This window comes from Gilliamella sp. CG13, assembly GCF_046635805.1.
GTDB lineage: Bacteria > Pseudomonadota > Gammaproteobacteria > Enterobacterales > Orbaceae > Gilliamella > Gilliamella apicola_I.
In genome coordinates this window covers 57,672-115,295 of record NZ_JBIDFM010000006.1, presented here as the reverse complement: position 1 = coordinate 115,295, position 57,624 = coordinate 57,672, and the positions used below count along the sequence as shown (strand labels likewise).

General features: G+C 36.5%; 50 protein-coding genes, 1 rRNA gene, 1 pseudogene and 1 riboswitch (1 of these 53 cut by a window edge). Of the genes and pseudogenes, 23 read left to right on the top strand and 29 right to left on the bottom strand.

The annotated features are described in order from the left end of the window. A 5S ribosomal RNA gene (rrf, locus tag ACGH6R_RS09405) occupies positions 1–109 on the top strand; the annotation flags it as partial. Positions 110–860: 751 nt separating this feature from the next. Here rrf and ACGH6R_RS09400 read toward each other — a convergent pair. The 15 genes from ACGH6R_RS09400 to ACGH6R_RS09330 form a co-directional block, all read right to left on the bottom strand. Further along, positions 861–1,655 carry an ABC transporter ATP-binding protein gene (locus ACGH6R_RS09400; RefSeq protein WP_267349556.1) on the bottom strand — a complete coding sequence of 265 codons (795 nt, stop codon included), beginning with the start codon at positions 1,653–1,655 and terminating at the stop codon, positions 861–863. Beyond that, a complete protein-coding gene (locus ACGH6R_RS09395; protein WP_267360713.1) occupies positions 1,648–2,601 on the bottom strand; it encodes an ABC transporter permease in 954 nt (317 codons plus the stop codon). Before ACGH6R_RS09395 ends, ACGH6R_RS09400 begins: the two co-directional genes overlap by 8 nt. Before the next feature lie 59 nt (positions 2,602–2,660). Beyond that, the gene (locus ACGH6R_RS09390; protein ID WP_267349559.1) at positions 2,661–3,635 is read right to left on the bottom strand and encodes an ABC transporter substrate-binding protein; all 975 of its coding nucleotides are present in this window, start codon (positions 3,633–3,635) and stop codon (positions 2,661–2,663) included. Between the two features lie 288 nt (positions 3,636–3,923). Beyond that, positions 3,924–4,883, bottom strand: coding sequence for an ABC transporter substrate-binding protein (locus tag ACGH6R_RS09385; RefSeq protein WP_411599573.1), 960 nt, complete (start codon positions 4,881–4,883; stop codon positions 3,924–3,926). Positions 4,884–5,162: 279 nt separating this feature from the next. After that, the gene (gene fdhE / locus ACGH6R_RS09380) at positions 5,163–6,071 is read right to left on the bottom strand and encodes a formate dehydrogenase accessory protein FdhE (protein WP_411599571.1); all 909 of its coding nucleotides are present in this window, start codon (positions 6,069–6,071) and stop codon (positions 5,163–5,165) included. A 103-nt stretch (positions 6,072–6,174) separates the two neighbouring features. Further along, on the bottom strand, positions 6,175–6,873 hold the full coding sequence (locus ACGH6R_RS09375) for a formate dehydrogenase subunit gamma (RefSeq protein WP_267378951.1): 699 nt from the start codon (positions 6,871–6,873) through the stop codon (positions 6,175–6,177). Beyond that, positions 6,866–7,840 (bottom strand): formate dehydrogenase subunit beta, encoded by a 975-nt coding sequence (fdxH, locus tag ACGH6R_RS09370; RefSeq protein ID WP_294825775.1) that lies wholly within the window; start codon positions 7,838–7,840, stop codon positions 6,866–6,868. Before fdxH ends, ACGH6R_RS09375 begins: the two co-directional genes overlap by 8 nt. Positions 7,841–7,855: 15 nt before the next feature. Then, a complete protein-coding gene (gene fdnG / locus ACGH6R_RS09365; RefSeq protein ID WP_411599570.1) occupies positions 7,856–10,924 on the bottom strand; it encodes a formate dehydrogenase-N subunit alpha in 3,069 nt (1,022 codons plus the stop codon). 373 nt (positions 10,925–11,297) lie between these two features. Next, entirely contained in the window at positions 11,298–13,715 is a 2,418-nt protein-coding gene (plsB, locus tag ACGH6R_RS09360; RefSeq protein WP_411599568.1) for a glycerol-3-phosphate 1-O-acyltransferase PlsB, read from the bottom strand. A gap of 235 nt (positions 13,716–13,950) precedes the next feature. Continuing rightward, entirely contained in the window at positions 13,951–15,993 is a 2,043-nt protein-coding gene (locus ACGH6R_RS09355) for an FAD-dependent oxidoreductase (RefSeq protein ID WP_411599566.1), read from the bottom strand. Positions 15,994–16,206: 213 nt separating this feature from the next. Further along, complete coding sequence (locus ACGH6R_RS09350) at positions 16,207–16,494, bottom strand: putative quinol monooxygenase (RefSeq protein WP_411599564.1); 288 nt, start codon at positions 16,492–16,494, stop codon at positions 16,207–16,209. A gap of 111 nt (positions 16,495–16,605) precedes the next feature. After that, a complete protein-coding gene (locus tag ACGH6R_RS09345) occupies positions 16,606–17,454 on the bottom strand; it encodes an SDR family NAD(P)-dependent oxidoreductase (RefSeq protein WP_220216033.1) in 849 nt (282 codons plus the stop codon). 104 nt (positions 17,455–17,558) lie between these two features. Next, positions 17,559–18,323 (bottom strand): type I 3-dehydroquinate dehydratase, encoded by a 765-nt coding sequence (gene aroD / locus ACGH6R_RS09340; protein ID WP_411599562.1) that lies wholly within the window; start codon positions 18,321–18,323, stop codon positions 17,559–17,561. Positions 18,324–18,457: 134 nt separating this feature from the next. Continuing rightward, positions 18,458–19,330, bottom strand: coding sequence for a shikimate dehydrogenase (locus ACGH6R_RS09335; protein WP_220216031.1), 873 nt, complete (start codon positions 19,328–19,330; stop codon positions 18,458–18,460). A 46-nt stretch (positions 19,331–19,376) separates the two neighbouring features. Then, positions 19,377–20,198 carry a sugar phosphate isomerase/epimerase family protein gene (locus tag ACGH6R_RS09330; protein ID WP_411599561.1) on the bottom strand — a complete coding sequence of 274 codons (822 nt, stop codon included), beginning with the start codon at positions 20,196–20,198 and terminating at the stop codon, positions 19,377–19,379. Positions 20,199–20,611: 413 nt separating this feature from the next. Here ACGH6R_RS09330 and ACGH6R_RS09325 point away from each other — a divergent pair, with 413 nt between their 5' ends. Next, the gene (locus ACGH6R_RS09325; protein ID WP_220216029.1) at positions 20,612–21,955 is read left to right on the top strand and encodes a Na+/H+ antiporter family protein; all 1,344 of its coding nucleotides are present in this window, start codon (positions 20,612–20,614) and stop codon (positions 21,953–21,955) included. 27 nt (positions 21,956–21,982) lie between these two features. After that, the gene (rsmB, locus tag ACGH6R_RS09320) at positions 21,983–23,275 is read left to right on the top strand and encodes a 16S rRNA (cytosine(967)-C(5))-methyltransferase RsmB (RefSeq protein ID WP_411599560.1); all 1,293 of its coding nucleotides are present in this window, start codon (positions 21,983–21,985) and stop codon (positions 23,273–23,275) included. A gap of 55 nt (positions 23,276–23,330) precedes the next feature. On the opposite strand, the gene ACGH6R_RS09315 is transcribed toward rsmB, so the two are convergent. Next, on the bottom strand, positions 23,331–23,858 hold the full coding sequence (locus ACGH6R_RS09315) for an NAD(P)H-dependent oxidoreductase (RefSeq protein WP_411590887.1): 528 nt from the start codon (positions 23,856–23,858) through the stop codon (positions 23,331–23,333). A 176-nt stretch (positions 23,859–24,034) separates the two neighbouring features. Here ACGH6R_RS09315 and serB point away from each other — a divergent pair, with 176 nt between their 5' ends. Together serB and radA are read left to right on the top strand one after the other, a co-directional pair. Further along, positions 24,035–25,009, top strand: a complete 975-nt coding sequence (serB, locus tag ACGH6R_RS09310; protein ID WP_267349584.1) for a phosphoserine phosphatase — start codon at positions 24,035–24,037, stop codon at positions 25,007–25,009. A 9-nt stretch (positions 25,010–25,018) separates the two neighbouring features. Next, positions 25,019–26,398 (top strand): DNA repair protein RadA, encoded by a 1,380-nt coding sequence (radA, locus tag ACGH6R_RS09305; RefSeq protein ID WP_267349586.1) that lies wholly within the window; start codon positions 25,019–25,021, stop codon positions 26,396–26,398. A gap of 82 nt (positions 26,399–26,480) precedes the next feature. Here the strand turns inward: radA and ppnN are convergent, their stop codons facing one another. Beyond that, positions 26,481–27,857, bottom strand: coding sequence for a nucleotide 5'-monophosphate nucleosidase PpnN (gene ppnN, locus ACGH6R_RS09300; RefSeq protein WP_411599575.1), 1,377 nt, complete (start codon positions 27,855–27,857; stop codon positions 26,481–26,483). Between the two features lie 393 nt (positions 27,858–28,250). Continuing rightward, positions 28,251–28,381, top strand: a riboswitch (molybdenum cofactor riboswitch). On the opposite strand from ppnN, the gene moaA reads away from it, so the two are divergent. Beyond that, a complete protein-coding gene (gene moaA, locus ACGH6R_RS09295) occupies positions 28,376–29,350 on the top strand; it encodes a GTP 3',8-cyclase MoaA (protein ID WP_267349588.1) in 975 nt (324 codons plus the stop codon). Its footprint overlaps the riboswitch before it by 6 nt. Here moaA and gluQRS read toward each other — a convergent pair. The 3 genes from gluQRS to folK form a co-directional block, all read right to left on the bottom strand. Then, positions 29,330–30,220: a tRNA glutamyl-Q(34) synthetase GluQRS gene (gene gluQRS / locus ACGH6R_RS09290; RefSeq protein ID WP_411599558.1), complete on the bottom strand. Its 891-nt coding sequence runs from the start codon at positions 30,218–30,220 to the stop codon at positions 29,330–29,332. The genes moaA and gluQRS overlap by 21 nt on opposite strands. Before the next feature lie 42 nt (positions 30,221–30,262). Next, entirely contained in the window at positions 30,263–30,718 is a 456-nt protein-coding gene (dksA, locus tag ACGH6R_RS09285; protein ID WP_065559802.1) for an RNA polymerase-binding protein DksA, read from the bottom strand. Between the two features lie 134 nt (positions 30,719–30,852). Then, positions 30,853–31,338, bottom strand: coding sequence for a 2-amino-4-hydroxy-6-hydroxymethyldihydropteridine diphosphokinase (gene folK, locus ACGH6R_RS09280; RefSeq protein WP_267360689.1), 486 nt, complete (start codon positions 31,336–31,338; stop codon positions 30,853–30,855). 213 nt (positions 31,339–31,551) lie between these two features. Between folK and ACGH6R_RS09275 the strand changes: the two genes are divergently transcribed. After that, positions 31,552–32,913 (top strand): MmgE/PrpD family protein, encoded by a 1,362-nt coding sequence (locus ACGH6R_RS09275; protein ID WP_411599556.1) that lies wholly within the window; start codon positions 31,552–31,554, stop codon positions 32,911–32,913. A gap of 158 nt (positions 32,914–33,071) precedes the next feature. Here ACGH6R_RS09275 and ACGH6R_RS09270 read toward each other — a convergent pair whose 3' ends face one another. From ACGH6R_RS09270 to purB, 5 genes are read right to left on the bottom strand one after another with little or no spacing between them, the layout of a single operon-like run. Then, positions 33,072–33,824, bottom strand: coding sequence for an amino acid ABC transporter ATP-binding protein (locus tag ACGH6R_RS09270; protein WP_411590898.1), 753 nt, complete (start codon positions 33,822–33,824; stop codon positions 33,072–33,074). 11 nt (positions 33,825–33,835) lie between these two features. After that, positions 33,836–34,507, bottom strand: a complete 672-nt coding sequence (locus tag ACGH6R_RS09265) for an amino acid ABC transporter permease (protein WP_220216019.1) — start codon at positions 34,505–34,507, stop codon at positions 33,836–33,838. Continuing rightward, positions 34,504–35,289: an amino acid ABC transporter substrate-binding protein gene (locus ACGH6R_RS09260; protein WP_411599554.1), complete on the bottom strand. Its 786-nt coding sequence runs from the start codon at positions 35,287–35,289 to the stop codon at positions 34,504–34,506. Before ACGH6R_RS09260 ends, ACGH6R_RS09265 begins: the two co-directional genes overlap by 4 nt. Next, on the bottom strand, positions 35,286–35,810 hold the full coding sequence (locus ACGH6R_RS09255) for a GNAT family N-acetyltransferase (protein ID WP_220216017.1): 525 nt from the start codon (positions 35,808–35,810) through the stop codon (positions 35,286–35,288). Before ACGH6R_RS09255 ends, ACGH6R_RS09260 begins: the two co-directional genes overlap by 4 nt. Next, complete coding sequence (gene purB / locus ACGH6R_RS09250; protein WP_411599553.1) at positions 35,807–37,168, bottom strand: adenylosuccinate lyase; 1,362 nt, start codon at positions 37,166–37,168, stop codon at positions 35,807–35,809. Before purB ends, ACGH6R_RS09255 begins: the two co-directional genes overlap by 4 nt. A gap of 303 nt (positions 37,169–37,471) precedes the next feature. Here purB and ACGH6R_RS09245 point away from each other — a divergent pair, with 303 nt between their 5' ends. Beyond that, complete coding sequence (locus ACGH6R_RS09245) at positions 37,472–38,608, top strand: MFS transporter (RefSeq protein WP_411599551.1); 1,137 nt, start codon at positions 37,472–37,474, stop codon at positions 38,606–38,608. Positions 38,609–38,725: 117 nt separating this feature from the next. Here the strand turns inward: ACGH6R_RS09245 and ACGH6R_RS09240 are convergent, their stop codons facing one another. After that, a complete protein-coding gene (locus ACGH6R_RS09240; protein ID WP_411599550.1) occupies positions 38,726–39,901 on the bottom strand; it encodes an aromatic amino acid transaminase in 1,176 nt (391 codons plus the stop codon). 136 nt (positions 39,902–40,037) lie between these two features. After that, positions 40,038–40,565 (bottom strand): SecY-interacting protein, encoded by a 528-nt coding sequence (gene syd, locus ACGH6R_RS09235; RefSeq protein ID WP_267349608.1) that lies wholly within the window; start codon positions 40,563–40,565, stop codon positions 40,038–40,040. A 740-nt stretch (positions 40,566–41,305) separates the two neighbouring features. Here syd and rne point away from each other — a divergent pair. The 15 genes and pseudogenes from rne (at position 41,306) to pgi (ending at position 56,219) form a co-directional block, all read left to right on the top strand. Next, positions 41,306–43,996, top strand: a complete 2,691-nt coding sequence (gene rne / locus ACGH6R_RS09230; protein ID WP_411599548.1) for a ribonuclease E — start codon at positions 41,306–41,308, stop codon at positions 43,994–43,996. An 85-nt stretch (positions 43,997–44,081) separates the two neighbouring features. Continuing rightward, positions 44,082–45,011, top strand: coding sequence for an ABC transporter permease subunit (locus ACGH6R_RS09225; RefSeq protein ID WP_411599547.1), 930 nt, complete (start codon positions 44,082–44,084; stop codon positions 45,009–45,011). Next, entirely contained in the window at positions 45,004–45,864 is an 861-nt protein-coding gene (locus ACGH6R_RS09220) for an ABC transporter permease subunit (RefSeq protein WP_411599546.1), read from the top strand. Before ACGH6R_RS09225 ends, ACGH6R_RS09220 begins: the two co-directional genes overlap by 8 nt. Positions 45,865–45,866: 2 nt before the next feature. Continuing rightward, positions 45,867–46,856, top strand: coding sequence for a putrescine export ABC transporter ATP-binding protein SapD (gene sapD, locus ACGH6R_RS09215; RefSeq protein ID WP_065559789.1), 990 nt, complete (start codon positions 45,867–45,869; stop codon positions 46,854–46,856). A 24-nt stretch (positions 46,857–46,880) separates the two neighbouring features. Beyond that, positions 46,881–47,693, top strand: coding sequence for an ATP-binding cassette domain-containing protein (locus ACGH6R_RS09210; protein WP_220216008.1), 813 nt, complete (start codon positions 46,881–46,883; stop codon positions 47,691–47,693). 221 nt (positions 47,694–47,914) lie between these two features. Further along, the gene (gene metA, locus ACGH6R_RS09205; RefSeq protein ID WP_220216007.1) at positions 47,915–48,847 is read left to right on the top strand and encodes a homoserine O-acetyltransferase MetA; all 933 of its coding nucleotides are present in this window, start codon (positions 47,915–47,917) and stop codon (positions 48,845–48,847) included. A 350-nt stretch (positions 48,848–49,197) separates the two neighbouring features. Continuing rightward, positions 49,198–50,889 (top strand): hypothetical protein, encoded by a 1,692-nt coding sequence (locus ACGH6R_RS09200; protein WP_411599545.1) that lies wholly within the window; start codon positions 49,198–49,200, stop codon positions 50,887–50,889. Continuing rightward, on the top strand, positions 50,889–51,329 hold the full coding sequence (locus ACGH6R_RS09195; RefSeq protein ID WP_267380200.1) for a hypothetical protein: 441 nt from the start codon (positions 50,889–50,891) through the stop codon (positions 51,327–51,329). The genes ACGH6R_RS09200 and ACGH6R_RS09195 overlap by 1 nt, the downstream gene beginning before the upstream one ends. Before the next feature lie 182 nt (positions 51,330–51,511). Next, positions 51,512–51,925: a type II toxin-antitoxin system death-on-curing family toxin gene (locus ACGH6R_RS09190; RefSeq protein WP_267380198.1), complete on the top strand. Its 414-nt coding sequence runs from the start codon at positions 51,512–51,514 to the stop codon at positions 51,923–51,925. Further along, entirely contained in the window at positions 51,915–52,145 is a 231-nt protein-coding gene (locus ACGH6R_RS09185) for a hypothetical protein (protein WP_267352117.1), read from the top strand. Before ACGH6R_RS09190 ends, ACGH6R_RS09185 begins: the two co-directional genes overlap by 11 nt. 419 nt (positions 52,146–52,564) lie before the next feature. Continuing rightward, complete coding sequence (locus tag ACGH6R_RS09180; RefSeq protein ID WP_267380196.1) at positions 52,565–52,906, top strand: DUF6717 family protein; 342 nt, start codon at positions 52,565–52,567, stop codon at positions 52,904–52,906. Between the two features lie 234 nt (positions 52,907–53,140). Continuing rightward, positions 53,141–53,467 (top strand): annotated as a pseudogene (locus tag ACGH6R_RS09175) (restriction endonuclease fold toxin). Positions 53,468–53,483: 16 nt separating this feature from the next. Further along, on the top strand, positions 53,484–53,882 hold the full coding sequence (locus tag ACGH6R_RS09170) for an Imm7 family immunity protein (protein ID WP_411599543.1): 399 nt from the start codon (positions 53,484–53,486) through the stop codon (positions 53,880–53,882). 59 nt (positions 53,883–53,941) lie between these two features. After that, positions 53,942–54,178: a colicin immunity domain-containing protein gene (locus ACGH6R_RS09165; protein WP_267360774.1), complete on the top strand. Its 237-nt coding sequence runs from the start codon at positions 53,942–53,944 to the stop codon at positions 54,176–54,178. A 391-nt stretch (positions 54,179–54,569) separates the two neighbouring features. Further along, on the top strand, positions 54,570–56,219 hold the full coding sequence (gene pgi / locus ACGH6R_RS09160; RefSeq protein ID WP_411599541.1) for a glucose-6-phosphate isomerase: 1,650 nt from the start codon (positions 54,570–54,572) through the stop codon (positions 56,217–56,219). Positions 56,220–56,290: 71 nt separating this feature from the next. Here pgi and crr read toward each other — a convergent pair whose 3' ends face one another. Both crr and ptsI read right to left on the bottom strand, forming a co-directional pair. Continuing rightward, the gene (gene crr / locus ACGH6R_RS09155) at positions 56,291–56,797 is read right to left on the bottom strand and encodes a PTS glucose transporter subunit IIA (RefSeq protein WP_267352124.1); all 507 of its coding nucleotides are present in this window, start codon (positions 56,795–56,797) and stop codon (positions 56,291–56,293) included. 9 nt (positions 56,798–56,806) lie between these two features. Continuing rightward, positions 56,807–57,624, bottom strand: the 3' end of a protein-coding gene (ptsI, locus tag ACGH6R_RS09150) for a phosphoenolpyruvate-protein phosphotransferase PtsI (protein ID WP_065559774.1). It continues 910 nt past the right edge of the window; 818 of the gene's 1,728 nt are visible here — the last part of the coding sequence; its start codon lies beyond the right edge, outside the window; its stop codon occupies positions 56,807–56,809.

Here is a 57,624-nt window from a genome sequence, read left to right as displayed (position 1 = left end):
GTAATAGCGCGGTGGTCCCACCTGACCCCATGCCGAACTCAGAAGTGAAACGCCGTAGTGCCGATGGTAGTGTGGGTGTTACCCATGTGAGAGTAGGGTGCCGCCAGACTTTTAAATAAGTGCGAGAGCCCAGCAGAGATGCTGGGCTTTTTTGCTATCTATGATTTAAGAAATTAAAATCAATGTAATTGAAGAGCAGAGAGGGATACAGGCTGGAAATGAGCTCATTAATCGCTTTTAATAAACCATTTAAAGCGGTATCTCATGAATAATATCAAACAGCAGGGATCTACCTAATGCTTATTACAAATATTAATAAGTTTGTTTGATGTTAATAACATGTCTATTATCTACATTAAGTCGTCGATTACAAAATTCCATTAAATATCTATTGTTATATCAGTGTAATGTCGTAGTTCAATTTTCATAGCATAAAAAATATTAATCTGTAGATTTAACCTGCCCAATGAGTGATAAATTTGTTTGATGCTAATAACATATCTGTTATTTAGACTAGATTGTTGATTATAAAATTCCATTAAAGATTAAATGGTTAACACTTAACTGGCGAATAGCCAAGCCAAGTGCTCTCTATAATAACAATGAGTCAAATTTATGCTCTTTATTGGAAAGATATTGAATCGAAGTTAATGTCTGTAGATTAAATATTTAAAAAAAAGCATAAGCTAAGGTACTTTATTATTGACCATCCATTAATATGGAAAAGTGATCTTTGAGTAGCGTATGCTTTGATAACATTATGTGAGTAATTGAAAAAGCTTAAAGTTTGGAGAGTTTGATTAGACAGACAAAAAAAGAAAGCAATACTCCTATTAAGGAATATTGCTTGTTTGTAAATATTAGCCTAAAAGTAAGGCATCGTCAGTAACTTTTTCACCGCGTGTTTTTTCAAACATAGCTAATAAGTCATTTACCGTCATCTTATCACGTTGTTCACCAGAAACATCAAGTACGACTTGTCCCTGATGAAGCATTACGGTCCTGTTTCCGTATTCTAAAGCTTGTTTCATTGAATGTGTTACCATCATGGTCGTTAAGTGGTTTTTGCCCACTATTTCATTAGTCAGATCTAGAACGAATTGAGCTGTTTTAGGATCAAGTGCAGCGGTGTGTTCATCGAGTAACAAAATTTTAGATGGCTGTAAGGTCGACATCAATAAACTTATTGCTTGTCTTTGTCCTCCTGAAAGTAACCCCATCATATCGGATAAACGATTTTCGAGACCTAAATTTAAAGTCGCAAGCTTTTCCTTAAATATGGACTGAATTTTGCGATTAAGTGCAGGGCGTAATGTAAAACAACGTCCACGATTATAAGCAATAGCAAGATTTTCTTCGATGGTTAAATTTTCACAGGTTCCCACCATCGGATCTTGAAACACTCTGGCAACCATTCCTGCTCTTTTCCAGGCAGGAACTCGTGTTACATCTTTGCCATTGATGATGACATGCCCTGAGTCACTGAGTAAATCTCCGCTAATAATATTAAGTAACGAACTTTTACCCGCACCATTACTACCAATAATCGTAACAAACTCACCTTCTTTTATATTTAAATTTAAGCCACGTAATACGTGATTTTCAATAGGTGTACCTTGGTTAAAAGTTAATTGCAATTGTTCAACGTTAAGCATGTTTATTTCCTCTTTTTTTCGAGTATTTTTTTAATTGCTTAGGTAGTACAAGAGCAAGTACAACCAATATTGCGGTAATAAGATTTAAGTCTTCTGTGCCTACGCCTATTTTGTGCAAAAACTCATTACTAAGTGCAACGGCTATGAATAAACGATAAAGAATAGCACCTAGAATAACTGCCAGCATAATTGCCCATATACGTTTTGTTGGGAAGATACTTTCACCAATGATAATAGAAGCAAGACCAATAACGATTGTCCCCACACCGATGGTAATATCAGCACTGCCTTGGGTTTGCACAAATAATGAACCACCTAATGCGATTAAGCCATTGGAAATAGCCATGCCTAAAATGGTGATGCTACCCGTTGGGACACCTTGAGATCTAGCCATTCTTTGGTTTGTACCGGTTGCTCTCAATGCCAATCCCATTTGGGTGTTTAAAAATAAATGTAGCAGTAACCAAACCACAACAACAAAGCCAAAAACCATAACGGATTGAACAATATATTGGTTACTGTAGTCTTCTGAAATAAAGGGTGAAAAAATAGTTTTCGCATCCAATAACGCAAGATTCGGTGATCCTGAATATTCAGTTGTTTCGTGAGTAATATAACGTCCAAGACCTAATATTCTTAAATTAATTGAATACAAACCTATCATGACAATAATACTGGATAATAATTGCAAAATATTGAGCTTAACATAAAGCAATCCAGTCAAACTACCGGCGATACATCCCGCAAACATACCTAAAAGTGTGGCAATCCAAGGGTCAATACCAATATAAATACATAAACCACATACTGCGCCACCTAACGGGAAGCTGGCATCGGCTGTTAGATCTGGAAAATCGAGTAAACGGAAAGATATAAAAACACCTAAGCTCACAATGGCATAAATGAGTCCAATTCCCAGCGAGCCTATTAAAAATTCAAAAGACATGAAAAAAACCTATTAAAATTAACCGCTAAAATTAGCGGTATCGTGATAAAATTAAAAAACTATTCAACAATCTTCGTTGCTGATTTCAATACATCTTCAGATAATACGACGCCTTGTCGCTCAGCCGCTTTTTTATTGATTGTTAGCTGTGTAATGCTACCTATTTGTGGCGGAATATCGCCAGGTTTTTCACCATTAAGAATGCGGATAACGATTTTACCAGCTTGGCGTCCTAAGTCATAATAACTCATTCCCAAGGCCGCGATGGCTCCGCGTTCGGCTGAGTCAGGATCGGAGGCTAACAAAGGTATTTTACTTTCATTAGCGACTTTTGCTAAAGACTCGTAAGCCGAAACGACATTGTTATCGGTAGTGGTATAAATCAGATCAACTTTACCTTTTAAACTTCTTGCCGCTGTAGAAATATCTGAAGTACGTTGAGCTGGAGCTGCGATAATTTGCATACCACGTTTTTCCAGTGCTGATTGTAATTGTTTAAGTACTATAGTTGAATTGACTTCGCTAGGACTGTAGACATAACCAATGTTTTTCGCATCTGGTTTGATTTTTAACATCATATCTATTTGCGCATCTAACGGTAGTGCATCAGAAACACCGGTCACATTGGTTTTTGACGCTTCCCAACTAGGGGTTAATCTTGCGGCAACGGGATCTGTTACAGCCGTGAAAATGATTGGAATACGTTTAGTCGTCGCTAATAAAGCTTGTGAGCTAGGTGTTGCGATTCCGACAATCACATCGGGTTTATTGGCAGCAAATTGTTTAGCGATTTGAACAGCATTAGCACTACTACCTTGAGCGCTGGCATACTGTAATTTTAAGTTTTCACCGTTGATATAACCATTATCTTTTAATTCATCTTCCACCCCTCTTCGAACATTATCTAATGCAGGATGTTCAACAATGGCTGTAATAGCAACATACTTTTGTTCCTTTGCTGTATCAGCAAACGATGAAAAAGTAAGGGTTGATAAACAGAGTAGCATAATAAGTTTACAAATACGATTACGCATATAGGTACCTTTGTAATAATTTTTTTACAACTTAGATAAATATGTGTTTACTATAAATCATATTTAAATAATTTTCTAGGAATATCACTTTATTTAGCTGTAAATTTTTAATTACAATCTGTTATGATTAGTGATTGTAAAGCACTTTTAATCGACAAAAATTGGGTATATTTTGCTTCTTTTATAGATAAAAAAACGAAAATAATCATTCGTTCGAGAGTAAGCGAGTTCTGTTGATAATAGGGTACGCTCTGCTGATTGATTCAGCAAAGCATAAATGGGATTATGTTATTCACCAATGACTTTATAAGCGGACTGAATAACTTCAGGCGATAATGTTGCGCCTTGTTTTTTCGCGGCTTCAATATTGATAACCAGTCGTAATGCTTGTCCAATTTCTGGCGCAATACTGCCGGGTTTTTCTCCATTCAAAATGCGAACAACAAGTTTGCCTGATTGACGACCAACATCATAATAACTCATGCCATAAGCCGCAACGGCGCCCCTTTCAATTGCATCAGGAAAAGATGCTAACAAAGGAATTTTGTTTTCATTAGCAAATTTCACTAATGATTCATAAGCAGATACAACATTGTTATCGGTTGTCGTATAAATCAAGTCAACTTTGCCTTTTAATGAATTTGCCGCAGTGGAAATATCCGCAGTTCGTTGTGCGGGCACTGCAACCAATGAAATATTTTGTTCTGCAAGTTGTGCTTTCAAATTTTTCATTACCACAGTGGAATTGATTTCACTTGGACTATAGATGTATCCTACCGATTTTACATTCGGGACAATTTTTTTCATAAAATCGATTTGAGGACCAATCTCTTGAAAATCAGATACACCCGTAATATTGGTATTGGTTGGTTCCCAATTTTTAACTAGCTTTGCGGCAATGGGATCAGTAATTCCTGCAAATACGAGTGGGATTTGTTTAGTTACTGCGGCTGTTGCTTGTGCACTTGGAGTTGCAATAGCGACGATAACATCGGGTTTATCGGCAATAAATTGTCTGGCAATTTGTGCTGCAGTCGCGCTACTGCCTTGGGCGCTTTTGTACTTAACCGTTAAATTTTCATTTAATAGATAACCACTGCTTGTTAATTCATCTTTTACACCATCTCGGATTTGATCTAGTGAGGGATGTTCAACAATTGCAGTTATGGCAATACTTTTTACCGTATTTGCTATACACATAAAAGGGGTAATTAACATCAAACAACTGAATAAAAAAAAGCGTTTCATAAAAATAAACTCGCAAACTAGTACAATAGTATTATTCTAAACTGATTCAACCAAAATGTTAAGGTGTAATTGGACTTTTTTGTCATTCTTATTTTTTAAAAGGATGAGGCATTATCTGATTAATATAAAAATACACTAAAATTTCAAGCAAATTAAGAATATAATAATCAGATTATTGGTTTTTTATCCTGCTTTTCATGAAAAAAAGCTAAAAATAGCTGCTAATATTGTTCAGTTACCTATTCAAGGTTAATTCTAAATTTATTCGAAGCTAAATTCTTATTGTGCAAATACAAAGGGATTGATACCACTTTTTGCAAAACCTTCTTCTTCGGTTTTGATATCAAGTATTAAAGAGGCAATATCATCAGCAACAACTTCAATATGCGGATCTTTATCCTGATCAAAGATTTTTAAGTAGCTGTGGCAAGCATCACAACATTCTGTTTTAGTCGCTGACAATTCACTATCTAGCGAAAAATATTCAATATTTTTCATATTATCACAGCTGGTACATTTTACTCTTGGCACATACCATTCACTCTCACATAAACTACAATGTAAATAACGCAATCCATTATGACCACCCAGTTGAATGACGCTGGCAACCGGCATGCTATTACATACGGGACATAGCCAATTTTTATCACTATTTTCGGATACTGCTTTACCTTTTATTTGGCTAGCTAGCTGGCTATAGTAAACAGAGAGTGCAGACCAAATAAATACGGCTTCATTGCCATCAACTGCGTGGAATTCGCCTTTAAGTAAATGCAAAGCTTTATTTTGTAATTGTTCAATACTGTTTTTATCCAGTTGTTCAATCACGATTGAAATCTGATCGGTTAAATTTGATGATGATTTTAATAACGCCTTTAAATAATCCTGCCAAGAGTAGGGTAATGAAAAGTTTTCTATACTCAGTGGCGGTAAATCATTATTTAATGGCTCGAATAGCTCTTTATTTAGTGGTTTTTGGCTAACTAAGTCTGCTTGCGTTTGCGCTAATTGAGCACAAAAACAGAGATAATCACTAAATGGACTATTTTTTGCTAATTCTTTTAGCCTGTTAGCTCGATGCAAATAGAGCGTTGTTGGTGAAGGATAAAAAAGTAAGGGAATTTGTCTGATAACGGAATTGATATTTTGTTCTTCAAGCTGGACTTGTGGGATGATTTTTATACTCATTATTGGTTACCATTCATGATTATTTTATCCATAATCGATTTCGTGATTGAGATAATTCCGCTGATAAATATCAGCGGATAAAATAGATATATTTTAGAAACAACTATAAAGCTGTTTTTTGTTCGACTTTTGTTGTTTGCTTCATGTCTACAGGTTTATCTGCTTCCAGTTCCTGTTGATAGATTTTTTGCATTTCTTCTTCATACCATGAAGAGTGGTTTTTTCGAGCCCAAGCTCGAGATACATACCCTGTAATCATCCCTTTAATTGAACCTTTAACCCAGATAGCCATATAAGCATGACCAATGGCGAGCAAGATTAAGCAAATAGCTGCAAACGAGTGGAAAAAGATTGCAATACGAACAATTTCAATTGAAAAATAATCTGAAACATATCTTCGCCACATAATCATACCGGTTACGAATAACACAGTGATTAAACTCATGATACACCAAAATAAAAATTTCTGACCAACATTATATTTGCCAATGGGTATACCTTCTTCTTTGCCCATGATGACGTGTTTAAAATTCTTGATCCATAACAGATCATTTTTATTAGGGATATTATGATGAGCAAGCTTTACAAACATGAACATCAGCAGTATAAAGACGATGCATCCAATTAGGGGATGTAACGCTCTAACCAGTTGAGGGGTTCCAAGAAAAAGCCCAAATAGTTTAATGGACGGAAAAAATAACGATAAACCAGATAATGCCGTTAAGATGAAAAGACACACCATACACCAATGGCAAAAACGTACAATAAGTGGTGTTCTAAGAATCATTCCTTTTTTATTCATGATGTTCCTCCTTTTGTGGTATGTCGGCACTATTTTTACGACCAAAAATAGGTAATCCTAATCGTTTTCTTGCTTGTTTATCCGCTTGTTTTTCCTGTTCGATATCTTCTTCGTCTACTTCAATTGCACCGACGCCCATGTAATGGAAAAGTAATCCTCCAAAAGTAGCAATAAAGGCGGCAGCTGAAAGTGGTTTCCAAGGGCCTTTCCAGAATCTAACCAGTTCACTGATATGGGGTTCATCTGGCAAACCGTGATACAGATCGGGTTGATCAGCGTGATGTAATACATACATGACATGCGTTCCATTGACCGCTTGAGGATTATAAAGCCCTGCATGTTCAAACCCCCGTTTTTTTAAATCGGCTATTCGGTGCTCAGCATGTCGAATCATATCTTGTTTAGTCCCGAAATGAATAGCACCAGTCGGGCAAGTTTTAACGCAAGCCGGCTCTTGTCCAACCGAAACACGATCAACACATAAGGTACATTTATAGGCTCGATTATCTTCGTTACTGATACGAGGAATGTTAAACGGACAACCTGCTACACAATAGCCACAACCAATACAATGTTCCGACTGAAAATCGACTATTCCGTTAGCATATTGAATGATAGCACCTTCAGAAGGGCAAGATTTTAAACAGCCAGGCTCAGAACAGTGCATACACCCATCTTTGCGAATTAGCCATTCAAATTTTCCGTTAATTTCAACTTCAGAATAGCGCATTACCGTCCATGCTTTAGGCTCTAAATCAGCGGGATTATCGTAAACACCGACCGTATTGCCTACTTCTGCTCGCAGGTCATTCCATTCGCTACAGGCAACTTGGCATGCTTTACAACCAATACAGGTGGTGACATCAATTAATTTGGCCACTTCCTGTTGATAATCACGTGCTCGCGGCGCAGGCGTTAAATCATTAGTTGCAGAACGACGAATAATATCTTGAGTTTGTAATGACATAATTAATCCTCCTGCCTATGCCACGGTGGTAACTTTTTCGATGTTAACTAAGAATGATTTATATTCTGGCGTTTGTGAATTTGCATCACCTAAATGAGGAGTTAATTCATTGACCAAAAATCCTTTCTTAGTTTGTCCAGTGAATCCCCAAACAATTGGGATTCCAATGGTTTCGATCTCTTTACCGTCTACCGTTAACGTAGGCAAGCGTTTAGTTACTACCGCTTTCGCTTTTATATAGCCTCGATACGAAGTCACTTTAACGGTGTCGCCTAATTTGATTCCTTTTTTATTGGCAAGATTTTCGCTTAGTTCGATAAATTGTTCTGGTTGCGTAATTGAGGCCAATCTTGCGTGTTGTGTCCAAAAGTGGAAATGCTCTGTAATACTGTATGTTGTTCCCACATAAGGAAATTCATCTGCTGAACCTAAACGCGCTAAATCTTCTTTAAATGCTCGAGCAACCGGATTATTGATTTGTTCTGGATGCAACGGATTATTGGTAATTGGCGTTTCAAATGGTTCGTAGTGCTCAGGGAAAGGCCCATCAACCAGACGATTTAAGCAGAATAATCCACCTAAACCATCGTTATTCATAATAAAGGCGCCTGCACCAGAACTTGGAGACAAGGTAGCGGTAAAGTCAGCAACATCATTGCCATCCCAATGAGAACCATTCCATTTTATCAATACTCGGTTTGGATCCCATGGATTGCCGCGTTCATCTGCCGATGCCCGATTATAGAGTACACGTCGATTCATTGGCCATGACCATGCCCAACCAGCATGGATACCTTTACCAGATGGATCTGTTGGATCACGTCTTGCCATTAAATTACCTTGTTCAGTCCACGAACCACAGAATATCCAGATACCTGAAGAGGTGGTACCATCATCTTTAAGCTGAGAAAAACCACTTAATAATTGCCCTTTTTTCAGAATCACATTACCGTTGGTATCCGTAAGGTCAGCAAGAGCACGACCATTACACTCTTGGGCTAATTCTTCTGCTGCTGGTCCTTCTGGATCTTGGTAATCCCAAGAAAGATTATTAATTGGTTCATGATAAGCACCGCCTTCTTCAGCATAAAGTTCTTTGATTCTTAGAAAGATACGTGAAATGATTTCGGGGTCATATAGCGATTCATAAGGAGGCTTTGCTGCTGCCCAATGCCATTGCAATAAACGAGATGAATTGACAATCGTACCGTTTTCTTCAGCGAAACAGTTAGTCGGTAATCGAAAGACTTCGGTTTGAATTTTGCTTGAATCGACATCGTTTGACTCACCATGATTTTTCCAAAATTCGGCTGTTTCAGTGGGTAATGGGTCAATGCTCACCAAGAATTTGAGTTTAGATAAACCTTCACGAATACTATTTTTATCAGGTAAGGCAGCGAGTGGGTTGAATCCTTGACAAATAAAGCCATTGGCTTGACCGTCACGCATCATTTTACTAAAGCGTAAGATATCGTAAGTTTTATCCCATTTAGGTAACCAATCAAATCCCCACTGATTGTCTTTAGTCGCTTTATCACCATACATCGCTTTCATAAAACTGATAAAGAATTTGGGATAGTTACCCCAGAAGTTCACCTCATTGGCGCCTAACGGTTTAGGGGTTTTTTCATCCAGATACTGTTCAAGCGAAACTTGCGAGTCTTTAGGTAAATCCAAATATGCAGGTAAACGATTGGATAAGAGTCCGACATCGGTTAAACCTTGAATATTTGAGTGTCCACGTAAGGCATTAATTCCCCCACCCATGACACCCACATTACCTAAAATAAGTTGAATCATGGCAGCAGTACGAATAATTTGAGTACCATAAGTATGTTGTGTCCAACCTAAAGCATATAAAAATGTTGCTGCTCGGTCATTGGTTTTCGTACTGGCAAGAGAGCGACAAACATGTAAAAATCCGTCTATCGGGCTTCCGGTAACTTTGTTTACCATTTCTGGTGTATATCGACTTACATGTTGTTTTAACAGATTCCAAACACAGCGTGGATGCGTGAGTGTTTTATCTCGAAGTGCATAACCCTTTTCATCTTTTTGATATGTCCAACTGGCTTGATCATATTGGCGATTATCAGCATTATAGCCACTAAATAAACCACTATTTTCATCAAAATTAAAGTCATCACTCACAATTAAGCTAGCGTTACTGTGTGTGACTAAATATTCAAAATTAACTTCGTTATGGGTAATGAGATAATTAATAATACCTAGTAAGAAGGCAATATCCGAACCTGCACGAATCGGAACATATTTATCGGCAACCGAAGCCGTGCGGTGAAAACGAGGATCAATAGCGATAAGTTCAGCGCCATTTGTGATTTTAGCTTCAATCGCCCACTTAAAACCAACCGGATGAGCTTCAGCGGCATTTCCACCCATAACGATGACGACATTGGCATTTTTAATGTCATTCCAGTTATTTGTCATCGCACCACGCCCATACGTTGCTGCAAGACTAGATACCGACGGGCCATGACAAACCCTTGCTTGAGTTTCAAGACTTAGCATACCTAATGAGCGAGCTATTTTGAACGCTAACCAACCCGTTTCATTACTCGCAGCTGAAGTGACCAACCAACCGGTTGATGTCCAGCGATTCACGGTTGTACCTAGTTCATTTTTTTCGATAAAGTTTTTATCTCGGTCTTCTTTCATCAATCGAGCAATACGATCAATCGCTTCATCCCAACTGATACGTTGCCATTGATCAGAGCCAGGAGCACGATATTCGGGATATTTAACACGTTGTTCACTTTTGATATAGTCTAGCACCCCAGCACCTTTTGGGCAGAGTGAGCCACGACTAACCGGATGATCAGGATCGCCTTCTACATGAAAAATGGAAGATTCGGCATTTTTAGCCCCATCTCCTCGACTATAAAGTAACATTCCACAGCCAACCGAACAGTAGGTACAGTTATTGCGGGTTTCTTTCGATTTTAATAATTTGAATTGGCGAGTTTGTGCGAGCGCCACATTGGGAGCAAGTCCAAGCGTGGCAACTGTTGTTCCTGCCATGCCACCAGCGCAGATCTTAAAGAACTGTCTACGGTTAAATAGCATATGAACTCCTTAAAAGCTGACATTACATTTTAATTTATAATATTGGTAGGTACTAATATCCCTATTGGATAATAATTCATAATAATCGTTTATTAATTGGAAATAAAGGAAAAAACAGATATCAATGGTTAAAATTTGACTTTGATCAAAAAATCAGAAGAAAAGATCCGATAATTTTTATTAAATTTTATCTAAAATTGTTAACAGCACTTTGCAATAATTGCGTAAAGCTCATCCTAACAAAACTTAAAATTATTATCAATATACAAGCTATCAAGTGAATCGATTGGTATTGTGGATTTTGCTATATTCAACAATATTGATAGAGCTTGCCACTGATAAAAGGACAAACTCTATCGATACCAATTCGTGATTAAGGATTAATTTCCTCAATTGTTTGCAAGACTCGATGTGTAATGAGAGGTTTTAAGATATTATTCATGTTTTCAATTTTTTGAAAACTGGCACTATCTTGATCATCCAGATAACCTTGTTCTCGTAGTGATGCAACCAGTGTTGAAAAGACCCCTTTATCAAAAAATTCTGGCGCATTGATTCCATGTAATACCGATAATCTTTCCGCAATTAATCGACCTTCTTTTTCTAAATTAGCTCGACTAATTGAAGGGTCTTTTTGCAAAAGCGAAAAAGCAATCGCATAACGTTGTAAGGTATCTTTTGATGACGAAGCAATTAATTGTAACCCCGACATTTTTGCATAATTGAGCACTAATTTATCTGACGTACAACTAATTAAATTTAAGTCACAATAGGTGGCGATAATTTGGTTTACATATTCAACTAACTGCGCTTCATTATGATATAAAAACAGTTCAGATTTAATTAATGGGAAAAGCAATTTTACCTGTTCTAAAACCGCTTCTGAGGAGATGCGATTATTCTTCACAAGAATTCTGGCAACGATTGCAGGTATGATCAGCAAATGTTGAATATTATTACGATAATAAGTCATTAAAACCGCTTGTTCAGTGGTTAAACCGACAATTTCGCCAGCCTCATCGGTTGTGATAACAAATTTACCCATCTGTTTAGCATGTTCAAATAGTTCATCTGCGCTTTGAGCGGGAATCGTTATCAAATCAGAATAAGGAATATTTTTTAATAATGTAAGAAGATAATTAATATGTTCTATGAGTTTAACTTTAGTTAATGCCCGTTGATCCGCTGCCAATAAGATAGAGCAACATAAATTCATGGCGTTAATAGCTGCTGAGGCATTGATACGCTCCATGATCTGTTTTGCCAGAACATTGGTAGTGGGTGTCAACCAATTTGGGCGAGCGGTGCCTGTTGGTTCAATTGCATCACGCCATTCTGGTATTTGTTGATTTAAAAATTGGTTCAGTGGGATAGGTTGACCAAAATTAACATAGCCAAAACCTAATTTTTTTAATTTTAAAAAGGCTTTTAGCGTACGCCATAAACTCTCTTTTTCTTTTTTTGCGCCGCGTAATTCATTGGCATAAGTCGCCACTTCTAAAACGTGTTCATAACCAATATAAACCGGTACAACGGTGATAGGTCTTGCATCGCCACGCAATAACGTTTGAATGGTCATCATGAGCATGCCTGTTTTTGGATCGAGCAATCTACCGGTACGTGAACGCCCACCTTCGATAAAATATTCAACAGCATAGCCTCGAATAAATAACTCAGCTAAATATTCACGAAAAACGGAAGTATAAAGTTTATTTCCTCTAAACGAACGACGAATAAAGAAGGCACCTAGTCGTCTAAAAATCGGACCAGCAGGCCAGAAGTTCAAGTTGATACCAGCAGCAATATGAGGTGGTACTAATCCTTGTCGATAAAGAACATAAGATAATAAAAGATAATCCATGTGACTGCGATGACACGGTGCATAAACAATTTCATGTCCATTTTGCGCCAGTTCCCGAACTGGATCGGCATTGGTTACTTTTAAACCTTGGTAAAGTCTATTCCATGCCCAAGTTAAAACAATATCGGTAATTCTTAGCATTCGATAAGAAAAATTAGCGGCAATTTCGTTTAACATTGCCAGTGCATTTTTTTTCGCTTTATCAAGACTAATATTTTTGCTTTTGGCTTCTTCTTGAATTGCATCAGAAAGGCTAGGATTAGTTAATAATTTATTCAGCATTTGTTGCCGTACAGGCAGTTTAGGACCCACTGATGCCATTCTTTGTTTGGTAAAATGAATACGTGCAACACGAGCAAGCTTATGGGCTAAGACCGAAATATTTTGTTGATTATTGATTTCAATATTTTTTAATGACACGGTTCTTGAAAAACGGGTATAGCAATCTCGACCTGAAACAATGATTTTATATAATTTATAAGTTGCTCCCAGCACTTGTAGAGAAGGGCTTTTTTTGCCTTCTTTATCTGGACTGCGTCCGAACATCACCGAAACCGGTAACATTTGAATATCCAACTCGGGATTTTCTTGATGAGCAGAAATATATTCTCTTAAAATGTCAATTGCTTTTGTTTTTTGTTGATTAGAGGCAAAAATACCCGGGCCCTTATCAATAAAAATATATGAAGGAACCATATTACCATTAATATCGATGCCTTCTAGCGGATCAGGTAAGCCGAACTTGGAACATAAAGAACGAACAACCATAAGATCAATCTTAGAATTATAGGGCAAAACATATAATATGGGTTTATTCGTATCAAGACCTAATTCAGAAACCGGATCTGCTGGTATAGGTTTACTTTTAACAAATAATTTAATTGGGATTTGGATTAGTGAAAAAGAAACTTTAGTCCACCACGAAAACATAAAAATAAACCTCATCGTATTTCGCTAATTATAGGCTTAAATAATGAAATATACTTAATCAAGCTAATACAGAAATTAGTATTTAAATCATAATAGTGAATCTCTCTTATTGTTTAAATAAGAGAGAAAACACTAAGTATATACTTGTTATCATTTAAACGTTAGCTAATTTGCACAATCTTTCGTCGATATAGTTTGAGTTAAATAACTCTATTTATAACGATAGTTGAAAGCATTATAAAGGTTTATTGATATCAACTCCACGAATCTCTTTGTTTTTTATCCTCTCCAATCGTTGGATCAGGGTAATAACATCTCGTCCTTCACGCATGCCATCGATAAGTTTACGAGCTTGTTTACAATCGCCAATTTTATGATAAACATAGTTATTTTTAGTTGCATGTTCAGAAAAAGCTTGGCTAAAGGTGTTTTCACTTAGCATTCCTAAACAGACAAAACCATAATCGAATTCTAATTTAAATTGGTGACCATCTTTATCTTTAACTAAAAAGTGATTTTCAGCGACTTCCAGTAAAGTTGTAGAAAGATGAACATCAACCTGATTATGTTTGAGCATGGTCATCATAGAAATACGACCAATATAATCCAAATCTTCAGCCATAGCAGGCTTCATTTCAACAATGGAAACCGCCTTGGCGTTGTTTTCAGAAAAATATTCAACGACATCCAACCCGACAGCTCCCCCACCGATGACAACCACTTTTTTATTGGCAATATCGGTAAATTGATTGAAGTCTTCCATGATGTCAAAAATCGAAAATACTTGTCTGTTTGGTGCACTAAGCTGATCGTGTAATCCTTTAATAGGAGGTAATAAAGGTTTTGAACCGGTTGCACTAATCACTAAATCGGGTTGTAATTTTTCGATTATTTCAGGCGTTGCTCGTGTATTAAGATTGATTGTGAGATTTTTTAAACTTTTGGCACGGTTGATAAGAAATTTAGGCAAATCGGCAATACGTTGTTTATATGGAAATCGAGAAATCATCATTGACAGACCACCCAAAAAAGGCTTTTCTTCATATAATGTAACATTACATCCGACTTCTGCTGCTGTGCATGCGGCTTCAAGTCCAGCCGTTCCGCCTCCCACTACAACAACATTAAGCGGGGTTGAGATCTGATAGCGTTTATAGTCTTCATAACTGATAATATCCGGATTAACTGTACAGCGAATTGGTTTAGATCTCGCAATGCGATGATCTGCACAACCAATATTACATGAAATACATTTTCTTAATGTGTCGATTTCGTTATTTTGTACTTTTTCAACCCAATAAGGTTCGGCAATTAGCCCTCGTCCTAAAACGACAAAATCAGCAATCCCTTCTTCAATTGTTTTGGCGATGATTGACGGGTCTCGAAAGTTACCAGACGCAATGGTCGGTTTATTAAATTTATCTCGCACAGCTTTTGCCATGTAAGAACGCCAACCGTCTGGGAGATTCATCTGATCAATCTGAAATTGGATAGTATCATTTTGGGCGGCAGATACATCAAAAACATCCACACCCTCACTCAGGTGTTCTAAAATAGCTAAGGTATCGTCTAAAGTATTTCCTCCATCTACAAAATCGACCGCACTAATCCGTAAAAGGATTGGAAAGAAAGAGCCGACTTTGCTACGCATTTCATCAATAACCAGACGAATTAATCGTGCTCGGTTTTCGATACTGCCTCCAAATTCATCTGTACGGTTGTTATACAGCGGTGATAAAAATTGACTCAGCAAATATGAGTGTCCGGCATGAATTTCAACAGCATCAAAACCGGCTCTTTGGGCTCTGTGAGCTGCTAGTCCATATTGTTTAACAATATCATGAAGCTCTTCAATCGTTGCTGGTCTGGGAATATTGCCACCTGTTTTAGATGGTATATTGGATGAAGAAATAGGTTGCAAGCCATTTAAGCGACCGGGGTAAGCGGATGCGCCTGCATGATTAATTTGTACTGCGACCGATGCCCCATGCTTGTGCATACGTTCAGTAAATTTATACAATCCGGGAATGTATTGATCGTTGTCGATTCTCAGTTGTGTGGTACCGTTAGTACCATAAGGAAAATCTACGCATACGTTTTCAAGGATAATAAGCCCAGTTCCGCCTTTTGCTCGTTGTTCATAGTATTGAATATGGTCATCCACCATTTCGCCATGTAATGTGGCAAAGTTAGTCCCTATCGGTGGCATGACAATTCTGTTGCGTATAGTTGTTTTATTAATTACAAACGGTTCAAATATAGCTGAAAAATTGGGCATATTTGTCTCCTTTTTATTTAAATAATTTCTCTATCAAACATTGCAAAATAGTCTTCTAAACGTGTTAAAGTTAATAATAAATCCATTGCTAACTTATGCTTATATTTTATAGATCAAGTTTAATGTATTCATTTTATCTATAAATAGATGAAAACTAGAATGGCTCGCGTTATGTTAAGCGCGAGCCATTATGAGAATTCGTTATCTATTTAATTAGAATTTTTTCGTTTTATACCATTTTCTATCGACTAATTTATTCTCTAAGAATTGTTTAAATTCCATAAAATGAGCAGTCGTATTATGAAACTCAATGGCAGCTTGGTTTGCCCATATTTCTGAGAAAATAAAAATATGTTGGTTATTGGTATCCATACTGAGTTCATAACGAATGCAACCAGCTTCTTTTATGCTTTCATCCCGCACTTTTAGGGCTGCTTGCTGATATTCCGTTACCCACTCTGGTTTTACCTCATGTATTGCAATAATATTCAGCTCACACATCGATATTCCTTATGGTTATTCTCTATTTTGATTATGGTTTTCAAATCCTAAAAAGCCAATTAACCACCGTGATCACGGTCGTGAGCTATAAGCCTAATTGACTGATATTTTTTATTTATTTGATGCTTTCGAAGCCGCATGTTGTTGTTCTGCAAATTGGCGACGACCACCCGGACGTGGGACTAAATCTCCAAGCATCACTTCGTAACCACCATCAACCACAAGCTCAGTACCATTTGAATAATCAGAACGTTTACTTGCCAAATATAAAACAGCATTAGCAATATCAATGGTTTCACCAATACGACGGCTGGCAATCATACGAGTACGACCTTGTTCAACTTCTTTATCTTCATAGAATTTTTTTGATAAAGGTGTTTTGACAAAACATGGACAGACAGCATTACTGCGAATGCCAAATTGTCCCCATTCAGCAGCAAATTGTTTAGACATCATCGAAACTCCAGCTTTGGTTGAACTGTAAGCACCACTGTAAGTTTCAGGCGTGTGCGACGCCACCGTTGAGATATGCACCATACGACCTGATTTTTGCTCAATCATTAAACGCCCAAAGCGTTGAGACATAAGGAAATATCCTGTTAGGTTAATATTAACGGTAGTATTCCATTCATCAAGAGGAAGGTCTTCAATCGGACAAAAACGTAAAATTGCTGCAGTATTAACCAGTACATCACAACGTCCAAATTCTTGTTTTACTTTTGCGACCGCTGCATCTACTTGTGCTTCGTTAGTGGTATTACAGGCAAGACCGATTGCTTTTATACCATATTCATTACTTAACGATTTAGCGAGTTGTTGACATTTTGTTTCATCTAAATCGATAAGTACGAGATTCGCTTTTTGTTTGGCAAATTCACGGCAAATTTCGGAGCCCATGCCACCAATTGCACCTGTGATGACACAAACATCATTTTCTAATCCTAACCAACTTTGGCTCATAAAAACTCCTATTGTTCAACTTGATAACTTTTATTTATACTTTCTTCGCATATCTTTCTGTTTGATTAAATCTTAATGTCAAAGTAAGTACCAAATTATTTAACCTACTGTTTACTTTGATACAACACATCTAAAATATAACGTAACTGTTTGACATCTAATTGCCCCGGTGCTGAGGCATTTTTAGCTGCTCCAAATGTCATTGCTGAACCAAATGTTGTTCCTGCCACTCGGCTAATTGCCCCCAGCCCTGCCATTGACATGGTAATGATGGGTCTGGTTGCATATTTTTTATTCATTTCTGTGGTTGCCGCTAATAAGGTAAGGACGTCATCAGTGGTCTGTGGCATAACCGCAATTTTGGGAATATCAGCACCCAAATCTTGCATTTTACGTAATCGAGAAATGATATCGTTTTTCGCAGGTGTTTTTTCAAAGTCATGGTTGGATGTGACAACCAATACATTATGTTGATGCGCTACATTAATAATTTCTTTTACGTATTGATCGCCGATAAAGACTTCAACATCGATCAGGTCGACCAGTCCACTCTTAGCTATTTCTTTGTTTAATTCAAGATAATCGGTTAGTGGCCACGGTTTTACTCCACCTTCATTAGCGGTACGAAAGGTAAATAAAATAGGTTTGCTCGGTAATAAGGTTGCAATTTTTTTAGCAACAGTTTTCACAGCATCAATATTATCAACTTGGGTGAAGTGATCCACTCGCCACTCTAAAACGTCAAAATCTATCGATTGTAAAAATGTGACTTCATCAAGCAGTTCGGTTTCAGTTTTCCCCACAATTGGGACAATAATTTTCGGCGCACCCGATCCTATAACTAGATTTTTGGTTGTAACTGTTTTCATTTTATATCCTGTTGGTAAAAGATTATGTTTATAATGATTAATCTTATATTGTGTGATTCAAATCAGACAATAACATAAAATAATCTGCTAACTCATTTTTAATTGGATTATTAGGTAAAAAGATTACTTATCGACTAATCATTAAATCCCATTTTTTCTTTTACATACTCAATAGGTGCATCTTCACCCGTCCAAATTTTGATTTGCGCTGCACCTTGCCAAAGCATCATGCCAATCCCATTTAAGGTTTTACAACCTTGCTGTTCTGCGATTTCAAGCAATTTGGTCTTACGTGGGCTATAAATACAGTCTGTTACGACAAGATCCGGTCTTAACATCGTTGGATCAGTAATTAAACTTTGCCCTTCTAATGGTTTCATTCCAACACCTGTAGCGTTACAAAGTACTTCACTGGTGGCAATGGCTTGACGGAGTTGCTCTTTATCAGCAAGGTCGGTCACACTGACTTTACATGGTGTGTTTTCATTTAATTTTTTTGCAATTGCTTCAATTTTTGCATAGCAGTCATCTTTCTGATTGAAGATGGCGATCTCTTTCACACCATCAAGCGCAGCTTGTACTACAATAGCTGTTGCTGCACCGCCTGCGCCAAGAATCGTCATTTTTTTACCTATGACATCAATGCCTGCTTCTTTCAACATGCGCATATAGCCAATGCCGTCGGTGTTATAACCGGTTAATATGCCGTTATCATTCGAAATTGTATTGCAAGCCCCACTCATTTCAACCGCAGGTGTTAACTTATCAAGATATTGGCAAACCAATTGTTTATTGGGCATCGATACCGCACTACCTCGCAAACCTAAGGCACGTAGACCTTTTATTGCATCGGGTAATTTTTCTTGATCAACTTCAAAAGCCAAATAAACATAAGGGATATTTAGTTTTGAATAAATAGTGTTTTGCATTTGCGGTGATAAACTGTGACGTATTGGATAAGCCATTAAACCAATCAATAAATAATGGCCGTCAATATTATTTCTCATTTAAAACTCTCCACTACACGCTTTTTTTTCAATAAAGCGTTAACAATTAAGATTGTTCAGCAACACGTTTCAATAATGCACGTGTATCTTCAATATACATTTTAGCGCGTTCAATTGGGGATTTAGATAAAGCTAATTCGTCATTACAACATTCAATTGAAATCGGCATTTCAGGTAAAGCTTTCAACAAAGATACTAGGTCAATACCACCACGCCCCGGCGATAAACGATAGTTACGGGCTTGATAAAGTAGTCCTTCTGTGTCTTGAGGTTTTTCTTTAGTACCATCACACAGTTGCATATAACGCCAACAATCTTTAGGTACTTTTTTCAAATCGTCAAGGGTATTTGGACCTCGATCAAAATGCAGGGGATCAATTATCATACCTTGATTGTTTTGATTCGCTTTTTTTAGCAGTTCAATACCGGCATTGACGCCAGGGATGTTTGTCCATGGCATCGGTTCGATATTGATGGCAATGCCAAGGGGAGCGGCAATGTCACAAAGCTGGGCAAAATTATCGGCTAGTCGATTTTGATCGGGATCGTTACCCGCCAAAAGTACCTGACTGGCACCTAATCTTGCGCCCGTTTCCAGTACGGGTAAAAAGTTAATGACACGGGTATCGGGTTTTAAACGGAAGATTTCTATATCTAATACCTTAATTCCTGTCTCTTTTAAACGGCGTTCAATTTCTCGAACCAATGGCGTATCGCCGACGGTCGCATATACCGGTTCAGTTGGCGTAGCCGGTATAAGCCTCAAACCGACATGAGTATAACCCGCTTCTGCTGCAACGAGGACTTGGTTAGCAGGTGAAACATCTAAGACAGTTAACGCTGCCAATCCAATTGGACGGTTAGACATATCTTTCTCCTTAATTAAAAATTTAATTCATCTAAAGCATAAAATTAGTGTAATTTTTAAATAAGCCACATTATGATTCATTATTATATTTCTATAAATATAATGATTTCTATTAAAAATATCTATTATTTAAAATAGCCATTTATTCTGTAATTAGCAAGGATAAAAAAAGGATTTTTATCAAAATGAGATCTTTATCAATAAAAAATTAATCAGACAGTTATAAAAAATATGGGGAGTTTATTGAGCAATGTGTTGATTTTGCTTTTTATTTTAATCTGTCACTTAAAATCCATTTAGACGTCAACTATTTTTAGAATAATCATGGTTAAAAGTCAGCATTTACTATCAATTGCACTTTCTATAGTCATCCACTAAAATAATTAACTTTGTTTATTTAAGAGAATATATCTATGAATACAGTTTTTGAGCTTTTATCGTCAATAAACGCTGTGGTTATTGCGGTAATTTGTATGTTAATTTTATCTCTTTGCCGTGTTCATGTGGTAATTAGCTTAATTATTGGTGCCTTTGTTGGTGGTTTATTTAGCCATTTAACGTTAAAACAAACAATTGATGCATTCAATACAGGTATTAGCAATGGTGCAAATATCGCTCTTTCTTATGCTATGCTTGGTGCTTTTGCGGTTGCAATTTCAAAATCGGGATTGCCTGAATTATTAGCTGATAAAGCGGTTAAACAGCTGACAACGAGCAGTGCTAAAAAACGCATAAAATGGTTATTAATTATTATTATTGCGTTGGTCAGTATTTCTTCACAAAATATCATACCTATCCATATTGCTTTTATTCCACTGTTAATCCCACCACTATTATATGTGATGTCTCGATTACAGTTAGATAGACGAATGATTGCCTGTATAATGACATTTGGACTCATTACACCTTATATGTTCTTACCGGTTGGTTTTGGTAATATCTTTTTAAATCAAATTTTATTAAAAAATATCACTGCATCTGGCATGGATGTTAGTCATGTGAATGTAATGCATGCTATGGCGATACCAGCGCTAGGGATGTTTGTTGGGCTACTTTGGGCAATTTTTGTCAGTTACCGTAAACCAAGAGAATATAAAATTATTCGTGAAGAGACGAATTTAGAAACGGTAAATAGTGTAAATAAGCGTTCACTTATTGTGTCTTTATTGGCGATTGTTCTCTCTTTTGCTATCCAACTTTATACAGGTTCAATGATTTTAGGGGCGCTAATTGGTTTTATTTGCTTTATTGTTTCGGGAACCATTAAATGGGGTGAAGCAGACGGCGTTTTTACCGATGGCATTAAAATGATGGCCATGATTGGTTTTGTTATGATTTCTGCCCAAGGCTTTGCCGAAGTGCTAAAACAAACAAATGATATTGAACCGTTAGTGATTAACAGTGCTGCTTTATTCGCGGGTAATAAAGTTATTGCCTCATTTATGATGATGTTAGTCGGATTGGTGATCACGTTAGGTATCGGTTCGTCATTCTCGACGGTGCCAATTATTGCGGCAATCTATGTCCCACTTTGTATTCAACTTGGCTTTTCACCTATTGCAACAGTCTGTTTAATTGGTGCTTCTGGGGCGATTGGTGATGCTGGTTCTCCACCTTCTGACACCATTTTAGCAACGTCGGCTGGGCTTAATAGTGATGGTCAGCATGATCATATTCGTGATAGTGTTATTCCAACATTCACCCATTTTAATATCCCTTTATTTATTGCGGGTTGGGTTGGATCGTTAATTCTGTAATAACATCAATAAAGGCTGTCATTGCTTATGAATAACAAGTTATATCAAAATATCCGTGCGGTTTGTGCTCAGGCTATTTTTAATGTGTTGGAAGAAGGGCAATCGCTCAGCTCTGCATTGATGACTTTAAATCCTAGAATTACCGATAAAGATAAAGCGTTAGTTCAAGAAATCTGTTTCGGGGTAATGCGGGTATTACCTGAACTGAATTTCTATATTCATAGCTTGATGAACAAAGTGCTTACTGGTAAAAATAGAGTTTTACACTATTTATTGTTAGTGGGTGTTTACCAAGTTCTCTATACCCGTATTCCGGAGCATGCAGCAGTAGGAGAAACAGTTAATGCGGTTAAGGAATTAAAAAAAATTGCTCTCAAAGGATTAATTAATGGTGTGTTGCGGGAATTTTTGCGTCAACAAGCTGTTTTGACAAACAAATTTTCGCAAGACAGTAAACAAGACACCGCCCGAACTCTCCATCCGACGTGGTTACTAACGCGTCTTAAGCAAGCCTATCCACAGCAGTGGCAAGCAATTGTAGCGGCTAATAATCAAAAACCTCCGATGTGGTTGCGAGTGAATCTTAATCACTATTCAGTGAGTGAGTACCAACAACTGCTTACCGAAGCAGGTATTGAATCGCAAGTTTTTACCGATATACCTTCTGCCATTAGGTTATTACAACCTGTTAATGTAAACAAATTGCCCTATTTTTCTGAAGGTGCGGTGACAGTACAAGACTTGTCTGCACAATATGCGGCTTATCTACTTGCCCCGCAAAATGGCGAGCAAATTTTAGATATGTGTGCCGCCCCTGGTGGTAAAACTACACATATTTTAGAAGTCGCCCCAAATGCTCAAGTATTAGCGGTTGATGTTGATGCGAGTCGTGCTAAACGGATTAATGACAATTTAACGCGTTTAAAACAATGTGCTGAAGTGAAAGTCGGTGATGGATTAACGCCAGAAAAATGGTGCGCAGGGCGTCAATTTGACCGGATTTTACTTGATGCCCCATGTTCAGCTACGGGCGTTATTCGGCGTCATCCAGATATAAAATGGTTACGTCGTGATAGTGATATAGCCCAACTCACTGAGTTACAACATGCGATCTTAACGAATATTTGGTCTTATTTAAAAACAGGTGGTACTTTAGTCTATGCGACTTGTTCAATTCTTCCAGAAGAGAATAGATTGCAAATTGAGCGTTTTTTACATGAAAATAGTGATGCAAAATTGCAAGGCGAGGTGAAACAGTTTTTACCTACCGATAACGGCGGTGATGGGTTTTTTTATACGGTTTTAACCAAACATAGCTAACAGAACGTTTTAATGTGATGATGTCTGCCTCACGCTATATCATCACATTTTGTCATTAGCAGTAACTTTTTATCAATTCAGCTAATTCCTGACCATGTTTTAAGGCTTTGGTTTTTATTTCTGTTTTATCATCAAATGGTGATACACCATATAATAATGCTGGTGGAAGATATTCCATTTGTATATACAGAGACGAAAATTTTACTGATTCAAGAAAGTGGTCAATTAAATTTTCACCGTATTCTTGGTAACTTTTTTGCCCTATTGTTAAACTCTGCAATAACTTTTTACCTTTTAATTTATCACCTTGTGAGCCATAAGCAAATTGGTAAGTCAACACTTCATCAAACCATAACTTTAATATAGCTGGCATATTAAACCAATACATAGGATATTGAAGAATAATAAGATCATGTCTCAATAATGCGGCTTGTTCTTGTTCTACATCGATTTGATAATTAGGGTAAAGTTGATGTATATTTCGGATTTCAAGATCGGTAACAGTTTGCTGTAATGTCTCAATAATTGTTTTGTTAGCAATGGATTGCGCCATATTGGGATGGCCTAAAATCATTAATGTCATAGTAATTTCCTTTCCTTTTATGTAAAAAATGCACGTTACTCAATTGTATAAACTATATACTAGTATAAAAATAATACTAGTATAAACTAAATTATAGGTTAATTATTGGTCGCTTGGACAATTTTTAGTAGATGTGGTAAATTCTCGGTTTATTTTGTGTTATAAAGATATTTGTAATGGCTTATACTCTCACCTATAGTGATCTCCCCGAAAATATTCAAAACTGGCAAGGTTTACCATTATCTTTGAATGGTTGTGAAGTGGTTCCGCTTGACTATAATGCAGGTAAAACAGGTTGGATCATCTATGGTAAAAAATTAAATAAAACGATACTTTCAAAATTCCAAAATCAGTTGGCGATGCCAATGGTGATAGTTTCTTCTTGGAAAATTAAAACTTACCAAATTGTCCGGATTGCTGGCGTTATGCCTAAAAAGGCAAAATCTATTTCCCTAGCATTAGGCATTGATGTATCACCTATTGATAATTTACCCACCTTACACTCACCGGGTTTGCTTGTTATGGATATGGATTCCACGGCGATTAAAATTGAATGCATCGATGAACTTGCCAAATTATATGGTGTTGGACATCAAGTAGCGGCTGTTACCGAGCAAGCTATGCGGGGCGAGTTAGACTTTGCGACCAGCTTACGTAAGCGAGTTGCAACCTTGAAAGGAGCTCCTCAAGAACTCTTACAGCAAGTAAAAAATGGATTACCATTGACATCGGGACTGACTTATCTAGTTAAAGAATTACAAAAAAGAAATTGGTATGTCGCTATCGCATCAGGGGGATTTACCTATTTTGCCGACCATTTAAAACAAAAATTAAAATTGGTCGATGCGTATGCAAATGAGTTAGAAATCAAAAATGATAAATTAACCGGTAAAGTAACAGGTCAAATAGTCGATGCCAAATTTAAAGCTCGAACATTACAGAATTTAGCTGCATCGTTAGATATACCTATTGAACAAACGGTTGCTATTGGCGATGGTGCGAATGATTTAATGATGATTCGAATTGCAGGTCTTGGTGTGGCTTATCATGGTAAACCTAAAGTGGTTGAAAAGGCACGAATTAGCATTAATTATGCAGATTTAACTGGATTATGGTGTATCTTATCGACCAGTTTATTAAGTGAAGGTTAGGAGATTAAGTTGGCAAAAACCGTTAAACGTGCTTTTGTTTGTAATGATTGTGGTGCAGATTATCCTCGTTGGCAAGGTCAATGTAGTGCATGTCATGCTTGGAATACCATTACCGAAGTTAGGCTGGCAAGTGCATCATCACGCAATGATCGGTTAACCGGTTATGCAGGTAGTGGCGTTGGACAGGCAAAAATTCAAAAACTGTCTGAAATCAGTTTAGAAGCGTTACCTAGATTCTCTACCGGCTTTTCCGAATTTGACCGAGTGTTAGGGGGTGGTGTTGTCCCTGGTAGTGCTATTCTCATTGGGGGTAATCCGGGTGCCGGTAAAAGTACCCTGTTATTACAAACCATGAGTAAGCTTTCTACGCAAATGAACACCCTTTATGTGACGGGCGAAGAGTCCTTACAGCAAGTGGCTATGCGTGCTCATCGCTTAGGACTACCAACCGATAATATTAATATGCTGTCTGAAACCAGTATTGAGCAGATCTGTTTGCTGGCTGAACAATCACAACCTAAACTCATGGTTATTGATTCCATCCAAGTTATGCATCTTGCTGATATTCAATCATCGCCGGGGAGTGTCGCTCAAGTGCGGGAAACCGCTGCTTATTTAACTCGTTTTGCTAAAACCAAAGGCATAGCCATTATTATGGTTGGACATGTTACTAAAGATGGATCACTTGCCGGTCCTAAAGTCCTTGAACACTGCATCGATTGTTCAATTTTATTAGATGGTGATGCGGATTCCAGATTTAGGACGTTGCGTAGCCATAAAAACCGGTTTGGTGCAGTGAATGAATTAGGTGTTTTTGCCATGACCGAGCAAGGATTGAAAGAAGTCAGTAATCCATCAGCGATTTTTTTAAGTCGTGGGGATGAAATGCTACCCGGTAGCTCGGTGATGGTGTTATGGGAAGGGACACGTCCATTATTGGTTGAGATTCAAGCGCTGGTAGACCATTCAATGTATGGGAATCCAAGACGCGTAACAGTTGGGCTTGATCAGAATCGATTAGCCCTTTTACTGGCTGTCTTGCATCGGCATGGTGGATTACAAATGGCTGACCAAGACATTTTCGTTAATGTCGTCGGAGGTGTAAAAGTTACTGAAACCAGTGCCGATTTAGCATTGATTGCCGCCTTAGTATCAAGTTTTCGAAATCGTCCACTGCCACAAGATGTGGTTATTTTTGGCGAGATTGGCTTAGGTGGCGAGATTCGCCCTGTGCCAAGTGGTCAAGAGCGGATTTCTGAAGCGGCAAAACATGGCTTTAAAAAAGCGATAGTACCGATTGCCAATATGCCGAAAAAGAGACCTGAAAATATGCAAGTTTTTGGTGTCAAAAAAGTTTCTGAAGCTTTAGATATTTTGAATGATTTATAGCTAATTGGTAGATGCGTCTGTTATTTTGCCGATAAAAAATACCGGCAAAATAACAGTTGAATAAGCTATTTTAGATGATGTGTTAATAACAGATCTCATAACAAGGTTGATAAGCCGTTCCACCCGGTAATTTCATCCGATCTTGTTTAACAAAGCTACGTAATAAATCATCCAACTGTTTCATTATTTCCTTATCGCCTTGTAACTTATAAGGGCCTCGTTCAGCAATTTGTTTCATACCAAACTCCTTCACATTACCGGCAACAATTCCCGAAAATGCACGACGTAAATCAGCGGCTAATAATTCCACAGGCTGATCTTTGTGTAAATTCAATGAAGCCATATTCTCATGAATGGGTTCAAAAGGTTGTTGTAACGAACCATCAATTTTAAGGAGCCAGTTAAAACCGTAAGCATCACCTGTTTTTAAGCGTGAGGATTTTACATGTTTAACCCCTTTTTTCATAATACGCGCAACTTGTTCTGGGGAATCAATAATAATTTGATAAAGCTTGGTGGCTTCTTCGCCTAAGGTTTGACGAATAAAGTCATCAATGGCAGCAAAATAGCCTTCGCATTCTTTAGGGCCAGTTAAGATAAGTGGCAATGTCTGATCTTTATTTGCTGGGTTTAACATAATGCCTAAAATATAGAGCAGTTCCTCAGCAGTACCCGGACCACCAGGGAAGATAATAATACCGTGTGCCATACGGACAAAAGCTTCAAGTCGTTTTTCAATATCTGGCATGATGATAAGCTCATTGACCAAGGCATTAGGTGGTTCAGCGGCAATAATTGAAGGTTCAGTCATCCCAATAAAACGGCTATCTTTATAGCGTTGCTGAGCATGACCAACAGCGGCGCCTTTCATAGGAGCTTCCATAATACCGGGGCCACAGCCAGTGCAGATATTAAGCTCACGTAGCCCTAACTGCATGCCGACTTGACGGGCATAATAATATTCGTTTTCATTAATTGAGTGACCACCCCAGCAAACCACAAGATTAGGCTCTTCGCCGACATGTAGCGCATTAGCATTACGTAAAATCGAAAAAACCAGATTAGTAATATAATAGGAATGATCTCTATCAAGATTGACATTTGAAACTAGTTGTTTAACAGCACTGATTTGACTATTTAAAAAAAGAATATCGCGCAACACCGCAAAAAGGTTAGCTTGAATTGAACGGATGATGCGTTTATCTACAAAAGCACTTTCCGGCGCATCGATGAGCTCTAGCTTAACGCCTCGTTCTTTACTAATCACATTAATTTCGAACGATTGAAACCTATCTAATAGCTCTTTCGTATTATCGGTTTTACTACCCGCATTCAGTGTTGCCAATGAGCAATTTCGAAATAATTGATATAATTCACTATTTGCTGATCTCTTTAGAATATCCACTTCAGCTTGAGCGAGTAAATCCATAGATCCTAATGGACTTATATGGGTGGTAATCATCACAACCTCCATTTGACGGTTTTATCGACAAAGGAGTTATTATATACTCAAACAGATTGAATAAGTAAAGTTTATAAAATGAACTTTTTTCAATTTTATCGTAATTATCCTATTGAATAATTGAAATACAGCAAAAGGATTGATTTATCATAATTAAATTTATTTGATATTAATATACCTCTGACTTTATTTGGATGTAAATAAATCAATCAATTAATATTGTTGTGCTAAATGATTAATTTAAAGCGAATAATCGTTGAGAAAGCAGTAATTGTTATTCTAAATAGTTGAGAATGGTGAAAACAGTGATGAATCAACTTAACCTTATAATTTTATTCAGGATGTGTGAATTGATTAATTGATTATAGTCAAAAAATATTGTCTATGTTAGACTAAACCAAACTCTGAAGCTTTTTTACCTAAGTGTTGCCTTGGCCTGTTTCATATGGTGAATTAGCCGCGGTATAGCGCAGAAATGGCTATGCTTCCCGATTTGGATAAGGTGTTTTTTTTATATGCAATTAGTGGATAATTATCAGCGTCGATTTCAATATCTGCGCTTGTCGATTACCGAACTATGTAATTTTAAATGTCAGTATTGTTTACCCAATGGTTATCATCCGAATAAGCTTCACCATTTTTTATCGCTTAATGAAATTGATAATATTGTGTCAACATTTGCTGAGCTTGGTGTTCATAAAATTCGACTTACAGGTGGTGAACCGACATTACGTCGAGATTTTACCGAAATTTTGTCGGTTATTTCGGCTTATCCCAGTATTCGTGAGCTTGCAATCACGACCAATGGCACACGGTTATTAAAAAATATCAACCATTGGCATCAAGCCGGTCTAAATTCAATCAATATTAGTATAGATAGTTTTTCCCCTCATATATTTAAACTAATCACAGGTCAAGATAAGCTGAAAGAGCTGATAGCTGGCATTGAAAAAACGTTAGAAATTGGCATACCGAAAGTGAAGATTAATACTGTTTTAATGAAAGATCTCAATAGCCATTTATCTGATTATTTATCTTGGATTAAATACAGACCAGTTGAGTTGCGTTTTATCGAGCTTATGGAAACCAATGAAAGCCGTAATTTATTTCATCGTTATCACTTAGCTGGTCAATCAATTGAACGTCAATTAATTGAGCAAGGTTGGCAGTTACAACCGAAGCAAGCTCTATCAGGGCCGGCAAAAGTTTATGCACATGATGATTATCAAGGTAAAATTGGTCTTATCATGCCATATTCAAAAGATTTTTGTAAAAGTTGCAATCGATTGCGAGTGTCATCAATTGGGCAGTTACACTATTGTCTGTTTGGTGATTCGGCGATTGATTTACGTGATTTACTGGTCAGTGCAGACCAAAAAGCACAACTTAAATCACGCATTCTTGCCTCATTGGTAGTCAAACCAGAAAAACATCGATTACACGATAATCAAGTGGGTATGGTGCCTAATTTATCTTACATTGGTGGTTAATACTGCATTTTGTTTCGGGATAGTTGAAAGCTGCCAATGTGCTATTGCCCAATCTAACAATTGTTGTTGGGTTGCATCTTGCCAATCTTGTGGTATCTGTTGCCCTAAAAATTGCAGTGCTTGAATGGTTAATGAGGTTGGATTATCCAATTCGATTGGCTTAGCATGATTTTGTTTCGACAGTTTATTACCATTATGATCTAAGACGAGTGGTAAATGGCAATAGGTTGGCACGGTAAAGCCTAACTGTTGATAAAGTGATATCTGTTTTGCGGCAACCGGTAGCAAATCAGCACCACGAACAATTTCGGTAATGCCTTGCTGATGATCATCCAGAACGACGACCAAATTATAAGCAAATAGTCCATCTTTTCGGTGAATAATAAAATCTTCTTGCGCACTGGCTGGTTCAACTGTTTGTAATCCAAGAATGTTATCTTCAAATTCAAAGATTGGATGGGTTTGCTTTAACCGAATGGCTAAATGCTGCTGGTGGTTCGGGGTTAAATTTCGCTGACGGCAAAAGCCATCATAAATATGATTGGTAAGATGATGGATTCGTTGTCTCGAGCAGTCGCAATAGTAGGCTTGCTGTTTGGATAGTAATGATTGCAATACCGATTGATAACGTTCACTACATGTTGATTGGTATAGAACATCATCATCCCAAAACAGATTGAATATTTCTAATGTTTTTAAAATGAGTGAGGAAGCGCCTTTGACTTCGCGTGGTGGATCGATATCTTCAATACGGACTAACCATTTACCTTGATAAGCTTTAGCTTGTAAATAGCTACCGAGAGCCGTCACCAACGAACCAAAATGTAATGGTCCGGATGGTGAGGGAGCAAAACGACCAATATAGCACATGGGCTTATCTGGTAGTGTAATGTTTGAGGAAAGTAATTAAAATTACATTCCCATTTGTTTTTCGCGAAGTTCCGCTAACGTTTTACAATCGATACATAGATCCGCCGTAGGTCTAGCTTCAAGGCGACGAATACCAATCTCAACGCCACAAGATTCACAAAAACCAAAATCATCAGTTTCAATTTTCTTTAATGTCTTTTCAATTTTTTTGATCAGTTTACGTTCTCTATCGCGTGCTCTTAACTCTAGACTGAACTCCTCTTCTTGAGTTGCTCGGTCAGCTGGATCTGGAAAATTTGCAGCCTCATCTTGCATGTGCGAGACTGTTTTGCCCATTTCGCCTTGTAATTGCGCAAGCCATGCTTCTAAGATAAGTTTGAAATGTTTCAATTGCTTAGGGTTCATATACTCCTCGCCTTTCGCCTCTTTATAAGGCTCAAGCCCAGCAATTGAAAGCAGGCTAAGAGAAGATGTATTAACTTTTTGTTCCTTTTTCACAGCAATCCCCTTAAGTACAGATTATTTGCAAGCGCTAAACTATAGCAATAAATTAGCCATTGGCAAAATTTTTTTATGATTTTTTTTACATAATTAGAGCAAATTAACATAACTATATGTATTAATGTATATAATTATGCTATCCACTGTTTCATGTCATTTTTAGGACACTTAGCAACAAGATCTGACAATTTGTCATTATCGGGAAAGACGAGTTCTGGCTCAATATCAAAGAGTGGATAAAGGACAAACTCTCGGTTTTTCATGTGGTAATGCGGTATGGTTAATCGTTCACTATTGATAATCAAATCATCATATAAAAGAATATCCAAATCTAAAGTTCTTGCCCCCCAACGATTATCTTTGCGAACTCGCCCTTGTGATTTTTCAATCGATTGTAAGGCATCTAATAATTCAATTGGTGAAAGGCTTGTTATTAACTTAATCACTGCATTGAGATAATCATTTTGATCTTGTGGCCCTAAAGGTTTACTGCGGTAAAAAGGCGAGACTTCAATCAGTTGAGTATGAGGCAATTGAGTTAAAGCGGCTATTGCTCGATTTGCTTGAGCAAAAGGATCGTCAAGGTTACTTCCTAACGCAATATAACAAGTTGACATAATTAGATAAGTGAAATTTTAGATTAATCATTTGTCATCTATATTAGCATACTAATGATGAGTCAAAAATAGTTATATGAAGGGAAAAAGACGACTGCATGATGCAATAATATTAAGTTTAGTTATTAAAATATAACTAGATAATCTTTAACTTAATGTTGATTTTACGCTATTTTGGTCAAGTCTATTTATGATAGTTTGATGAGTGAATATATGATGAACTTAAACCAACAATTATGCTTGTTAATTAAAAATACGCCTATTCTTAGTGATTCGACTGTTATTAATAATGCGATTAATGGCATCGTCGATTATTTTGCATGTTGTTTACAAGCTCGTCAGGATATGAATGTTCAAAGATTACTCGCTTGGATAAAAGAAGAAGGCGGGCATGAGCGGTCTTGGCTGATTGGTCAAAAAAAGTTAGCTACACCACGTCAAGCGGCATTATTCAATGGCTTTCAAGCCCACTGTTTAGATTATGATGATGTTCATTCAGATATACGAGGCCATCCTTCAGCGGTGATTTTATCGGCACTGTTTGCCAATATTCGATTAGATCATTCACCATTCAAGATAAATGGACGGCGATTTTTAACGGCTTATGTTATTGGTATTGAAGTCATGGCGTTGCTGGGTAAAAGCGTCAATCCACAACATTATGAAAAAGGATGGCATGCCACTATTACGCTTGGTGGCATAGCAGCCACAGCCGCAATTTGTTATTTGTATAATGAACCTTTTTTATCGCAAGCATTAGCACTTGCAGCAACCCAAGCTTCGGGTATGCGCTTGTTAATGGGCACACCCATAAAATTTTTACATGCAGGACTGGCTGCGCAACATGCCATCCAAACTGTTGATTGGTTAAGAGCAGGACTACAAGCAGATCAAAATTTTTTAGATGAAAATTTAGGATTTCTCGCCATGTATGGACAAGGGAATACGGCGTTGAATTTAACCAGTTGGGCAAAGCCTTGGAAGATAATTGACCCTGGATTGTGGTTTAAAACTTATAGTTTTTGTTCCGCTGGAGCCTATATTGCGGATGCTGGACAATTACTTTCTCAACATCCGCAATTTCGTGTTGAGAATGTGGCTAACATTACCCTTTACTTTGCGCCACCTAAGAGTGATGCTGCATTAATTTATCAACAGCCAACCCTTGCTGAGCAAGGGCGCTTTTCAGCTGAATATATTTTGGCCTTAATTTTATTAGGTTTACCCACTGATTTTAAGGCATTTTCGGCAACGCCAATCGCTGACAACATTCAACAACTGATGCAAAAAATGCAACGCAGTTATCACATCACCCTTGCACCATATCCTCAAGCTTATAACGGTCGTTATGTGGTGGTTGAGATATTACTTAATAACGGTCAAAAAATCAGTCAACGCATCGACCTTCCCAAAGGATCACCAAAGAATCCATACAATCAAAATGAAATGACAGCAAAACTCGTAAACGCTATTGATGATCAATCAACTGCAATAGCGCTAAGCCAAGATATCCAAGCATTTGCAAAAGGGTTAGATGTCAGCGATTTTATAAAGCGTTATATTGTTCAGCTATAGTAGAAAAGTCTGGATTCACTTAAAAGAATGAAAGTTGAAACTTGTTAATAAGGTGATTTTTTAATTTTGCGTAAATTCTAAATAGGGGGGAACGATGCAAAATTCCCCAATTTCTTGTCTTGATATAAGCATTTAGTGAGCGAACGATTTTTTCTTTATTAAATTTCGAAATTAATATCATCAGTTAGCTGACGCAAAAAACGTTGAGTTAACTCGTTTTGTGGATGATCGATAAGAGTTTTAGCATAGCCTTCTTCTACAATGACGCCATTTGCCATAAAGATAATTCGGTCAGCAACATATTTAGCAAATTCCATTTCGTGAGTAACAATGATCATCGTGATATTTTCTTTAGCAAGCTGTAACATGACTTGCAGCACCTCGTGTACACGCTCTGGATCGAGTGCCGATGTCGGTTCATCAAATAATAGAACTTTAGGTCTAACCGCTAATGCTCTGGCAATAGCCACCCGTTGTTGTTGCCCGCCGGATAATGTTATTGGATATTGGTCTGCATAAGGTAACATGCCAACCCGTTTTAGTAGCGTTAATGCTTGTTGTTTGGCTTCGTTTTTATTGATCTTTTTACCCAGAATCAAGGGATAAGTAATGTTCTCTAACGCCGTTTTGTTTTTAAATAAATTATAGTGTTGAAATACCATCGCTGATTGTTTGCGTAATTGGACTTCTTCTTTATGGCGATAATGTTCACTATCCAGAATGACATCACCTATTCGAATTGTACCCGTATTGAGTTTTTCTAATAAATTCAGACAACGTAATAACGTGGATTTACCTGAGCCTGAAGGCCCAATAATGGCGACAACTTCACCTTGTTTTACATGAAGGTTTATCTCTTTTAATACTTGATGATGACCAAACCGTTTAGACAGATGTGATACAGAAATCATGAGCTTGCTCCTTAACGGTAATACGGTTTGCTTAATTTACGTTCTAACTGTTTTTGTAGCCATGAATAAGCAACAACCGTTAGCCAATAAACAATGCCGACCGCTAAATAGGTTTCAAAATAGAGAAAGGAGCTCGCCGTTAGCATTTTGCCTGCTGCTAGCAGTTCTTGTACGCCAACGAAAAAAGCGACAGACGAGTCTTTGAGTAATGAAATAAACATGTTACCGGTATTAGGCAAAGCATTAACCAATGCTTGTGGCAAAATAATGTTTCGGTAAACCTGAATCGTGCTTAGTCCCGAGGTTAGTCCTGCCTCTTTTTGTCCTGGGTCGACTGACGCCAGACCAGCACGGAAAATTTCGGCTAGATAAGCAGAATATTTTAAGCTAAAGCAGACAATAGCGGCGGTTGTTGCTCCCATGTGCTTTAATACAGGAAAGATCTGCGGTAAACCGTAATAAATAATAAAGAGCAATACGACCGAGGGAATCCCACGAAATAGCGAAATAAACAGCGAAAAAATTGCGTCAACAATGATGATTTTATTGTTACGTAACAATGCGATAGTCAGACCTAACACCATAGCAAATAAAATTGAGACAACTGCAATAAAAAGTGTGACCGGTAGATACGGTAATATCTGAGGAAACACACTTAAAAAATAGTTTACATTAAAGTTCATGAGGTAATATCTTCACCAAAATATTTAATCGAAAGGTTTTTTAACGTGCCGTTGTTACGTAACTTGTCCAAAGCTTGATTAAACTTTTGACGTAATGCTTGACCTTTTTCATCTTTACTAAATGGAAAAGCAACTTGCTCAATCGTTATTGGCTCGCCTACTAATTTAAATGGAAGATTTTTACGTTTGATTTCAGCCAGTAAGATGGGTTTTGAATTAACATAACCTTCAACCCGTTGATATTCGGTATCATACATGGCTCCGTCACGGGTTTCGTAAGTTTTAATCGTCACTTCATTATTTGGAAAGGCTTTTTTCAAATTATTGATATGATTTGAACCTAACACGCCAGCAATGGTTTTACCTTTAAAATCAGATAACGTATTAATATCGTTATTTTCTTGATGGGTAACGATCTGGCTACCGTAAAAACTATATGGCTGAGAAAAATCATACTTAGCTTGGCGAGCAGGTGTGATTGCAACGGCATTGGCAATGGTATCTAAACGTCCAGAATCAAACAGTCCCATTAATCCTCCAAATTCAGCAACTACCCATTCGACTTGATAACCCAGTTCATTGGCAATGGCTTCTGTCAGTTCAACATCAAATCCGATTAATTTATCTTGTTGTTTATATCCATTTGGATAACTTTGACCGGTTGAACCGACTCTTATGATCGGCTGCTTTGTGGTCGAATCTTGGCTATTTGTATCGCATCCGAATAATAATGTTAAACTGGCGAGTAGTATCGCAGAGAAAATAGTTCTGATTGTTTTCATTGTTTGTGATTCCTTTTTTTCCATTCAGTGTAGTTTTTATAATTAAAAATTTTTTCAAAATAGAGTGTGGTGTGATCAGGGGTTAAATCGGCTTGCCCAATAGGTTTATAACCTTTGTTGATGTAAAGTGTGGCTAACCATGGATGATTTGCGGCTGTTCCTAATGTCGCCGCAGGAAGTCTTAATTGTTTAATTAAAATTTGTTGTTCAACAAAATCCCATAACGCATGACCGTAGCCTTGACCTTTATATTGTGGGTCAGTGGCAAACCAACCTAAATGCGGTAATCCATAAGGCCCGGGATTATTGCCCCATGGAAAACGAATCGTTAATGTTGAAATTAATTTACCCTGTTTTTCATAGAGATAAACAGCATTTGATTCAATATGATCGGCAATTTGTTTTTGATTAACTGTCGCAGCAGCAAAATGGATACCAAGTTGTAGGGTTGCTTGATAAGCATTATGCAATAGCGTTTGATAAGCTGGGATATCATTTTGCGTCATTAGGCGGAACGTCATACTAAGACTCCACTTTGATCAGCATACCGGATTACTTGTTCCACTTTTTCAGGTGCTAAACCAACATAATTAACAGGTTCTAACCAACTATCGAGTTCATCTTCGGTAAACTCTTTATTCAAGATAGGATCAGCTAATAACACTGCTTTAAAGGTTTTATTTTGCTCAAAAGCTTGCATGGCGCTTTGATAAACCAAACGATGAGCGGTCTGTTTGCCTAATCGCTTGCCTATTTCAAACATCACTTTTTCAGACAGTAGTAAACCATTTTGTAAGGTTAAGTTAGTTAACATGCGTTCAGCATTGACTTTTAACCCTTGCAGTACAGCTAATGCCGTTTGTAGTTGTGAAGAAAGGTAGAGATTAATTTCAGGAAGAGCTATCCACTCGGCTCGCCAACTCATGGCGTCTCGCTCATGTTCAACTTTCATGGATTCATGAATTAAAGCGACACTTTTTAATAATGGTGCGGTTAAGCTAGCTAAGCCTTCTAATGCGGCGGGATTTCGTTTATGAGGCATAGTGGTTGAACCGATTTTTCCGTCAGAAAAGGGCTCTTCAACTTCGTTAATTTCAGTGCGCATTAAATTATAAAACTCATTACCCATTTTACCCAGCGTCCCACTGATTAATGCAATGACGGATGCATATTCGGAAAACCGATCACGTGCAGCTTGCCAACCAATGTTGGGTGTATTGAGGTCTAATAAAGTTAATGTTCTGGCTTCAACTTGTACCCCTAATTCGCCCATGGCGGCATAAGTACAAATTGCACCACTGATATTACCCACTAAAACCCGCTGTTTAATTTCACTTAACCGCTGTAAATGGCGAACAAACTCATCCAACCAAACGGCAAGTTTAAACCCAAAAGTAGTAGGAAGTGCCTGCATACCATGAGTGCGTCCAACCATAGGTAAATATTGATACTGTTTGGCTAACTTTTTTAATTCACATGCCACCAGTTTGGTGTCACGTTCAATAATGGCAAATGATTGCTTAAGTTGTAAAACGGTTGCCGTATCGACAATATCTTGCGTGGTTGCACCATAATGAATAAATTGACCGGCATCGCCAACTTGATCTTGTAGCGCATTGATCGTTGACATTAAAGAGTGCTTGGCTTTTGCAGCTTGTTTGGCCATTTGTTCAATGGACAGTTTCGAAGCATCGGCTTTAGCAACGATTGCATCAGCGGCATCGCAAGGAATGACACCTAGTTCACCTTGTGCTTTTGCTAGTGCGACTTCTACAGTAACTTGCTTTTCTAAGCGATTTTGTTCTGACCAAATCGCTCGCATTTCACTGGTACTAAAATTATTACCTAAAATCAAATAATCAATAACATGTGACGCCACCGAAATATCCTCAAAGATTAATTAATGTTTTATTATTCAATTATTAAAGATTATTCAAACAGCGTCTAATATCCTCTTGGACTATGGATATAACTAAAAAGAATTAAGGTTGTTGGGTTTGATCACGGGTGATAGAGGAAGTTAATTGTTGAATGTTTATTTCGTTTTGATGAATAGACTTAAATAGGGGAATTTTTTCAAAATTTCTTATTTTTTATTCGTATTATGCACGATACTTGATCTCTTTGATGTTATCATCGTGGGGACAACGTGAGCCTGCTTAATAAAAAGGAATAAATAGTGATGAATAACAAATTATTTAAATTAGTCTGCTTAGGCTCTTTTTTGACCTCTTTTGCCTATGGCGTGATGTTAACGCTGCCGTTATTTTTAACCGACACTTTAAAGCTTTCGTTGGTGATGTCGAGTGAAATTATTTCAATGGGGATCATTGGGGTGGTGGCGTCGATTTTGTCGATTCCTTATCTGTTGAAATCTGTTTCTACTAATGTTATTGCTGCAATGGGGGCGTTAATTTATGCCTTTGCTATCGCATTGATTTTGTATACAGGTGGTGTTTTTCTTTATATTGCAGGTTTGTTGCTTGGTGCAGGGTGGGGGATTATTTATACGTTGGGGCCGATTATGGTGTCGTCAACCAGTAATACTGCCGAATTAAGTCGTCATTTTATGTTTATTTCGGCATTTAATATGTTAGGTGCCGGATTATCGCCAGTGATAGTCAAAACACTGCTCGATTATAATATTGCTATTGAATATATGTTTATGTTTGCTGTGTTGTTGAGTTTGTTAGCCGGTGGGATATTTTTTAATGTAACCTTATCCAATGAGCAAAATAGCAGTAAATTATCGATTTTGCCAGTAATGAAAACCATTGTTACTTCAAATGCGGTCATTCCGTTGATAATGGTTTTTTTAGGCGCCTGTATTTACATTTCAATGATGAACTTTCAATTTGTGTTTGCGAAAGAGAAGAATTTAAACTTTTCGATATTTTATATTTCTTATACTTTTTCATTATTATTTGCCCGATTCTATCTGGCTAAATTTATTTTAAAACTGTCACAGCAGTTAGCCATGATCGGCTTGTTATTCATTATGTTGATCGCTTTGTGTCTGTTTTTGGTTACGACAAATAATATTTTTTATATTGTACCGTCGTCATTATTAGGCATAAGTTATGGTTTGGTTTATCCGTTAATTCAAACTCAAATGGTTAAAGACATCGATGCTGAAAAGCGAAGTATCTATTTAACTATTTTTAGTTTAAGCTACTTTATTGGCGTATTTGGCTATCCGTATCTGTTTAGTTTAGGATTAGATTCAGGCGGTGTTTTAGGCTCGTTTTTAGTGCTGATTTCACTGTGTGTGTTAGATATTGTATTTGCCTGTTTATTATTTAAAAAATTTACCAGATAAGTCGTGATATCCTTAATATGCAGAGGGATTGATAATCAATCCCTCATGCTGTCTTTATCAAACTAACACAACAGTTAATCAACAATAATGCCTAAAAATTGACTTCATAAAATAGGCTTATAACACTTCAACTATCGATTCACACAGGCGTGACATATTATCAAGGGTCATGCCAGCGACATTGATTCGTCCCGAATTCACGATGTAAATACCGTAGTCGTTACGCAGTTTCAGTACTTGTTGTTCTGTTAATCCACTGAAAGAGAACATGCCGTTTTGTTTAGCGATAAAACTAAAATCTTGATTTGCACCTTTATCTTGTAATGTTTTGACAAATAATTGGCGCATACGATGAATACGTTGACGCATACTTGTCAATTCATCGATCCACTCTTCTTTTAATTCCTTGTTATTTAAAATATAAGATACAATTTTGGCGCCGTGAGCGGGTGGATTAGAATAATTGGCACGAATAATGGTTTTAACTTGGCTAAAAGCCCGATCCGCAATCTCCGTATCAGCAGCGATTAAGGTAAAAGCACCAACTCGTTCATTATATAGCCCAAAGTTTTTAGAGTATGAGCTAGCAATTAATAATTCTGGGTGATGATGGGTGAATAGTCGTAATCCATACACATCTTCTTCTATACCTTGACCCAATCCTTGATAAGCTAAATCAAACAACGGTAACCAACCATTTTTTAAGGCTAAATCTGAAATGGCTTGCCATTGTTCAGGAGTTGGATCGATACCAGTTGGATTGTGACAGCAACCGTGAAAAAGTACCGCCTCACCTGCTGCAATTTTACTTAAATCTTGCATCAATCCATCAAAGTCTAAGCTATGGGTTTGTGCATCATAATAACGGTATTCTCGCACTTCAAGACCAGCAGTTTGGAAGACACTTCGATGATTTGGCCATGAAGGATTACTGACCCAAATACGTTTTACTTTGGTTCGGCGAGCTAAAAAATCGGCCATGATTCGTAAAGCGCCTGTGCCTCCAGGTGCTTGTGCAGTTCTGGCTCGTTCATTTTCGTTACCGAATAATAAGATTTGTGTGGCGATATTAAATTCTTTGATTCCGTCAATGGATAAGTAACTTTTTGTGGTTTCGTTATTTAATAAAAATTGTTCGGCTTTTTTGACGCTTTCTAAAATAGGTGTTTGGGTGGTTTCATCTTTATAGACACCGACACTTAAATTAATCTTACTGGTGCGTTCATCTTTATTATAAAGATCGGCTAATCCAAGTATCGGGTCGGCCGGTGCTGCTGTTAAACTTTCAAACATAATTCACCTATTTCGTCTAATCACTTTCATCGCATTATATACATAATATTTTATAATACACAATTTCGATACAGACAATTTGTGAATAAATGTTTAGACGATAATCTTGTTAATTTTTATGAATTATTTTTTTACATTAAATTGAAAGATTATTAAAAAATGATGTTAAATTTTCAGCTAATATCGTCAGTTCTCCACTAATGAGATCTTCTTTAACCACTTCGCCAGTTAAATTATTTATGGCGATAATTTCGGTACTTTCATCGGTAGAGGCAATAAAAATAGTTGGTATTCGTTTTAATCTTTTTTGTTGCGACAAATGGGCAATTAAGTTCTGCTCTAAATTTGAGAAATCGTCATCATTCCATGCTTGTAGTAATACTAAATGAGTATCAGCAAAGTTTGCGCTTATATTTCCGGCATATTGTGTGCCATAAAAAACATGAGCACTTTGACACAGATTGATGTTAACGACTTGTTCTACAATAGTTAGATCTCTTGCCGGCTCTAATAAAAAAGGTTGCCAATATACTGCAAGTTGCGCTGTTTTTAGTATACAAGGTGAAGGAATGGCATGTAATTCTTCACTTTTAGGGGCATAATCAAATTGATTCATCCAACGAGAAGTAAAATCAAGTAAGGCTGTTTTTTCGGGTGATTTCATAAATAAGTTAAATCTCTTTTTTGAATTTATTTTATATTTCGTCCATTATTATACAAATTAACTTACTTTAGGTACTACTAAGTAAGTGCCCATTTTTTGTTTTCTAAAAATGAGAAAAAAATGTAAAGCAATTTTTGCTTTTTAGTGTGGTTAATATAAATTTTTAATATATCTAATATGATTTTATTGAAATGATAAATATTATTTGTAAATAACTCAAAATATTAATCTAACTATCGATGAAATATGAAGTTTAATTTTCTTGCTATCCTTTGCCGAAACGTGAATAATAAGGGGGGATATTTTTATCCTTGTAATGCAGCAATGGCGTTAGACATTACAGTTTGTCAAAACAATATAGCGTAAGTAGAATCAAGATAATTAGATAATATGTTTATTTTAAACAATCATATAAAGATTTAGTTTATTTGCTAGAACCAATAAAATGAAGGTTTGCAAATTAACCATTGAAATAATATCAATAAATTATATGTTTAGGAATAATTCGGCGTGTCATTTGTACTTTTGAATTTAGCGGTTATCCCCCTAAAATATTATTTTAATGTAGTCAATGTGAAATCGGTGTCACATAAAATAATAACAAAAATAACACAAATAAAATAATGAACACTGTATAGAAATATCGAATTAAGTACTTTTTTTATCATTGTTAAAATAAGCATTTATCAATAATACGATTCTACCTACAATTAATTAAGATTAATGAAGAGTGTAGAATAATGAAAAGAATGCTAATCAATGCAACCCAGCAAGAAGAGCTGCGAGTTGCGCTTGTTGATGGCCAACGCTTATATGATTTAGATATCGAAAGTCTTGGGCATGAGCAGAAAAAGGCCAATATCTATAAAGGTAAAATTACTAAAATCAATCCAAGTTTAGAGGCGGCTTTTGTTTCATATGGTGGAGAGCGAGATGGTTTTTTACCATTAAAAGAGATTGCCGATAGTTATTTTCCATCCAATATGACCGGTCGTCGCACCATTAAACATCTTGAAGAAGGTCAAGAAGTTCTCATTCAAATTGAAAAAGAGATTCGAGGCAAAAAAGGTGCTGCGTTAACGACTTATATTAGTCTTGCCGGTAGTTATTTAGTTTTAATGCCCAATGATCCACGTGCTGGTGGTGTGTCTCGCCGAATTGAAGGTGAAGATCGTGCAGATTTAAAACGTATTATTGACGCTATTGAAAAGCCTAAAGGCATGGGCGTAATTGCCAGAACGGCGGGTGTTGGTAAAAGCCAAGAAGAGTTACAACAAGATTTAGATGCGTTAGTCAATTATTGGGCAGCGATTCAAAATGAAGCTAAGAATCATCCAGCACCAAGTTTAATCCACAAGGAAAGTGATATTATTACCCGAGCATTTCGTGATTATTTACGTGATGATGTGGGTGATATATTAATCGATAATCCGAAAGTCCTTGAGATCGCTAAAAAACGATTAGTTGATTTGGGGCGTGTTGAATACGTCAATCGACTAAAACTTTATGAGGGGGATGTACCTCTATTCAACCATTTTCAAATTGAAGGTCAAATTGAATCTGCGTTTCAACGTGAAGTGCGTTTACCTTCCGGCGGTTCTATTGTAATTGATGCGACCGAAGCATTAACAGCAATCGATATTAACTCCGCTAAATCGATACGGGGCAGTGACATTGAAGAAACAGCCTTTAACACTAATCTTGAGGCAGCTGAAGAAATTGCTCGTCAACTACGTTTACGTGACTTAGGTGGTCTAATTGTTATCGATTTTATCGATATGACACCAATTCGTAACCAACGTGAAGTTGAAAATCGCTTAAAAGAGGCGATGAAAACAGACCGAGCACGTATTCAAACAACACGAATTTCTCGATTTGGTCTACTTGAAATGTCACGCCAACGATTAAGTCCGTCTTTGCGTGAAGCGACTCATCACATTTGTCCACGTTGTCAAGGAACGGGAACGATTCGTGATAATAATTCATTATCGCTTTCTATTCTTCGATTAATTCAAGAAGAAGCGATGAAAGATAACACTGTCCAAATTGATGTTATCGTGCCAGTGCCAATTGCCAGCTATTTATTGAATGAAAAACGTCGTGCGATTAATAATATCGAACGAATGCACCCTGATGTAAAAATTGTCATTGTGGGTGATGAAGAGATGGAAACGCCACTTTATAAAGTGATTCGTAAACGTGTTGGCGAAGAGACTGATGTACTGAGTTATAACTTACCGAAATTAATCCGAGAACTGGAAGAAGAGGAAGAAGACGCAGCGGCTGAAATCATCGTTGAACAAGCGGTATTATCGGGACCAAAAGTCGAAGCGAACACGACATCGAAAGAAAAGAGCGAGCCTAAAGTTGAAAAATCTGGGGGCTTGTTTAGTGGATTATTCAGTAAGTTACGTAAATTATTTGTTGCTGAAAAAAGTGAACCTGAACCAGAAGTTAAACCAAAACCGACTAAAAGACGTGAAAATAATCGATCAAATATTCGCCGTCAGCGTAATAGTCGCAATAGCAATGGTGCAAATGCTAATAGCAGCGCAGCAACAGAAGACGTGAAAGAGACTACTCGTAGTAACAGTCGTCGTACTAAGCAAAATAATAGTCATTCGGCGAATGCGGTAAACGCGACTAAAGCTGAAAAAACAGCGAATAGTAATGAAGTGGTCACACCGAAACAAAAAGAAGTGAAACCAAGACGTCAACAACGTTCATTGACAAAAAGCGTACGTGTGAAAAATAGTGAAGCAGCGATTCAAGTCAATGAAGAGCGTGTTGTTATTCCATCGTTATTATTACCGGTGATAGTGCCTGAACAGGCTGAGACAACACCTGTTTTAGAGTCACAACCAAAACGTCAACGACGCACTTCCAGACATCTACGTATGAATGGACAACGTAATAAACGACGGGTACGAAGTGGCGATCTTAAAAAATCACCTATGCCGTTACAATTTGCTGCTGCATCTCTTGAATTGGCATTAGGTCGGGTTGCGATTGATTATAGTCAAATCACACAAGATGAACCAAGTAATGTGGTTCCTGTTATTCCTTCACTTTTATTACCTGTTATCGTTAAAAATGAAGTGACAGAAGCCCGTTCTGAACCGACAATTGACACAGCTGATTTGAATGATGTATCCATCAATTCTGAATCAACTCAAGTTCATGATGCTGCAAAAGACAGTGAACAAGAAAGTCATGATAGCGATGTGAATACTGATGTGTCTCAAGCTACGGGTCACGCTTCGTCAGTAATGACTAAAGCCCCTGCACCAGAGTATGTAGATTCTGAAATTGGTTTCAAACTACGGGAAGAATCAGACTATCACTTTGAAGGGAAAGGAGAAGCGGGCGGTTTAAGCTCTCAAAACCATGCCTTTGCTAAAGCAAGTAAACCTTCCTATCCTTCAGAATAATAGTTTCAAAACTGATATTTATAAACAGAGTGGTCATCAGACCACTTCTGTTCCTACTTAGACAAATAAAAGCGATAAGATAAACATGATTATTTATATTTTGAAAAAAATAGTCACTTTTGTATTAATTATCTGCATTTTGGCTCAGATCAGCTTTTGCCTTGTCTATTTTTCGCCCCATTCTATGTTTAATCATCTTCATATTGTTGATGCTTACAGTTCTTTCTTTAGGCAATTATTGCAAGGACAATTCACATTAACTTCAGGGGAAAAGGTCTCGTTTCTTTATACTTTATCCGCGACGATTGAACTGTGTATTCTAGCCTTAGCGGTAGCACTAATTGTTGGTTTACCGTTGGGTATCTTTTTAGGGCTAAGTAATATTAATTGGTTAAATAGCACGATTCGGTTAGGGTGCTTATTACTATATTCATGTCCTATTGTGATGCTAATTGTGATTGTTATGTTTTGGGTCTCTCCAAATTGGTCTGTATCAATACATTTTGATACTTCTTCCTCCACTATTGGTACATCGTTATTAGAGATTTTACTGTCTGACAAACAGAATAAAATAGATTTATTGATTGAGCAGTTTCAATATTTAAAACTTCCGATAATCATTCTTGCAATACAGCCTAGCATTATAACTATTCAGCTTATTAGCCAAAATGTCAAAAATACCTCACGCCAGAACTACATAAAAATGGCTGCAATTCGAGAAAGGTCACCTTTAAAAATTTTACGTCGACATTTATTGCCCAATACCATTCCAGCAACTATTCCTCAATTGACTTATAATACGACTACATTGTTGTTTTCAACAATGATTGTCGGAATATTATTTAACCGTGTTGGATTAGGGCAATGGGTCATGGGTGCTTATCATCATCATAATTATTTTATTATCTCAATTGCTATTTTTGCTTGTGGAACGGTGATAAGCTTTTTAACACTATTGGGCGAAATTACCGCTGTGGCTATTTATCCATTACGTCATAAGGAACATCATGTCTAAGGTAAAAAGGTTATTAAATAGTGTGGCATTATGTTTTAATAAGCTACATAGTAATCTTTATTCAATTGTTGGCTTTTATGGCATTATGGCAATTGTCTTTGTTGCTGTTTCAACAAAGTGGTTTTTTCATGCTCATTTAGATCCTATTTATGCAAGTTCCTTACCGCCAGCATGGTTTATAAATGGCGATATTAATCACATTTTAGGCACCAATGCTAAAGGACAAGATATTTTTGATTACTTATTAATTGGTTATCGCTCAACCTTATCGATGACACTAAAAGCGGTATTTTATGTTGTTGTGATTGCAGGATTAATTAATTATTTAATGTTCTTTATTCCATTTCTACGATCTTTTATTTTATTGATTTTCCGATTTTTTATGGTCGTACCACCTTTATTGGGGGTTATCGTTGTCAGTATGTTATTTGAAGATGATATAACCAATATGTTGTTAATCATTGGGTTATCTTATTCACCACGATTTATATACAATATCCATCAACGAGTGATTAAGGAGTGGAATAAAACTTATATCACGGCTTATCGGCTCGATGGTTTATCCAAAATAACGATTTTAAATCACTATATTTTGCCTAATATTCTGCCGGTCTATTTAACTGAAATTGTATCGTTATTTAGTTCAATTATCTTAGCCATTACCAGCATCACCTTTTTAGGATTTGCTAACGATACCTCCAGACCCGATTTAGGGATGATGATGTTTAAAATGAAAGACATTATTGGTACCAATTATTTAGCCTTTTTATCCCCCGGAATTGCGGTTTCAGCTACCATTATCTTTGTTTATTTATTAAACTTTGGATTAAATGGTCGACGAGCAGGGCATTAATCATGGCATTGTTAGATATTCGTAATTTAACGATTGAGTTTATTACTCCTGACGGTCTGTTACGTGCTATCGACCGGGTTAACCTTAGATTATCAGAAGGTGAAATCCGAGGATTAGTAGGCGAATCCGGTTCTGGTAAAAGCTTAATTGCCAAAGCGATTTTAGGGATCACCAATCACAATTGGAAAATTTCGGCAGATCGCTTTCATTTTAATAATATTGATTTATTAAAACTTACGCCTAAACAACGCCGTAAAGTTATTAGTGCGAATATTTCCATGATATTCCAAGAACCACAATCATGTTTAGATCCATCCATGAAAATTGGGCAACAACTGATCGAGGCAATACCTAGACGCACCTTTAAAGGTCATTGGTGGCAACGGCTATTTTGGCGTAAAAATCGTGCGATTGAACTATTGCATCGGGTTGGAATCAAAGAGCATAAAGAAATATTAAAGTCTTATCCGTTTGAACTGACAGAAGGTGAATGTCAAAAAGTCATGATAGCCATTGCATTGGCCAATCAACCTAAATTACTTATTGCCGATGAGCCGACTAATGCCATGGAAGCCACGACAGAAGCCCAAATTTTTAGGCTACTGGCTAGCATGAATCAAAATATGGGCACCACGATTTTACTTATCAGCCATGATTTGCAAATGATTACAAGGTGGACAGATCGAATTAATGTATTGTATTGTGGACAGACGGTTGAAGTGGCGGATAGCGAAGATTTAATAAAATCGCCTTATCACCCTTATACACAGGCGCTCATTTACGCCATTCCAGATTTTGGTAAGGCAATGCCACATAAAAGCCCGTTAAATACTTTACCGGGTGTTATTCCGTCACTTGAACATTTACCTATTGGCTGTCGATTGGGCCCACGTTGTCCTTATGCACAAAAAAAATGTATTCAAGCACCCGAATTAATCCAAATTAAAGATCACTTTGTTGCTTGTCATTTTCCTTTAAATACTGATGAGTAAAATTATCAATACCAGGACTAAACCATGAACCCAATTTTAAAAGTGCGTAATTTGTCAAAGCAATTTAAAATTCCTAAAGGATTTTTGGGGCACCTATACATTGATGCTGTTAAACCAATATCTTTTTCGATCAATGAAGGAAAAACTCTAGCTATTATTGGGCAAAATGGATCGGGCAAATCAACATTAGCTAAAATGTTAGTTGGAATGGTCAAACCGGATAGTGGTGATATTTGGATTGATGGTACAAAAGTCGAATATGGCGATTATAGTTACCGTTGTCAACTTATTCGCATGATTTTTCAACATGTTGAAAGCTCTTTTGATCCAAGACTTCGCATTGGTCAATTGCTTGAAATTCCACTCAAACACAATACACATTACGATGCGTTTGAACGTGAAAAAATGATAAGCGACGTATTAAAGCAAGTTGGGTTACTGCCTGAACATGCTTCTTATTATCCAGCGGTGATGGCATCGGGGCAAAAACAACGGGTCGCCCTAGCGAGAGCATTAATTCTAAAACCTAAAGTTATTATTTTAGACGAAGCGTTAGCCGCATTAGATATCTCGATGCGTTCACAGATTGTTAATTTGATGTTGTCATTACAAGCCGAGCATAACATCTCTTATATTTATGTGACTCAAGATATAGGGATGATGAAGCATATTAGTGATCAAATCTTAGTGATGCACAAAGGCGAACTTGTTGAATACGGGAATACCGCCGAAGTGTTAGCCTCGCCACTTAGTGATATCACGCAAAAACTCGTTAATAGCTATTTTGGCGAAGCGTTAACCGCTGACTCATGGCGCACCGATACACGGGCTTTTTAACTCTTCCCTTACTTTTGTCAATTATCCAATCTAAAAAAGACCAATGCGAATTTAACGTTATTCGTTTATAGTAGTATCATGATTTTCTTTAAGATATTGGATTTAGCTAATCAAAATAAAAACCTCGACAAATAATCTAAAACATCTTATATTTAGCTATACAGATTTCTAGACGTCTATTTTAAGTTTTAAAAGATTGTTGATTATTAGGAGTTTTTGCTATGCCTATTTGTATTCCTGATTCATTACCAGCCGTTGATGTACTTCGTAAAGAAAATATTTTTATCATGACATCTTCTCGTGCAAATACACAAGAAATTCGTCCGCTAAAGCTGCTTTTTCTTAATCTTATGCCTAAAAAAATAGAGACAGAAAACCAATTTTTACGACTGCTTTCCAACTCCTCATTACAAGTCGATATTCAACTATTACGTATTGATCAGCGTGAATCGAAAAATACACCAGTCGAGCATTTAAATAGTTTCTATTGTGATTTTGACGATATACGTGAACAAAATTTTGATGGGCTTATTATCACTGGCGCACCGTTAGGAAAAGTGGCCTTTACGGATGTAGTCTATTGGTCAAAATTAGTTGAAATTATCACATGGGCAAAAGAACATGTCACCTCAACCATGTTTGTGTGTTGGGCAGTACAAGCCGCATTGAATGTATTATATGATTTACCAAAATTTACACGATCACATAAATTATCTGGGGTTTATCAGCATCAGATTTTACAACCTAATGCCATTTTAACCCGAGGATTCGATGACTCTTTTTTAGCACCGCATTCAAGGTATGCAGATTTTCCGATTGAAAAAATAAAAAATTATACCGATCTTTCAATACTGGCAGATTCTGATATTACCGGCCCTTATTTAATGGCAACAGCAGATAAACGGATGGCATTTGTTACCGGGCATCCTGAATATGACTCATTTACTTTAGCCAACGAATATTTTCGTGATCTTAAAGCTGGTATTCAGCCTACTATCCCAGAAAATTATTTTCCTCATAATAATCCAGACTTAACCCCTAAAGCCACATGGCGTAGTCACGCTTATTTATTGTTCAGCAATTGGCTTAACTATTATGTCTATCAATTAACACCATTTGATTTAACGACACGCAATTTAACAATTGATGATTAAACCGAACATAAAGAAATTATACCTAGATTAAAAGAGCCAGAAATAAACTCATTATTCTGACTTTTATCGGTTATTGCTTGTGCAACACCATTTGATTAATGATTTATAATTAGAATTTGTTTATTGAGATTAAAAAAATAACGGGTAATCATTTCCAATAAATTGCGTATTTGTTTCCAAAAAAAGAAAAAAAAGCTTGTCGCCTGTCAAAAAATAATCTATCCTAAAAAAATGGTTTTATATAAAAATGCAAAATAAAACCATAAAATGCAAAATGTTAGCTTTAAATCGTCAGTTTAAGCTTATGCATTACGGATTTGGTATATAAGGGATAGAGAACAACAAGCTGTATGAAATGTTATAAATTGATTACTCAAAAAGAGTGGCTGGCACTACAAAAGAAAGCCCCCGAAAGTCTGTTAGCCCAGTATGGGTTTTATGAGTTTCCCAAAACACAGTTACAGGCATCCGGTTATAACACCGTTCGTTTCGATTACAGCGCTGCACAAGATGAAGCTATCGCTCATTGCGTTCAACATCCTGAACAATGTCAACAGCTTTACCCGACACTGGAAAACTTGGGGTTATACTATGGCAACAATCACTATGGTCATGATAACGCCAAAGTCACGCAAGCCTTAACAGAAGCACTGACAACCGGTCGGGCGTTGTTAATTGAAAAACCACTCACACTTGATTGTGGATTATTACCGCCTCAAACCAATTTTTTAAGACTACCGAGCAACAAAGCGCCACGTAAATTAACCCCGGCAGAAATACGGGAACGGGAGTTGTTTTTCTTTGATGATGATAACTGGATAGAATTCAGTGTCGAAAACTTACCGAATCACTCTTTTACGTTATTTAATAACAGTAATCAACGAATGATTTATCAGGGTCAACTTGATAGTCGAGGACACGCTTACGTCAATCTTGAGCCGGATATAAAATTAGTGGATGTTATCTTTGACCGACAAACACAGCACCGAGCCTGGTATCAAGATGTCCCCTTACAGATATTGGGTGGGTTACGAGATGCAGGGCAAAGTACACTCGATTTATTATGGGATAGCACCTTAATTAATCCGATATCGCCGCTATTTTTGGCTCGAGTGCATGCAGAAATTATCAGTGATAAACCGATTGGTCAGGCACCTAATCCTATACAAATGCCTGAGGTATCACCACCACAGACTATCTCTGGTGGGATAACACATGGTGTCAGTCAATTTATTGTCGGGTTTATACCGGCGGTAAGGGCAACCAAATTTATAAAACCCTTGAAAAATGTAGGCTCGTGGGTAAAAGGGATGATAGCAGGCAGTGTCACAGATTTTACGGTATTTAGCCCTCATGAAGAACGCCTGTCAAACTTAGTACAAGAATTTCCCGAACTGGCTAACCCAATAACCGAATATTTACAAGCCAAACCAGACGATAGTTTTGCAGAAGGACGATTAAAAAACAGCTTAGAAGGAATAATAGCCGGCGGTTTAGCCGAACCCTTAACCCGTTCACTACGCTTATTAAAATACTCCCGAATTAAAATAACCGGCACTGAAGTCAGAGCGAAGGTACATCATAAAATTGAAGCGGTAGAGGTTGAATTAGATGAGGTTAATTGGAATAATGTTGTTGAAAAAGAAACAATAAGGAATAATTCTTTATTGGCTAATGCAAATAAAGAATTAGATCAATACATAGCATCTTTAGCTAACAGCAAATATAAACCAGCTACAGCAGTTGGGGCTGTTGATCCATTAACGGAGAAAGTTGTTACTGCATCAAGTGGAACAGTTCCCACTAAAATAGCACCAGAACTACAAGTTTATGCTGATAAATTAGGAGGTTTAGGTGTTAAAACTTCATGTGGTAATGTATTAGGAGCTTGTGCTGAATTTAGAGCAGCCAACGAATTGTTATTAAATAATCCTAATCTTAAATTAAAAGATATACAATTTACTCAAGCCGTACGCCCTCGCAATGGTAAACCAGTGTCCCGTTGTGAAAATTGCACAAATATATTTGGAGTTGAAAAATAATGAAAATGACTGATGAGTTTATAAGTACTAACGATCTTGACTGGTATGCTGCATTTTATAATGGTAATCTAGCACACTTTGCTTCAGGTGGCACAAGAGCTGTACCGAAGAAAGTAGCTGATTCGGTTGAGAATTATGAAGAACTATGTGATTATTTTTTTGAATTAGAAAAACGATCTGATATTGAAATCATTGAAGATAATTTGCCTGAATTTCCCGATCAACTTAAAAGAGAACAATATTTAAAAAGCTATGTTGATTCGGCTTTAAAGGGATTATTTAGTTATGATGTTAACTATGAAGATAATAGCTATTTTTTAGTTGTAAAACCCCTGAGTCCATTATCTTTAAAAGACCTACCGAAAAATATAAAAGAAATAATCTATACTTTACCAAAAGAAGTAAAATCTGCTTCAGTAAGTATAACTGAATTAGAGTAGTCATAACGTAAAAGCACTCTAATTTATTAGAGTGCTTTTACGTTCTTATAGCTGCATAGTAAGTGAAGTGAGTAAAAACGATAAAAAGTGAATGATGTTAGAAAGCCAAACCCTTAACCCGTTCACTACGCTTATTAAAATACGCCCGCATCAAAATAACCGGCACTGAAGTCAGAACCAAGGTGCATCATAAAATTGAAACAGTTGAAGTAGAAGGGAATTGGTATAATACTGAAAAAGCAACTGATTTTGTCGTTTCATCATTTAAGGAATTAAGTATTGAAGAAATATCAAACATAAATAAATCATATGGAGGAAGTCATACATTAACAGATGAAATAGGGACAATACTTGCTAATATGTCATATAGAGAAAATTTTTATGACAAAATTGCTGTAGCTATAAGGGATATTGCAGGGCGACATTTATTTAATGATGGTAACAAACGCACTGCACAAACAGTTGTTGAACAATTAGTAAATAAAAATAATATGAATTTGTCACCTGTACAAATTCGAAAAGTAATAGATGATGTAGCAACCGGAAAATTAAGAGAAATTGAAGATATATCAAGGGCTTTAAAATATGAAAAATAATTTTAAATTAGAGTGTTATTGGAAAAATATTGAAGCGATAGCAGAAGATGGTGCATCCGTTATTATTAAGTTAGATGGTCAACGGAGTAAAGATAATTTCTATTCTGTTGTTTTATCGGGAGGTAAGTTAAAAGATGGTTTTTTCAGAAAAGATGGTGCGGAACTTGATTTATTGCTTGAAGAGTTAATAGCATATTATGATTCTTTATCTAATTATTGAATAATTATGAAAATATTTTTAAATGATATTCGAAAGCCTCCAAAAATAAAAATTCATTCGGCTAATATTTCAGCTCGAAGAAGAATGGAATTAGCTGTAACGAATATTAATAAATTGCGTAGATAATTTATTAATATTCGTAGGCTTAATAATAAAATGATAAATGAAAATTATAAGTTTTCATTAAATTTAATGAAAACATATATTAGTTATCATAATAATAGTATCTATCAATTAAAATTAGATAGTATAGAGAAGTTAATTGATATTAGGAAAGAAGGTATTTCTGATGATGACTTGAAATACGACTCCAATTTTTTATTTATTGGTCACGAAAAGCTACCAATTTGGACTCCTAACTCCAAAATTTTCTTCGCGCTCATGAATATTTTACGAATGTTTCCATAAAGGGAAAATACATGAACTCAATTAATATTATAAAACCATATAAATATCTTGATATGTGGGTCTTTGATGATGAAAAGGTAGGCTTGTTACAAGAGCCTTTTGTTTCTGGCGCAGATACTTTAATTGATAAAGCCACTGAATCAATCCCAAATGCTGAAAAAGGATTTATTTTAATCTTTTCTAAAGATTACTTCCCTGATACCGATCTTTGTTTAGAATGGCGAAGATCTGATAATGCTGGTAACTGGTATTACTCGAAAGAATTTGATATGGAAGGCTGGCTTTGTCCTGCTTTGTTTAAGTATTTTCCTGAAGCCCCCAAAAACTTGTATATCAAAATTAAATCTATCTAGTTAGAAAATCTAATATTACAAATTATCATGAATGTTAATGTCACTAGTGCTTTATAAATCGGCAGAATATAAAAAACCACACAATATTGTATGTGATTATCTAAAGGAGTAGTTGTAATGCTCACTATTAATCTACTTTGAAAAGTGATCATTGACCATACTAAATTCAACCAAATTTTTAGTGGTTGAATTTAGAAGCATTATTAAAAGAAGTGAGCCGATACTTTGGGGGACATGATAAAAGTAAACAAGCCACATGTAGCAGCTGATGCTTTAGCGATAAGATTAAATGGTGTGTCAAGGGTAAGATTTGTTAATGATACAAGAGAGTTTGATGTGATTAGTGATTTATATATAGCTCAAACAAAACCGCCCCTAAAGTAATTAAATCAAAGTGTAAGATCTCAAATGAAAGCAACATTTGAAGCAGCTAAAGAAACTAACCGTTCTGTATACTATCATTTTGAGGGTGAACCTGCAAAATCAGTAATAAATAAATTAAATGAATATAGTAATCATTATGATGTGAAAGTCATTATAGATACTCAACCTCTTAACTAAAAAATAAGGTAATAAAATGATCGAATATTATGGGTGGATATCATTAAGAAATTCTACATACGAAAACAATGAAAATGAGATGAATTCAATTCTAGATAAACTTACTTCATTCATATCAGAACATGAATTTGAAAATAGTGCAGGATTTATTAAAATCCATAAAGTTAATGGTTGTTGTCAGCTTTTGTTTAGTGGGAATACTAATCATTATTCTCAGGATGTAGCAGAAATTTTTGAGTTATATCAATATGTAGCAAAAATTTCTCAAGGCTCATATGGTTTATTGTATGTTAAAAACGATGAATCTTCGGATAAATTCAATGAATTTGAAGTATATGTCTTAGCTAGAGGGAAAATAAAAAAAGAAAAAGATCAGTTTTTGTCTCCATGTATTCCTAAAATAGAAGATGATTAAGGTTACATTAATCAAATTGTGAAATTATTTATTTTCTAACTGAAAAATTGAGTATTACGATGAGCATTACTTTATTAGAATTTGCTAGATCACTAGTTGAAGGAAGAATAGCTCCTCAAATTTTTGTTGAAGCTTATATTGAACTCTACCGAATAGAACGAGATAACAACTTGTTGATTAATGATGAAGATAGTATTAATGAATGTTTATTCACCATTTTTTGTTTAGCCGATCTTTATAATCCTGATATCGACAGAGATGAATATAAATTGAATGGTCAACAACTTATTGAGTAAATTGAGCAAGAACTAACAAAGCTAGAATAATTAATAATTTCTTTGTTGATAAAAGATTTTATCTTGATTTCCAAAACACGATAAGAATAATTGAGCTTATTGGCAGTGTCACGGATTTTGTGGTATTTAGCCCACATAAAGAACACCTCTCAAACCTAGTACAAGAATTTCCCGAACTGGCTAACCCAATAACCGAATATTTACAAGTAAACCGGACGATAATTTTGCAGAAAGACGACTAAAAAGTCGTTTAAAACGATTATGAATCGGTGCTTTAGTCAATTGGTCAGTGTGCTTAATTCAAAAATAAAAGATAAAAGATCCTTATCTTGCATCATTTTAGGCATAGTTATATTATGGATAGAGTGCTTTATTATTTAAGGAATGAGTTATGTTAAAATCAATTGATCCAACTACCACTTCATCTTGGAAATCCCTTCAAGCAAGTTATCAAAAGCATCAAAATAAGACCATTGCGCAGATTTTAAAAGAAGAGCCAAAACGAGTTGAAAAACTCAGTATTCCGTTTGAGGATGAGTTTTTGGTTGATCTTTCTAAAAATCGTATTACGCAAGAGACTTTAGCAATACTTTATAAGCTTGCTGATGAATGTGATCTTAAAGGTGCAATTTCAGCTATGTATAGTGGTGAAAAAATTAATCGCACCGAAGATCGTGCTGTTTTACATGTTGCCTTACGTAATGTATCGAATACCCCTATTTATGTTGATGGCAAAAATGTGATGGATGATGTCAATGCGGTATTAGCAAAAATGGAATCATTCAGTAATAAAGTTATTAGCGGTGAGTGGAAAGGGTATACCGGTAAAGCGATAACTGATGTGGTAAATATCGGAATTGGAGGTTCAGATCTTGGACCCGTCATGATTACCGAAGCGTTGCGTCCTTATAAAAATCATTTAAACATGCATTTTGTTTCAAATGTTGACGGTACTCATATTGTTGAAGCATTAAAAGGATTAAATCCTGAAACAACCTTGTTTTTAGTAGCTTCAAAAACATTTACCACACAAGAAACCATGACTAATGCACAAACGGCTCGTTCTTGGTTACTTGATGCGGCTAAAGATGATAAAGCTGTTGCTTTGCATTTTGTTGCGTTATCCACTAATGCCAAAGAAGTTGAAAAATTTGGTATTGATACGGCGAATATGTTTGAATTTTGGGATTGGGTAGGCGGTCGTTACTCTTCTTGGTCAGCGATAGGTTTATCGATCGTTTTATCTATTGGATTTGATAATTTTAAACAATTTTTGGCTGGTGGTCATGCAATGGATAAACACTTCCAAAATACACCAATTGATAAAAATATTCCTGCATTATTAGCCTTAATTGGGATTTGGTATAATAATTTTTATGGTGCTGAGACAGAAGCCATTTTACCTTATGACCAGTATATGCATCGATTTGCTGCCTATTTTCAACAAGGCAATATGGAATCAAACGGTAAAAGTGTCGATCGTAATGGTCATAAAACAACTTATACTACTGGCCCAATCATATGGGGTGAACCGGGTACCAATGGTCAACATGCATTTTATCAATTAATTCATCAAGGTACTAAACTTATTCCGTGTGATTTTATTGCGCCTGCAATTAGCCATAATCCGGTTGGTGATCATCATCCTAAATTGTTATCTAACTTTTTTGCTCAAACTGAGGCATTAGCATTTGGTAAAACCAAAGAACAAGTTGAACAAGAATTTATGGCTGCTGGAAAAACGCTTGATGAAGTTAAAGCAATTGTTCCGTTTAAAGTGTTTGAAGGAAATAAACCGACTAATTCAATTTTAGTTAAGAAAATTACTCCGTATAGCTTGGGTGCATTAGTTGCGATGTATGAGCATAAAATCTTTACTCAAGGTATTATTCTGAATATATTTAGTTTCGACCAATGGGGTGTTGAGTTAGGTAAGCAATTAGCCGGCCGAATTTTACCCGAATTAGCAAGTGATACGCCAGTAACTTCACATGACGATTCAACAAATAATTTGATTAATCAATATAAAAAGTGGCGTTAAACTGATTTAACTTTAGACAGTTAATGAATTGAGCAGAAAAACCTTCAGTAAAACTGAAGGTTTTTTTATGATTATTTTTTCACGCGCATAACAGGTGTTTTACCTGCTTCTACGGTACCAGATAGTTTTGTCAGTTCGACAATACTATCCATATTAGAAATGACAACAGGTGTTAACACTGATTTTGCTTTACTTTCAAGTAGTGGTAAATCAAATTCGATAATGGTGTCACCAACTTTTACTTGTTGACCTTCTTCAGCGATACGGGTAAAACCTTCGCCTTTTAATTCAACAGTGTCAATTCCAAAGTGTACAAATAGCTCAATACCTTCATCTGATTCAATAGCAAACGCATGATTAGTTTCAAAAATTTTGCCAATTCTACCGTTTAGTGGTGCAACAATTTTATTACCAGCAGGTTTAATTGCAATACCATCACCAACGACTTTCTCTGCAAAAACGACATCTGGTACATCTTCGATTTTAACGATTTCGCCACTCAGAGGTGCAATAATTTCGATGCTATCATTGCTATCATCAGATTTGATGAATTGCTTCAATTTATCGAATAACCCCATTATTTTCTCCTAACAAATTTGCTTTTCAGCGTTATATTTTTCGATTAAATCCATAATTTCTTTAGAAGTTGCTTTTTCTAGCACATTGTCTGCAAGTTTTTTCGCTTCTTCAAAATGTGTATTACGAATTAATTTTTTGATTTTAGGAATTGATACTGCACTCATGCTAAATTCATCAAGTCCCATACCAAGTAATAAAATCGTTGCTCGTTCATCACCAGCAAGCTCACCACACATGCCAGTCCATTTACCTTCTTTGTGCGAAGCATCGATGACTTTCTTAATCAGTGTTAAGACAGATGGTGAAAGTGGATTATAAAGATGTGAAATTAATTCGTTACCCCGATCAACCGCTAATGTGTATTGTGTTAAATCATTGGTTCCAATACTGAAGAAATCAACTTCTTTCGCTAAATGATGAGCAATGACAGCAGCCGCAGGCGTTTCAATCATTACACCAACTTCGATATTTTTATCAAATGCTTTACCTTCGGCAGTTAGTTGTTCTTTGAGGATATTAATTTCAGATTTTAAGATACGAATTTCTTCAACCGATATGATCATCGGGAACATGATACGTAATTTACCAAATGCTGATGCGCGTAATATTGCGCGTAACTGTGCATGGAGTATTTCTTTACGATCTAAACAGATACGAATTGCACGCCAACCTAAGAATGGGTTTTCTTCTTTTGGTAAATGCATGTAAGGTACATCTTTATCGCCACCAATATCCATTGTTCTGACAATAACAGATAAACCATTCGTTGATTCGGCTACTTCTTTGTAAGCTTTGAATTGTTCGTCTTCGTTAGGATAGGCATCAC

Excerpts from the sequence above, each read along its gene's own strand:
- ACGH6R_RS09350 (WP_411599564.1), bottom strand. The coding sequence starts at position 16,494 with ATGTGTGAGCTGAATATTATTGCAATACATGAGGTAAAACCAGAGTGG.
- plsB (WP_411599568.1), bottom strand. The coding sequence starts at position 13,715 with ATGTTTTCGTGGTGGACTAAAGTTTCTTTTTCACTAATCCAAATCCCA.
- serB (WP_267349584.1), top strand. The coding sequence starts at position 24,035 with ATGGCTTATACTCTCACCTATAGTGATCTCCCCGAAAATATTCAAAAC.
- ACGH6R_RS09345 (WP_220216033.1), bottom strand. The coding sequence starts at position 17,454 with ATGAGCCAAAGTTGGTTAGGATTAGAAAATGATGTTTGTGTCATCACA.
- rne (WP_411599548.1), top strand. The coding sequence starts at position 41,306 with ATGAAAAGAATGCTAATCAATGCAACCCAGCAAGAAGAGCTGCGAGTT.
- ACGH6R_RS09400 (WP_267349556.1), bottom strand. The coding sequence starts at position 1,655 with ATGCTTAACGTTGAACAATTGCAATTAACTTTTAACCAAGGTACACCT.
- rsmB (WP_411599560.1), top strand. The coding sequence starts at position 21,983 with ATGAATAACAAGTTATATCAAAATATCCGTGCGGTTTGTGCTCAGGCT.
- syd (WP_267349608.1), bottom strand. The coding sequence starts at position 40,565 with ATGAAATCACCCGAAAAAACAGCCTTACTTGATTTTACTTCTCGTTGG.
- ACGH6R_RS09210 (WP_220216008.1), top strand. The coding sequence starts at position 46,881 with ATGAACCCAATTTTAAAAGTGCGTAATTTGTCAAAGCAATTTAAAATT.
- ACGH6R_RS09165 (WP_267360774.1), top strand. The coding sequence starts at position 53,942 with ATGAGCATTACTTTATTAGAATTTGCTAGATCACTAGTTGAAGGAAGA.
- metA (WP_220216007.1), top strand. The coding sequence starts at position 47,915 with ATGCCTATTTGTATTCCTGATTCATTACCAGCCGTTGATGTACTTCGT.
- ACGH6R_RS09170 (WP_411599543.1), top strand. The coding sequence starts at position 53,484 with ATGATCGAATATTATGGGTGGATATCATTAAGAAATTCTACATACGAA.
- ACGH6R_RS09330 (WP_411599561.1), bottom strand. The coding sequence starts at position 20,198 with ATGTCTAACCGTCCAATTGGATTGGCAGCGTTAACTGTCTTAGATGTT.
- ACGH6R_RS09185 (WP_267352117.1), top strand. The coding sequence starts at position 51,915 with ATGAAAAATAATTTTAAATTAGAGTGTTATTGGAAAAATATTGAAGCG.
- ACGH6R_RS09200 (WP_411599545.1), top strand. The coding sequence starts at position 49,198 with ATGAAATGTTATAAATTGATTACTCAAAAAGAGTGGCTGGCACTACAA.
- fdnG (WP_411599570.1), bottom strand. The coding sequence starts at position 10,924 with ATGCTATTTAACCGTAGACAGTTCTTTAAGATCTGCGCTGGTGGCATG.
- ACGH6R_RS09260 (WP_411599554.1), bottom strand. The coding sequence starts at position 35,289 with ATGAAAACAATCAGAACTATTTTCTCTGCGATACTACTCGCCAGTTTA.
- ACGH6R_RS09225 (WP_411599547.1), top strand. The coding sequence starts at position 44,082 with ATGATTATTTATATTTTGAAAAAAATAGTCACTTTTGTATTAATTATC.
- ACGH6R_RS09375 (WP_267378951.1), bottom strand. The coding sequence starts at position 6,873 with ATGAATAAAAAAGGAATGATTCTTAGAACACCACTTATTGTACGTTTT.
- ACGH6R_RS09275 (WP_411599556.1), top strand. The coding sequence starts at position 31,552 with ATGATGAACTTAAACCAACAATTATGCTTGTTAATTAAAAATACGCCT.
- ACGH6R_RS09245 (WP_411599551.1), top strand. The coding sequence starts at position 37,472 with ATGAATAACAAATTATTTAAATTAGTCTGCTTAGGCTCTTTTTTGACC.
- ACGH6R_RS09270 (WP_411590898.1), bottom strand. The coding sequence starts at position 33,824 with ATGATTTCTGTATCACATCTGTCTAAACGGTTTGGTCATCATCAAGTA.
- ACGH6R_RS09390 (WP_267349559.1), bottom strand. The coding sequence starts at position 3,635 with ATGCGTAATCGTATTTGTAAACTTATTATGCTACTCTGTTTATCAACC.
- ACGH6R_RS09265 (WP_220216019.1), bottom strand. The coding sequence starts at position 34,507 with ATGAACTTTAATGTAAACTATTTTTTAAGTGTGTTTCCTCAGATATTA.
- ACGH6R_RS09395 (WP_267360713.1), bottom strand. The coding sequence starts at position 2,601 with ATGTCTTTTGAATTTTTAATAGGCTCGCTGGGAATTGGACTCATTTAT.
- fdhE (WP_411599571.1), bottom strand. The coding sequence starts at position 6,071 with ATGAGTATAAAAATCATCCCACAAGTCCAGCTTGAAGAACAAAATATC.
- ACGH6R_RS09355 (WP_411599566.1), bottom strand. The coding sequence starts at position 15,993 with ATGCCCAATTTTTCAGCTATATTTGAACCGTTTGTAATTAATAAAACA.
- pgi (WP_411599541.1), top strand. The coding sequence starts at position 54,570 with ATGTTAAAATCAATTGATCCAACTACCACTTCATCTTGGAAATCCCTT.
- aroD (WP_411599562.1), bottom strand. The coding sequence starts at position 18,323 with ATGAAAACAGTTACAACCAAAAATCTAGTTATAGGATCGGGTGCGCCG.
- folK (WP_267360689.1), bottom strand. The coding sequence starts at position 31,338 with ATGTCAACTTGTTATATTGCGTTAGGAAGTAACCTTGACGATCCTTTT.
- ACGH6R_RS09195 (WP_267380200.1), top strand. The coding sequence starts at position 50,889 with ATGAAAATGACTGATGAGTTTATAAGTACTAACGATCTTGACTGGTAT.
- ACGH6R_RS09335 (WP_220216031.1), bottom strand. The coding sequence starts at position 19,330 with ATGAGAAATAATATTGACGGCCATTATTTATTGATTGGTTTAATGGCT.
- crr (WP_267352124.1), bottom strand. The coding sequence starts at position 56,797 with ATGGGGTTATTCGATAAATTGAAGCAATTCATCAAATCTGATGATAGC.
- ACGH6R_RS09325 (WP_220216029.1), top strand. The coding sequence starts at position 20,612 with ATGAATACAGTTTTTGAGCTTTTATCGTCAATAAACGCTGTGGTTATT.
- ACGH6R_RS09220 (WP_411599546.1), top strand. The coding sequence starts at position 45,004 with ATGTCTAAGGTAAAAAGGTTATTAAATAGTGTGGCATTATGTTTTAAT.
- fdxH (WP_294825775.1), bottom strand. The coding sequence starts at position 7,840 with ATGTCATTACAAACTCAAGATATTATTCGTCGTTCTGCAACTAATGAT.
- moaA (WP_267349588.1), top strand. The coding sequence starts at position 28,376 with ATGCAATTAGTGGATAATTATCAGCGTCGATTTCAATATCTGCGCTTG.
- ACGH6R_RS09255 (WP_220216017.1), bottom strand. The coding sequence starts at position 35,810 with ATGACGTTCCGCCTAATGACGCAAAATGATATCCCAGCTTATCAAACG.
- ACGH6R_RS09240 (WP_411599550.1), bottom strand. The coding sequence starts at position 39,901 with ATGTTTGAAAGTTTAACAGCAGCACCGGCCGACCCGATACTTGGATTA.
- ACGH6R_RS09315 (WP_411590887.1), bottom strand. The coding sequence starts at position 23,858 with ATGACATTAATGATTTTAGGCCATCCCAATATGGCGCAATCCATTGCT.
- ACGH6R_RS09180 (WP_267380196.1), top strand. The coding sequence starts at position 52,565 with ATGAACTCAATTAATATTATAAAACCATATAAATATCTTGATATGTGG.
- sapD (WP_065559789.1), top strand. The coding sequence starts at position 45,867 with ATGGCATTGTTAGATATTCGTAATTTAACGATTGAGTTTATTACTCCT.
- gluQRS (WP_411599558.1), bottom strand. The coding sequence starts at position 30,220 with ATGTGCTATATTGGTCGTTTTGCTCCCTCACCATCCGGACCATTACAT.
- ACGH6R_RS09385 (WP_411599573.1), bottom strand. The coding sequence starts at position 4,883 with ATGAAACGCTTTTTTTTATTCAGTTGTTTGATGTTAATTACCCCTTTT.